This window comes from Exiguobacterium sp. s21, assembly GCF_018617975.1.
GTDB classification, from domain to species: domain Bacteria; phylum Bacillota; class Bacilli; order Exiguobacteriales; family Exiguobacteriaceae; genus Exiguobacterium; species Exiguobacterium mexicanum_A.
The window spans coordinates 224,874-272,453 of sequence record NZ_JACSLF010000003.1 but is presented as its reverse complement, the minus strand read 5'-3'; the positions used below and the strand labels follow the sequence as shown (position 1 = coordinate 272,453).

At 53.1% G+C, this 47,580-nt stretch carries 57 protein-coding genes, 8 tRNA genes, 2 rRNA genes, 1 pseudogene and 1 riboswitch (1 of these 69 cut by a window edge); of the genes and pseudogenes, 55 read left to right on the top strand and 13 right to left on the bottom strand.

Annotated features, from left to right (window positions below; genetic code table 11):
• From KNP06_RS06085 to KNP06_RS05940, 31 genes are all read left to right on the top strand, one after another.
• Positions 1 to 83 (top strand): 23S ribosomal RNA (locus KNP06_RS06085); the annotation flags it as partial.
• Positions 84 to 179: 96 nt separating this feature from the next.
• A 5S ribosomal RNA gene (rrf, locus tag KNP06_RS06080) occupies positions 180 to 295 on the top strand.
• A gap of 8 nt (positions 296 to 303) precedes the next feature.
• A tRNA-Asn gene (locus KNP06_RS06075) sits at positions 304 to 378 on the top strand.
• Positions 379 to 384: 6 nt separating this feature from the next.
• Positions 385 to 459: transfer RNA gene (locus tag KNP06_RS06070), tRNA-Glu, on the top strand.
• A 3-nt stretch (positions 460 to 462) separates the two neighbouring features.
• Positions 463 to 538 (top strand) — tRNA-Val (locus tag KNP06_RS06065).
• Positions 539 to 566: 28 nt separating this feature from the next.
• Positions 567 to 639: transfer RNA gene (locus KNP06_RS06060), tRNA-Thr, on the top strand.
• A gap of 6 nt (positions 640 to 645) precedes the next feature.
• Positions 646 to 729: transfer RNA gene (locus tag KNP06_RS06055), tRNA-Tyr, on the top strand.
• A gap of 5 nt (positions 730 to 734) precedes the next feature.
• Positions 735 to 810: transfer RNA gene (locus KNP06_RS06050), tRNA-Lys, on the top strand.
• A gap of 7 nt (positions 811 to 817) precedes the next feature.
• Positions 818 to 892: transfer RNA gene (locus KNP06_RS06045), tRNA-Gly, on the top strand.
• Positions 893 to 907: 15 nt separating this feature from the next.
• Positions 908 to 983, top strand: a tRNA-Ala gene (locus KNP06_RS06040).
• A 201-nt stretch (positions 984 to 1,184) separates the two neighbouring features.
• Positions 1,185 to 2,087 (top strand): arginase, encoded by a 903-nt coding sequence (rocF, locus tag KNP06_RS06035; protein WP_214709082.1) that lies wholly within the window; start codon positions 1,185 to 1,187, stop codon positions 2,085 to 2,087.
• A 140-nt stretch (positions 2,088 to 2,227) separates the two neighbouring features.
• Positions 2,228 to 2,803, top strand: a complete 576-nt coding sequence (sigW, locus tag KNP06_RS06030) for an RNA polymerase sigma factor SigW (RefSeq protein ID WP_214788207.1) — start codon at positions 2,228 to 2,230, stop codon at positions 2,801 to 2,803.
• Complete coding sequence (locus KNP06_RS06025) at positions 2,800 to 3,435, top strand: bactofilin family protein (RefSeq protein WP_034779766.1); 636 nt, start codon at positions 2,800 to 2,802, stop codon at positions 3,433 to 3,435. The genes sigW and KNP06_RS06025 overlap by 4 nt, the downstream gene beginning before the upstream one ends.
• 135 nt (positions 3,436 to 3,570) lie before the next feature.
• Positions 3,571 to 4,431, top strand: a complete 861-nt coding sequence (gene cdaA / locus KNP06_RS06020; RefSeq protein ID WP_138858570.1) for a diadenylate cyclase CdaA — start codon at positions 3,571 to 3,573, stop codon at positions 4,429 to 4,431.
• The gene (locus KNP06_RS06015) at positions 4,432 to 5,712 is read left to right on the top strand and encodes a CdaR family protein (protein ID WP_138858571.1); all 1,281 of its coding nucleotides are present in this window, start codon (positions 4,432 to 4,434) and stop codon (positions 5,710 to 5,712) included.
• A gap of 35 nt (positions 5,713 to 5,747) precedes the next feature.
• A complete protein-coding gene (gene glmM / locus KNP06_RS06010) occupies positions 5,748 to 7,106 on the top strand; it encodes a phosphoglucosamine mutase (RefSeq protein WP_214788204.1) in 1,359 nt (452 codons plus the stop codon).
• A gap of 358 nt (positions 7,107 to 7,464) precedes the next feature.
• Positions 7,465 to 9,261, top strand: a complete 1,797-nt coding sequence (gene glmS, locus KNP06_RS06005) for a glutamine--fructose-6-phosphate transaminase (isomerizing) (RefSeq protein ID WP_034779756.1) — start codon at positions 7,465 to 7,467, stop codon at positions 9,259 to 9,261.
• A gap of 217 nt (positions 9,262 to 9,478) precedes the next feature.
• Entirely contained in the window at positions 9,479 to 10,195 is a 717-nt protein-coding gene (locus KNP06_RS15305) for an MFS transporter (RefSeq protein ID WP_251131555.1), read from the top strand.
• Entirely contained in the window at positions 10,180 to 10,659 is a 480-nt protein-coding gene (locus KNP06_RS15300) for an MFS transporter (RefSeq protein WP_251126424.1), read from the top strand. The genes KNP06_RS15305 and KNP06_RS15300 overlap by 16 nt, the downstream gene beginning before the upstream one ends.
• 143 nt (positions 10,660 to 10,802) lie before the next feature.
• On the top strand, positions 10,803 to 11,363 hold the full coding sequence (locus KNP06_RS05995; RefSeq protein WP_034779749.1) for a YdhK family protein: 561 nt from the start codon (positions 10,803 to 10,805) through the stop codon (positions 11,361 to 11,363).
• A 113-nt stretch (positions 11,364 to 11,476) separates the two neighbouring features.
• The gene (locus KNP06_RS05990; protein ID WP_138858573.1) at positions 11,477 to 11,956 is read left to right on the top strand and encodes a DUF2975 domain-containing protein; all 480 of its coding nucleotides are present in this window, start codon (positions 11,477 to 11,479) and stop codon (positions 11,954 to 11,956) included.
• 10 nt (positions 11,957 to 11,966) lie between these two features.
• The gene (locus KNP06_RS05985) at positions 11,967 to 12,173 is read left to right on the top strand and encodes a helix-turn-helix domain-containing protein (RefSeq protein WP_021065857.1); all 207 of its coding nucleotides are present in this window, start codon (positions 11,967 to 11,969) and stop codon (positions 12,171 to 12,173) included.
• Between the two features lie 96 nt (positions 12,174 to 12,269).
• The gene (locus tag KNP06_RS05980; RefSeq protein ID WP_214711173.1) at positions 12,270 to 12,956 is read left to right on the top strand and encodes a DUF975 family protein; all 687 of its coding nucleotides are present in this window, start codon (positions 12,270 to 12,272) and stop codon (positions 12,954 to 12,956) included.
• A 68-nt stretch (positions 12,957 to 13,024) separates the two neighbouring features.
• The gene (locus KNP06_RS05975; RefSeq protein WP_251131554.1) at positions 13,025 to 13,957 is read left to right on the top strand and encodes an NAD(P)/FAD-dependent oxidoreductase; all 933 of its coding nucleotides are present in this window, start codon (positions 13,025 to 13,027) and stop codon (positions 13,955 to 13,957) included.
• Between the two features lie 72 nt (positions 13,958 to 14,029).
• The gene (locus KNP06_RS05970) at positions 14,030 to 14,503 is read left to right on the top strand and encodes a YfbM family protein (protein WP_214711175.1); all 474 of its coding nucleotides are present in this window, start codon (positions 14,030 to 14,032) and stop codon (positions 14,501 to 14,503) included.
• Entirely contained in the window at positions 14,491 to 14,994 is a 504-nt protein-coding gene (locus KNP06_RS05965; RefSeq protein ID WP_214788198.1) for a GNAT family N-acetyltransferase, read from the top strand. Before KNP06_RS05970 ends, KNP06_RS05965 begins: the two co-directional genes overlap by 13 nt.
• Positions 14,995 to 15,079: 85 nt before the next feature.
• On the top strand, positions 15,080 to 15,523 hold the full coding sequence (locus KNP06_RS05960) for a MarR family winged helix-turn-helix transcriptional regulator (protein ID WP_021065862.1): 444 nt from the start codon (positions 15,080 to 15,082) through the stop codon (positions 15,521 to 15,523).
• A 3-nt stretch (positions 15,524 to 15,526) separates the two neighbouring features.
• Positions 15,527 to 18,187: an MMPL family transporter gene (locus KNP06_RS05955; RefSeq protein WP_214788195.1), complete on the top strand. Its 2,661-nt coding sequence runs from the start codon at positions 15,527 to 15,529 to the stop codon at positions 18,185 to 18,187.
• Between the two features lie 147 nt (positions 18,188 to 18,334).
• Complete coding sequence (locus KNP06_RS05950) at positions 18,335 to 19,792, top strand: methyl-accepting chemotaxis protein (protein WP_034779733.1); 1,458 nt, start codon at positions 18,335 to 18,337, stop codon at positions 19,790 to 19,792.
• Between the two features lie 102 nt (positions 19,793 to 19,894).
• On the top strand, positions 19,895 to 20,179 hold the full coding sequence (locus KNP06_RS05945; protein WP_214788193.1) for a putative quinol monooxygenase: 285 nt from the start codon (positions 19,895 to 19,897) through the stop codon (positions 20,177 to 20,179).
• A gap of 14 nt (positions 20,180 to 20,193) precedes the next feature.
• A complete protein-coding gene (locus KNP06_RS05940; RefSeq protein WP_214788191.1) occupies positions 20,194 to 21,078 on the top strand; it encodes a VOC family protein in 885 nt (294 codons plus the stop codon).
• Between the two features lie 18 nt (positions 21,079 to 21,096).
• Here KNP06_RS05940 and KNP06_RS05935 read toward each other — a convergent pair whose 3' ends face one another.
• Both KNP06_RS05935 and KNP06_RS05930 read right to left on the bottom strand, forming a co-directional pair.
• Positions 21,097 to 22,926 carry an LTA synthase family protein gene (locus tag KNP06_RS05935; protein ID WP_214788189.1) on the bottom strand — a complete coding sequence of 610 codons (1,830 nt, stop codon included), beginning with the start codon at positions 22,924 to 22,926 and terminating at the stop codon, positions 21,097 to 21,099.
• A gap of 113 nt (positions 22,927 to 23,039) precedes the next feature.
• On the bottom strand, positions 23,040 to 23,438 hold the full coding sequence (locus KNP06_RS05930; RefSeq protein ID WP_214788187.1) for a VOC family protein: 399 nt from the start codon (positions 23,436 to 23,438) through the stop codon (positions 23,040 to 23,042).
• A 93-nt stretch (positions 23,439 to 23,531) separates the two neighbouring features.
• On the opposite strand from KNP06_RS05930, the gene KNP06_RS05925 reads away from it, so the two are divergent.
• The gene (locus KNP06_RS05925) at positions 23,532 to 24,032 is read left to right on the top strand and encodes a YcxB family protein (protein ID WP_214788185.1); all 501 of its coding nucleotides are present in this window, start codon (positions 23,532 to 23,534) and stop codon (positions 24,030 to 24,032) included.
• Positions 24,014 to 24,493, top strand: coding sequence for a GNAT family N-acetyltransferase (locus tag KNP06_RS05920; RefSeq protein WP_214788182.1), 480 nt, complete (start codon positions 24,014 to 24,016; stop codon positions 24,491 to 24,493). The genes KNP06_RS05925 and KNP06_RS05920 overlap by 19 nt, the downstream gene beginning before the upstream one ends.
• On the opposite strand, the gene KNP06_RS05915 is transcribed toward KNP06_RS05920, so the two are convergent.
• The 3 genes from KNP06_RS05915 to KNP06_RS05905 form a co-directional block, all read right to left on the bottom strand.
• A complete protein-coding gene (locus KNP06_RS05915; protein WP_214788180.1) occupies positions 24,488 to 24,754 on the bottom strand; it encodes a hypothetical protein in 267 nt (88 codons plus the stop codon). The genes KNP06_RS05920 and KNP06_RS05915 overlap by 6 nt on opposite strands.
• A 64-nt stretch (positions 24,755 to 24,818) precedes the next feature.
• Positions 24,819 to 25,307 (bottom strand): energy coupling factor transporter S component ThiW, encoded by a 489-nt coding sequence (gene thiW, locus KNP06_RS05910; protein ID WP_214711184.1) that lies wholly within the window; start codon positions 25,305 to 25,307, stop codon positions 24,819 to 24,821.
• 64 nt (positions 25,308 to 25,371) lie between these two features.
• Positions 25,372 to 25,470, bottom strand: a riboswitch (TPP riboswitch).
• Between the two features lie 24 nt (positions 25,471 to 25,494).
• The gene (locus KNP06_RS05905) at positions 25,495 to 25,815 is read right to left on the bottom strand and encodes a hypothetical protein (protein ID WP_214788177.1); all 321 of its coding nucleotides are present in this window, start codon (positions 25,813 to 25,815) and stop codon (positions 25,495 to 25,497) included.
• Positions 25,816 to 25,857: 42 nt separating this feature from the next.
• Between KNP06_RS05905 and KNP06_RS05900 the strand changes: the two genes are divergently transcribed.
• On the top strand, positions 25,858 to 26,826 hold the full coding sequence (locus KNP06_RS05900) for an aminoglycoside phosphotransferase family protein (RefSeq protein ID WP_214788174.1): 969 nt from the start codon (positions 25,858 to 25,860) through the stop codon (positions 26,824 to 26,826).
• Position 26,827: 1 nt separating this feature from the next.
• Here the strand turns inward: KNP06_RS05900 and KNP06_RS05895 are convergent, their stop codons facing one another.
• Together KNP06_RS05895 and KNP06_RS05890 are read right to left on the bottom strand one after the other, a co-directional pair.
• Positions 26,828 to 27,574, bottom strand: coding sequence for a hypothetical protein (locus KNP06_RS05895; protein WP_214788171.1), 747 nt, complete (start codon positions 27,572 to 27,574; stop codon positions 26,828 to 26,830).
• Between the two features lie 92 nt (positions 27,575 to 27,666).
• Entirely contained in the window at positions 27,667 to 28,359 is a 693-nt protein-coding gene (locus KNP06_RS05890) for a hypothetical protein (RefSeq protein ID WP_214788168.1), read from the bottom strand.
• Between the two features lie 98 nt (positions 28,360 to 28,457).
• Between KNP06_RS05890 and KNP06_RS05885 the strand changes: the two genes are divergently transcribed.
• The 10 genes from KNP06_RS05885 (at position 28,458) to KNP06_RS05840 (ending at position 37,002) form a co-directional block, all read left to right on the top strand.
• Entirely contained in the window at positions 28,458 to 29,378 is a 921-nt protein-coding gene (locus tag KNP06_RS05885) for an AAA family ATPase (RefSeq protein WP_214788165.1), read from the top strand.
• Between the two features lie 3 nt (positions 29,379 to 29,381).
• Positions 29,382 to 30,434: a DUF58 domain-containing protein gene (locus KNP06_RS05880; protein ID WP_214788162.1), complete on the top strand. Its 1,053-nt coding sequence runs from the start codon at positions 29,382 to 29,384 to the stop codon at positions 30,432 to 30,434.
• 64 nt (positions 30,435 to 30,498) lie between these two features.
• Complete coding sequence (locus KNP06_RS05875; protein ID WP_214711191.1) at positions 30,499 to 31,038, top strand: ribonuclease FAU-1 family protein; 540 nt, start codon at positions 30,499 to 30,501, stop codon at positions 31,036 to 31,038.
• A 49-nt stretch (positions 31,039 to 31,087) separates the two neighbouring features.
• Positions 31,088 to 32,215, top strand: a complete 1,128-nt coding sequence (locus KNP06_RS05870; RefSeq protein WP_214788159.1) for a tetratricopeptide repeat protein — start codon at positions 31,088 to 31,090, stop codon at positions 32,213 to 32,215.
• Positions 32,216 to 32,353: 138 nt separating this feature from the next.
• Positions 32,354 to 32,788: a MarR family winged helix-turn-helix transcriptional regulator gene (locus tag KNP06_RS05865; protein WP_251130185.1), complete on the top strand. Its 435-nt coding sequence runs from the start codon at positions 32,354 to 32,356 to the stop codon at positions 32,786 to 32,788.
• A gap of 35 nt (positions 32,789 to 32,823) precedes the next feature.
• Complete coding sequence (locus tag KNP06_RS05860; protein ID WP_214788153.1) at positions 32,824 to 33,816, top strand: ring-cleaving dioxygenase; 993 nt, start codon at positions 32,824 to 32,826, stop codon at positions 33,814 to 33,816.
• On the top strand, positions 33,813 to 34,442 hold the full coding sequence (locus tag KNP06_RS05855) for an NADPH-dependent FMN reductase (RefSeq protein ID WP_214709146.1): 630 nt from the start codon (positions 33,813 to 33,815) through the stop codon (positions 34,440 to 34,442). Before KNP06_RS05860 ends, KNP06_RS05855 begins: the two co-directional genes overlap by 4 nt.
• 90 nt (positions 34,443 to 34,532) lie before the next feature.
• Positions 34,533 to 35,009, top strand: coding sequence for a hypothetical protein (locus KNP06_RS05850; protein WP_214788150.1), 477 nt, complete (start codon positions 34,533 to 34,535; stop codon positions 35,007 to 35,009).
• Between the two features lie 60 nt (positions 35,010 to 35,069).
• Positions 35,070 to 36,137 carry a saccharopine dehydrogenase family protein gene (locus tag KNP06_RS05845; RefSeq protein ID WP_214753427.1) on the top strand — a complete coding sequence of 356 codons (1,068 nt, stop codon included), beginning with the start codon at positions 35,070 to 35,072 and terminating at the stop codon, positions 36,135 to 36,137.
• A gap of 67 nt (positions 36,138 to 36,204) precedes the next feature.
• Positions 36,205 to 37,002 carry a GNAT family N-acetyltransferase gene (locus tag KNP06_RS05840; RefSeq protein WP_138858599.1) on the top strand — a complete coding sequence of 266 codons (798 nt, stop codon included), beginning with the start codon at positions 36,205 to 36,207 and terminating at the stop codon, positions 37,000 to 37,002.
• 31 nt (positions 37,003 to 37,033) lie between these two features.
• On the opposite strand, the gene KNP06_RS05835 is transcribed toward KNP06_RS05840, so the two are convergent.
• Entirely contained in the window at positions 37,034 to 37,819 is a 786-nt protein-coding gene (locus KNP06_RS05835; RefSeq protein WP_214788147.1) for an SDR family oxidoreductase, read from the bottom strand.
• Positions 37,820 to 37,904: 85 nt separating this feature from the next.
• Positions 37,905 to 38,219 carry a hypothetical protein gene (locus tag KNP06_RS05830; protein WP_138858601.1) on the bottom strand — a complete coding sequence of 105 codons (315 nt, stop codon included), beginning with the start codon at positions 38,217 to 38,219 and terminating at the stop codon, positions 37,905 to 37,907.
• A 147-nt stretch (positions 38,220 to 38,366) separates the two neighbouring features.
• Between KNP06_RS05830 and KNP06_RS05825 the strand changes: the two genes are divergently transcribed.
• From KNP06_RS05825 to KNP06_RS05810, 4 genes are all read left to right on the top strand, one after another.
• Entirely contained in the window at positions 38,367 to 38,672 is a 306-nt protein-coding gene (locus tag KNP06_RS05825) for a hypothetical protein (protein WP_214711199.1), read from the top strand.
• A 66-nt stretch (positions 38,673 to 38,738) separates the two neighbouring features.
• Positions 38,739 to 39,752 (top strand): S66 family peptidase, encoded by a 1,014-nt coding sequence (locus tag KNP06_RS05820; RefSeq protein ID WP_251131553.1) that lies wholly within the window; start codon positions 38,739 to 38,741, stop codon positions 39,750 to 39,752.
• Entirely contained in the window at positions 39,752 to 40,354 is a 603-nt protein-coding gene (locus tag KNP06_RS05815; protein WP_214788142.1) for an NUDIX hydrolase, read from the top strand. Before KNP06_RS05820 ends, KNP06_RS05815 begins: the two co-directional genes overlap by 1 nt.
• A 94-nt stretch (positions 40,355 to 40,448) precedes the next feature.
• Positions 40,449 to 41,036 (top strand): GNAT family N-acetyltransferase, encoded by a 588-nt coding sequence (locus KNP06_RS05810; protein WP_214788139.1) that lies wholly within the window; start codon positions 40,449 to 40,451, stop codon positions 41,034 to 41,036.
• Here KNP06_RS05810 and KNP06_RS05805 read toward each other — a convergent pair.
• Positions 41,017 to 41,481 carry a GNAT family N-acetyltransferase gene (locus KNP06_RS05805; RefSeq protein WP_138858605.1) on the bottom strand — a complete coding sequence of 155 codons (465 nt, stop codon included), beginning with the start codon at positions 41,479 to 41,481 and terminating at the stop codon, positions 41,017 to 41,019. The genes KNP06_RS05810 and KNP06_RS05805 overlap by 20 nt on opposite strands.
• Before the next feature lie 70 nt (positions 41,482 to 41,551).
• On the opposite strand from KNP06_RS05805, the gene KNP06_RS05800 reads away from it, so the two are divergent.
• The 3 genes from KNP06_RS05800 (at position 41,552) to KNP06_RS05790 (ending at position 43,705) form a co-directional block, all read left to right on the top strand.
• Positions 41,552 to 42,352: a GNAT family N-acetyltransferase gene (locus KNP06_RS05800; protein WP_214788136.1), complete on the top strand. Its 801-nt coding sequence runs from the start codon at positions 41,552 to 41,554 to the stop codon at positions 42,350 to 42,352.
• Entirely contained in the window at positions 42,349 to 42,531 is a 183-nt protein-coding gene (locus tag KNP06_RS05795; RefSeq protein WP_214709166.1) for a hypothetical protein, read from the top strand. The genes KNP06_RS05800 and KNP06_RS05795 overlap by 4 nt, the downstream gene beginning before the upstream one ends.
• A gap of 181 nt (positions 42,532 to 42,712) precedes the next feature.
• Positions 42,713 to 43,705, top strand: a complete 993-nt coding sequence (locus KNP06_RS05790) for a M23 family metallopeptidase (RefSeq protein WP_214788133.1) — start codon at positions 42,713 to 42,715, stop codon at positions 43,703 to 43,705.
• 40 nt (positions 43,706 to 43,745) lie between these two features.
• Here the strand turns inward: KNP06_RS05790 and KNP06_RS05785 are convergent, their stop codons facing one another.
• Positions 43,746 to 44,213, bottom strand: coding sequence for a helix-turn-helix transcriptional regulator (locus KNP06_RS05785; RefSeq protein ID WP_214709170.1), 468 nt, complete (start codon positions 44,211 to 44,213; stop codon positions 43,746 to 43,748).
• A gap of 139 nt (positions 44,214 to 44,352) precedes the next feature.
• Entirely contained in the window at positions 44,353 to 44,895 is a 543-nt protein-coding gene (locus KNP06_RS05780; RefSeq protein WP_034779670.1) for a TraR/DksA C4-type zinc finger protein, read from the bottom strand.
• Between the two features lie 155 nt (positions 44,896 to 45,050).
• On the opposite strand from KNP06_RS05780, the pseudogene KNP06_RS05775 reads away from it, so the two are divergent.
• The 4 genes and pseudogenes from KNP06_RS05775 to KNP06_RS05760 all read left to right on the top strand — a co-directional run bounded on the left by KNP06_RS05775 (position 45,051) and on the right by KNP06_RS05760 (position 46,881).
• A pseudogene (locus tag KNP06_RS05775) lies at positions 45,051 to 45,575 on the top strand (GrpB family protein).
• Between the two features lie 56 nt (positions 45,576 to 45,631).
• Positions 45,632 to 45,949 (top strand): hypothetical protein, encoded by a 318-nt coding sequence (locus tag KNP06_RS05770; RefSeq protein ID WP_214709174.1) that lies wholly within the window; start codon positions 45,632 to 45,634, stop codon positions 45,947 to 45,949.
• Entirely contained in the window at positions 45,949 to 46,410 is a 462-nt protein-coding gene (locus KNP06_RS05765) for a GNAT family N-acetyltransferase (RefSeq protein WP_214788131.1), read from the top strand. The genes KNP06_RS05770 and KNP06_RS05765 overlap by 1 nt, the downstream gene beginning before the upstream one ends.
• A gap of 168 nt (positions 46,411 to 46,578) precedes the next feature.
• A complete protein-coding gene (locus KNP06_RS05760) occupies positions 46,579 to 46,881 on the top strand; it encodes a hypothetical protein (protein ID WP_034779662.1) in 303 nt (100 codons plus the stop codon).
• Positions 46,882 to 46,905: 24 nt separating this feature from the next.
• Here KNP06_RS05760 and KNP06_RS05755 read toward each other — a convergent pair whose 3' ends face one another.
• Positions 46,906 to 47,580 carry the 3' portion of a pirin family protein gene (locus tag KNP06_RS05755; protein ID WP_138858613.1) on the bottom strand. 183 nt of this gene lie beyond the right edge of the window, so 675 of the gene's 858 nt are visible here — the last part of the coding sequence; its start codon lies beyond the right edge, outside the window; its stop codon occupies positions 46,906 to 46,908.

The window sequence follows — 47,580 nt, the reverse complement described above, 5'->3', positions numbered from 1 at the left end:
AGACGATGAGGTAGATAGGTCATGGGTGGAAGCACGGCGACGTGTGGAGCTGAATGATACTAATCGGTCGAGGCTTTGATCTAGTCTAATGGTTTGTATGAATTGATGAGTCTTCAGTTTTCAGGGAACAACCCTGAAATGGATTGACACGCCCTCGAGGCGATGTTAATATTCTTTTGTCTGGTGGCGATAGCGAAGCGGCCACACCCGTTCCCATGCCGAACACGGAAGTTAAGCGCTTCAGCGCCGAAAGTAGTTGGGGGTCTCCCCCTGTGAGGATAGGACGTTGCCAGGCAAGATCGTTCCGCAATAGCTCAGTGGTAGAGCAACCGGCTGTTAACCGGTAGGTCGTAGGTTCAAATCCTACTTGCGGAGCCATATTAAGGCCCGTTGGTCAAGCGGTTAAGACACCGCCCTTTCACGGCGGTAACACGGGTTCGAATCCCGTACGGGTCACCATTTGGAGGATTAGCTCAGCTGGGAGAGCACCTGCCTTACAAGCAGGGGGTCGGCGGTTCGATCCCGTCATCCTCCACCATTTAATTTTAACCAATCAAACCATATATGCCGGTGTAGCTCAGTTGGTAGAGCATCTGACTTGTAATCAGAGGGTCGAGGGTTCGAATCCTTTCGCCGGCACTCCTTGGGGGGGTAGCGAAGTGGCTAAACGCGGCGGACTGTAAATCCGCTCCCTCGGGTTCGGCGGTTCGAATCCGCCCCCCCCCACCAGGTTTGAGCCATTAGCTCAGTTGGTAGAGCATCTGACTTTTAATCAGAGGGTCGCAGGTTCGAGCCCTGCATGGCTCACCATGTTTTTGCGGAAGTAGTTCAGTGGTAGAATACGACCTTGCCAAGGTCGGGGTCGCGGGTTCGAATCCCGTCTTCCGCTCCATATTTTTCCCTTTAAGGGGCCTTAGCTCAGCTGGGAGAGCGCCTGCCTTGCACGCAGGAGGTCAGCGGTTCGATCCCGCTAGGCTCCACCATTTGTTTTTTTCTTAAGTTACTTATGACTTAAGTTTTTTTTTGCCTAAATCCATGAACCATTCACTTGAGAGTACAGAGAAAGGCAGCCTGCCACCATTCAGGCTGCCTTTTTGTATGTTTATTCATCATGATGTGAAGTTGAACCACGACTTTGGTAGCGTTTACAATGAAGATATTAAACGTTCAAGGGGGAAATGGGGATGAATTGGTCATATATTGAAGTACCGCTTCGCTATGGACAGGGGAAACATGGCGTAGAGCAAGGTCCATCAAAGTTACGCACACTTGGATTGGAGACATTATTACCGGCCTCAACGAAGCGACAGACGATTCGGGTGTTACCTGAATCTGAAATGATCAACAGTGAAGAGCATTTGAAACGCGTAGACGGGGTGTTATACACGGTCCAAGAACTGGCAGAAGTCGTCGATATCGAGATACAGGCGAAACGATTCCCCTTGATCGTTGGGGGCGATCACAGCATGGCAATCGGAACGCTAGCGGGTCTTGCCAAAACAGGACCGTACGGCGTCATCTGGGTCGACGCACATGCTGATTTGAATACGGGAGAAACGTCTCCATCGGGCAATATTCATGGCATGCCGCTTGCTGCGGCGCTGGGAATGGGAGATATTCGCTTGACTGAAGTCGGCGGACGTGAACCCAAACTCGCGCCTGAGCACTTGGTCTATATGGCGCTTCGAGACATCGATGAAGGTGAGATTCGAGAAATCAATCGTCTTGGCATTAAAGTCATCACGGTCGAAGAAATTCGGACGCGGGGCGTCGACGTCATGATGGAAGAAGCACTCGCTTATTTGCGCGCACGTGTCGATCGCTTCTATCTCAGTTTCGACATGGACAGCTTGGACGCAAAACTTGTGCCAGGCACCGGGACGCCGGTCGATCAAGGTCTGACGGCCGCGGAAGGAAAAGCGATCTTGGCCGAAGCGATGAAGGCAGACGATCTGATTGCGATTGAGTTGGTTGAATTGAATCCGGCGCTTGACCATGAGGATACGACGGCCCAGTTGGCGTTTGAGTTGTGCGAGACGATTTTGAAATCCAAAGAAAACCTGTTATTGGAAGGTGAAACTGTCTGATGACCTTACGGTTTCCAAGTCCCTTTGCTACAATGGACTTGGGAACTTTTTTTGTTGTCACGATTTTTTTTGAAACCTACATAGAAAATGATTCGTATAGAAAGATGACCGCATAGGTTGCGGAGAGGGGAAGTGGATTGATGGAACGGCTGACCACCCGTTTAGTAGACGAATTGAGGTCGGGGAATCATGATTCGTTTGCTGAGCTGGTAGAACTGTACAAGAATGGTGTCTTTGCTGTCGCTTATAAGATATTATATGATCGTGGCGAAGCGGAAGACGCAGCCCAGGAGACGTTCATTCGGGCGTATACCCGGATTGATACGTACGATCCTCAGTACAAGTTCAAGACGTGGCTCTATCGCATTGCAACGAACGTCGCAATCGATCGTCTCAGAAAACGAAAGCCGGAGTATTCGATGGATGCCGAGATTGCGGGCACCGACGGCTTGACCTATCAGGACCATTTGGCTGATGAAGCACCCCAACCCGATGCCCAAGTCGTTCATCGCGAAATTCGAGGCGAGATGCATGACGCGATTAAGCAGTTGCCCGATAAGTATCGGATTCCGCTCCTGCTGAAGTACGTGGATGATTTATCGCTCAAAGAGATTAGCGTCATGATCGATATGCCGGTCGCTACGGTTAAAACAAGGATCTTCCGGGGAAGAGAAATGTTAAAGACAATCTTTCAAAACAGGGAGGGGTTCAATTGACTCCTGAAGAAAAAGTACAACAATATTTGGAAGATGGCATCCTGCCCGAAGAATCTGACGAACTACGTCACTTGTTGGAGGACGACGACTTATATGAAGCGTACCTTCAATACGAACGAATAGATGCCGAACTGAAGGCCTTACCACGGCCGAAACTATCCGATGATTTTACAGCCCGTGTGATGGCATCTCTACCGGACGCGAAAGCACGGGTAGAGGTCACACCGGTGACTCGATTTGAAGAAAAAGTCCAGACGAAACGCAAACCACCATCCAAATGGATGACGTGGTTCCGTAAGCATCCAGGACTGATGGCGGCCGCCTTATTCTTCAGTTTGATGTCGAGCGCGACGCTCGGCCTATGGAACGAATCGACAGAGACGATGACGTACACGAAAGTGCCGGGCATCGTTGTCACGTCAAACGAGGTCGTCATCCCGGAAGGCGTTACCGTCGAGCGGGATATCACGGTCCAAGGCGGGGACCTTCGAATTGAAGGGACCGTCAATGGGAACGCGACGGCTGTAAATGGTCGGGCTTATCTGGCTAGCGCTGGAGAAGTCACGGGAGAACTTGAGCAGATCGATCGGATGTTTGAGTGGATGTGGTATTCGTTCAAACAAATCTTCTAACGGAGACGCCGGAGACGGCGTCTTTTTGTGTTCGTTTCAATCTGGTTTCGTTTTATTGTCTAGCGATGCGCGGTTTCGGAAATGTGATATAATGTAATTTGCACGAATTGGCTAGGTAGTTGAGGAGGGGAGCATTTGCCGCTACTTGAACAAGTATCATTCTTATCATTTTTTAGTCTTTCAGAGAACGTACATTGGTACGATTATTTGAATGACGTTTTAGATATTGTCGTCGTCACGTATGTCATCTATAAGTTGATGATGATTGTACGTGGGACAAAAGCGGTCCAATTGATTAAAGGGATTTCCATCATCCTTGTCAGCTGGTTCCTCAGTGGGTTCTTTGGGTTGAAGACGTTACAGTTCTTATTGAATCAAATCATCACATATGGACTCCTTGGGATCATTATCATCTTCCAACCAGAACTCCGAAGAGGACTCGAGCATTTAGGACGAACAAGTAATTTGTTCGGCCGAACGAGCACGAGCGATGAGGATAAGCAACGTCAAATGATCGAAGCGATCGTCAGTTCGGCGCAATACATGTCAAAACGTCGCATCGGTGCATTGATTGCGATTGAACGCGATACGGGCTTGAATGAGTACGTCGAGACCGGGATTCGCATGGATTCGCACATCACATCACAACTGATCATCAACCTGTTCATTCCGAACACCCCGCTGCATGACGGGGCGATGATTATCCAGGACGGGAAAATTGCGGCCGCGGCTTGTTATTTGCCGTTGTCCGAGAGCCCGCACATCGATAAAGCGTTAGGGACACGACACCGGGCCGCCATCGGGGTCAGTGAAGTGACTGATAGCGTGACCCTCACCGTCTCTGAAGAAACAGGCGCCGTGTCACTCGCGATTGCCGGTCGTCTGTATCGAGAGTTGGATGAGGAGGCACTTCGCAATAAGTTGATCCAAGAACTCGTTATTGAAGAAAAAGAGACGACGCTCTCGTTCTTTAATAAAAAAGGGGGGGACAAGTAAGTGATTGATCAGTGGTTACAACATAAATGGTTTCTCCGCATCATCGCACTTGCTTTAGCCATCCTGCTTTATTTCATGGTCGCCGAAACGAGTTCGTCGACCAACTCCACGAATGCCCTCCCGATCGTCGGACAAAGTTCGATGACGCTCGACGTTCCCGTCGAAGTGTTCTTCGATGAGGTGCAGTACGTGGCATATAACGTTCCAGAAGAAATGAACGTTGAACTTCAAGGACCATCTAGCAGTTTAACGATGACGAAATTGGTGAAAGATTATCAAGTCTTCGTCGATTTAACGAATCTCGGGACCGGCTTCCACCGTGTTCCGGTTGAGGCACGCGGCTTTGGCGGAGACGTCAACGTCAAGCTCGAACGGGATACAGTAGAAATTTACATCGACCGTAAACAGACAATTGAAGTTCCCGTATCGGTCAACCTTTTGAACAAAGAGCAGTTGCCAGAAGGGAAAGTGGTCGGTGACGCCGATATTGAACCGGCAACGGTGAAAGTGTCGGGCGGTGCCAGTCGGATTCAAAACGTCAAAGAGATCACGTTGAACGTCGATGTCGCCAACCAAAGTCAAACGTTCACGCGAGAATTGACGCCGACGATTTTAGATGCGAACGGCAATCCGCTCAACGTGACTGTTGAACCGAACATCATCAGTGTGTCGGTCCCGGTCTACGAACAAAGTGCCGTCTTCCCGATCGAAGCAGTCACGACTGGTGAAGTGGCCGACGATTACAGACTGGTCGATACGTTGCTTGAAGAGACGGAAGTCCGTGTCTTTGCGCCACAAGACGTGCTCGATGCGATCGACACCGTGGAGACGGAGCCGATTGATTTAGACGGCATCGACAAGACCGGGAAAGTGACCGCCAATCTCGCTTTGCCAGAAGGCGCTTCATCCCTTGCGACAAAGCAAGTGGAAGTCCAATTGCTCGTCCGGGCTGCAGATGAGACGCGAGACGACACAGGCGAATTGACGGAACGGGTTCGCTTGACGGTCCCTGTGACCGTGCGGGGGTATGACCGGACCAACTTTACGCTCCAAGCTCCTGAAGTGATTGGAGTGACGTTGTCCGGGAAGCGATCCCTGTTGGAAAACATCACGTCGAACAGTGTGAGTGTGACCTTGGACTTGACAGGTCTCCCGAGCGGACTGCATGGGGTCGACGTCGATTATGAAGTACCAAAAGGTGTGACCGTCGTCTCACCGAAAACGATCGACATTGAGTTGACGAGTGTCGATGAACAAACCGAAACGTCCTCGATTCAATGAGGCGTTCAATCATACAAAAGTGAGGAATTGAATTCATGGGTAAATATTTTGGAACTGATGGAGTCCGCGGTGTCGCGAACTCAGAATTGACAGCAGAATTAGCATATCGTTTAGGTCGTGCGGGCGGCTACGTGTTATCGAAACACTTGCCAGCCGGCGAACAGCCAAAAGTTTTGATTGGCCGTGACACACGCATTTCAGGCCACATGCTTGAAGGTGCACTCATCGCGGGTCTCCTCTCAATCGGAGCCGAAGTGATGCGTCTCGGCGTCATCTCGACGCCAGGTGTCGCTTATTTGACGAAGTCGCTTGATGCAACAGCCGGTGTCATGATTTCGGCATCGCACAACCCGGTCGCGGATAACGGCATCAAGTTCTTTGGTAGCGACGGCTTTAAGCTCGATGACGCGACAGAAGCGGAAATCGAAGCGATTTTGGATGCGGCGGAAGACACGTTGCCACGCCCGGTCGGGAAAGACCTCGGCTTTGTCTCGGATTACTATGAAGGTGCACAGAAGTACCTTCAAATGTTGAAACAGACGGTCGAAGAAGATTTCGACGGTCTCCATATTGCCCTTGACTGCGCCCATGGTGCGACGAGCGGATTGGCAGCACGTCTGTTTGCTGACCTCGAGGCGAACGTCTCGACGATCGGAAACTCGCCGAACGGCTTGAACATCAACGAAGGTGTCGGCTCGACACACCCTGAGCACTTGGCACAGTTCGTTCGTGAAAAAGGAGCGGACATGGGTCTCGCCTTTGACGGCGACGGCGACCGCTTGATTGCGATCGATGAGAACGGTGATATCGTCGACGGCGATAAAATCATGTACATCTGCGGGAAGTACTTGAGCGAGAAAGGCCGTCTCAAAGACAACACGATTGTCGCGACGGTCATGAGTAACCTCGGCTTCCATAAAGCGGTTGAAGATGCTGGTATGACGGCGCTTCAGACGGCGGTCGGTGACCGTTATGTCGTCGAAGAGATGAAGAAACACAACTACACACTCGGTGGCGAGCAGTCGGGTCACCTTATCTTCCTCGACCACTCGACGACGGGAGACGGCATGCTCTCTGGCGTTCAACTCGCCCAAATCGTGAAGACGACAGGCCGCAAGCTGTCAGAACTCGCGGCTGAGATGCCGGTCTACCCACAAAAACTCGTCAACATCCGTGTCACGGACAAAAACGAGGCGATGAACGGCGACCGCGTGCTCGCGACGATTCAAGAAGCGGAAGCAGAAATGAACGGCAACGGCCGCATCCTCGTCCGCGCCTCTGGTACGGAGCCGCTCGTACGCGTCATGGCGGAAGCACCGACTTCGGAAGAATGTGACCGTTATGTCGAACGAATCGCACAAGTTGTCCGCGAAGATTACGGTGTAGAAGGATAATTCTGTCGAAATAGGGAATAAAACAAGGGAATCCGTCCTCGGGTTCCCTTTTTGTTTCCGTTTTGTCACTGTGAAATTATGTGATTTTCTTGACGAATGGAGGTGTGATTTGTACTATTAAGAGCGTGACCTTAGAAACGGAAGGACACCCAGTACGAAACAAGCGCCAGAACTCTTCGGAGTTGACGAGGTTGGAGGTTATCGAGTTTTCGGCGGATGCCTCCTAGTCGCCTGTCACGACTACAAGCAAACCCTCAAAACGCCCGGGCGACCGGACGGCCAAAGGGGAGCGCGTTGACAGCTCTTAGAAAAAGCCCGTTTCCTTTTTCGAGAAATCGAATATAGAGGAGATTTTTGTATGTGTGGAATTGTAGGAATGATTGGGAATACCGGAGCGAAGGAAATCCTTCTCAAAGGTCTTGAAAAACTCGAGTACCGCGGTTACGACTCGGCAGGTCTTGCTTTGATGCATGATAACGTGAACGTGCATAAAGAAGTCGGCCGGATTGCTGCGCTACGCGAAGTCGTCCCAGCAGAAGTAGATGGCACGATTGGAATCGGCCACACACGATGGGCAACACACGGGGTGCCGAGTGTGCCGAACGCCCACCCGCACCAGAGCACGACGGGCCGCTTCACGCTCGTCCACAACGGTGTCATCGAGAACGACGAACAGATCAAGGCGACACTCGACGTGCCGTTCCTCTCGGAGACGGACACGGAAGTCATCGTCCAGTTGATGGAGAAGAACTTCGTCGAACTCGGCGACGTCGAGGCGGCGTTCCGCAAGACGTTGTCTGAGCTCCACGGCTCGTACGCGATCGCGATGATCGACTCGGAAGATAAAGAGCGCCTCTATATCGGCAAGAACAAGTCACCGCTCCTCGTCGGACTCGGCGACGGCACGTTCAACGTCGTGGCGTCTGACGCGATGGCGATGCTCCAAGTGACGGACCAGTACCTCGAGCTCCACGACGGCGAGATTGTCATCTTGACGCGCGAATCGGCGACGATCAAGACACTCGACGGCGAAGTCCTCGAACGTGCCCCGTATACGGCCGAGATCGATGCGTCAGACATCGAGAAAGGCACGTACGCGCACTACATGTTGAAAGAGATGGACGAGCAACCAGCCGTCATCCGCAACATCATCCAGCACTACCAGAACGACGCCGGTGACATCGAGCTCACGGAAGGCGTGCGCTCGCTCGTCTCAGAAGCGGACCGCATCTATATCGTCGCCTGTGGTACGAGCTACCACGCTGGTCTCGTCGGCAAGCAATTGATCGAGCGCGTCGCAGGTGTGCCGACAGAAGTGCACGTCGCTTCAGAATTCGGTTACAACATGCCGCTCCTCACGGAGAAGCCGTTGTTCCTCTTCATCTCACAATCAGGTGAGACAGCGGACAGCCGGGCCGTCCTCGTCGAAGTGAAGAAGCGCGGCTACAAGGCGCTCACACTCACGAACGTTGCCGGTTCGACGCTCTCACGTGAAGCGAACGAAACGATGCTCCTCCACGCCGGCCCGGAGATCGCGGTCGCGTCGACGAAAGCATACACGGCCCAAATCGCCGTGCTCGCCATCCTCGCCTACGACATCGCTCGTGCGAACGGCAAGAAGCTTCCGTTTGACCTCATGACAGAGCTCGCGCGTGTCGCGACGATCATGGACTCGGTCATGGCTCAAAAAGAAATCTTTGAGCAATTGGCAGACAAGTTCTTGAAAGAGTCACGCAACGCGTTCTTCCTCGGTCGCGGCATGGACTCATACGTCGGTCTCGAAGGTGCCCTCAAGCTCAAAGAGATCTCGTATATCCAAGCAGAGGGCTACCCAGGTGGTGAGCTCAAGCACGGACCGATCGCCTTGATTGAAGATGGCACACCGGTCATCACGCTCGTCTCGCAACCGAACACGCACCTCAACATCCGTGGAAACATCAAGGAAGTTGTCGCCCGTGGCGCCGTTGCCTGCACGATCTCGATGGAAGGCATGGAACACGAGAGTGATTCATTCGTCTTGCCGCGTGTCGAGCCACTGCTCACGCCGCTCGTGACGGTATTACCGCTTCAACTCATCTCGTATTACGCGGCTCTTGCGCGTGATTGCGATGTCGACAAGCCACGTAACTTGGCGAAATCAGTCACAGTCGAATAAACGGTAGGCCAAGATCTTTCGGGATCTTGGCTTTTTTTGTTGTGATTTACGTCATGCGAACCGGCTTGTATACTGAAGGTATAACGACTAAGGAGAGAACGCCATGCGAATCCAACTAGTTAACACATTCATCCTGCCGGAGGACGTGCGTTCATAAGTTGGCCACCTCCTCCGATGATTCACTGTATTGGAACAAACTATCGAAGGAACCATACAATTGAAGATTCAACAGCTTTACTATGCGGTCACGAGTTCGCGCTCGCTCATCATACAGATGGTGTTCACGTTGAACGCCATCTATTATGTGACGACCGCCGAGTTGAATGCGTTACAACTCGTCTTGATCGGAACGATTTTAGAAGTATCAATTTTACTATTCGAGCTGCCCACCGGTCTCGTCGCCGATTTATATGGACGGAAGCAGTCGATGGTCATCGGCATCGGTTTGATTGGACTGGCTCATTTGCTAGAAGGGGGCATCCCTGAATTTTGGGCCATCGCGGTCGCGTCAGCGCTATGGGGTATCGGCTGGACGTTCATCAGCGGGGCCGAACAGGCATGGATTGCCGATGAGATGGGGAATGACGGGTTAGAACAAGTGTTTTTGCGAGGCGCTCAATATAGTTCGCTCGGCCGCTTCGTCGGAATTGGGCTTGCCGTGCTCCTCGCCGAAGTCACGTCCGTCCAAACGACAATCGTGCTCGCCGGTGGGATGTTGGTCATGCTCGCGATCATCGCATGGCGCGTCTTGCCAGTGACGCGGTTCGAACCGATCACGCGGGCCGATACGTCGAACCTCGCGCAAGCAAAACGGACGGTTCGGGACGGATACACCCATATCCGTGGCAATTCGATTCTCATCGGCTTGGCTGCCATCACGCTCGTCTGGGGTCTCGCTAGTGAAGGATTCGACCGGTTATGGGGGCGCATTTGATTGAGACGTTCCAGTTGTCGGAACAGGCGGCCGTGTATTGGTTCGGCTTGTTCTATGCCGTCGCGTTTCTATTCAACATGCTGGTGTTGAAAGATGTCGAGCTATACGTCAAAGGACGCTATGCGACGACCTTGTTTTGGTTCAACGTGTTGCTCATCGTTGCGATGCTTGCTTTCGCTTGGGTCGGACAGTTTTGGGTGGCCGTGTTGCTCTATTGGACGATTGCGGCACTGCGTAACGTGCACTACCCGCTCATGAGCGTCATGACGAACGAGCGGCTCCCGTCGAAAGGCCGGGCGACGATTTTGTCGATGTTCGGTCAGGTCGACGCGTTCGGTCAAATCGCCGGGGGACCGTTGATTGGACTGCTCGCCCTGTACACGTCGATTCAAGGAGGGCTCGGGGCAGCGGCGCTCTTGCTCCTCCCGATGTTGGTTTTCTTGAGAAAAATCAAGCACCATTGAGGCAAAGACCGTCCCGTGATTCGTTCGAGGGCGGTCTTTTTATGTGTCAAACTGCTAACAAATCATCGTATCGGTCTCAAAAACGTCTCATCACCTCGATAGCAGGGTAACGTATACACATAAAGACGTAAGGGAGAGATTCGATGAGACAGAAAAAATGGATGACGGGTTTGAGCGCGATGTTGCTCGCGACGACTTTGGCAGCTTGTGGGGATGCCGAGGAAGAACAGACGAGCGATTCGACAGAAGAACATTCGGACCATTCGATGATGGACCATTCGGGATCAGGAGAGGTGCCGAGCGGGTTAAGTGAAGCGACAGATCCGACGTTCCCGGTCGGGTCGACCGCGATGATGACGGCCGACCACATGCCGGGCATGGATGGCACCGAAGCGACAATCGTCGGTGCATATGACACGACCGTCTATTCGGTTTCTTATACCCCGACGGATGGAGGTGACCCGGTCGAAGATCACAAGTGGGTCATCCATGAAGAACTCGACAATCCAGGTGAGGCACCGTTAGAAGAAGGGACCGAAGCTACTCTGGCCACAGACCACATGGACGGGATGGACGGCGCCGAGGCGACGATTGATTCGGCCGAACAGACGACGGTGTATATGGTCGACTTCACCACAAACGACGGGGAAGACGTCACGAACCATAAATGGGTCACAGAGGATGAACTCGAAGCCATGAACTAAGGATGAACCTCAGAGAAATCTGAGGTTTTTATTTATTTACGATGATTATTTATTGATAAACGATAAAAGTGAGGTTATGATGAAGCTATCAAACGAAGTGAGGTGGCTTCATCATGAAACGAGAGACGGTTTTTTTACGGCTGGCCGTATTCGTTCTGGCTGTCCCGATTGTGGCGGCCTGCTTGTTTTTGCTTCCATACATTTGGCGCGAGGCGGTCGAGAGCGGGAGTTGGATTGAGGACTCAATTCGCCCGATTGTGATTGGCATGTACGTATCGGCCATCCCGTTCTTCATTGCGCTGTTCCAAGCGTTCATGTTGCTACGGTTGATTGACCGCGACGAAGGGTTCTCGTATCGGGCTGTCCAATCACTCCGCATGATCAAGTATTGTGCGTTGACGATCACGGCCGTTTATATCGGGACGCTCCCGTTCTTCTACTGGTTCGCCGAGCGAGATGATGCGCCTGGGTTCCTTCTCATCGGGCTTGTCTTTGTGTTTGCCGCGTTCGTCGTCGCCGTATTCGCGGAACTGTTACAGAAACTATTGAAGCGTGCCATCGACATGAAGCAAGAAAATGATTTGACGGTCTGAGGTGAGATAGATGGCGATTATCGTAAATCTTGACGTAATGTTGGCGAAACGAAAGATGAGTGTGACCGAGCTGTCTGAAAAAGTGGGCATCACAATGGCAAACTTGTCGATTTTAAAGACGGGCAAAGCGAAAGCAATTCGTTTCTCGACGCTCGAAGCAATCTGTCAGGCGCTCGACTGTCAGCCGGGCGACATTTTAGAATATCGGGAAGAGTGATGGACAAGGCGAGCGCCCTGTTTTTTTGTGGAGTTTGAAACATTTTCCATCACGTTGCGTATAAGACAGGAAAGAGGAACGAAAAGGGGAAACGAGATGATTCAGACATGGAATGAACGGGCGCACAAAGCGTTAAAAGGAAAGGCAGGGCTATTCCTCATCTGGTCGTTCGCCTGCTCTGTGATGTTAGAATTGGGGTTGATGGCAGACCCGACTTATTACGGTTTGACGGTGGAGTCACTGCCGCTGACCGTGCTCAGTTTAGGTGGCATCTTAGTTTATATCGCCCTTTATCCGGTTAACGTCGGATACAACTGGCTCATCTTAAAGACGGTACGAGATCAGCCGATTCGCTGGAGTGATGTGTTCGACCCGTTTCGTCACCGCTATGGAAAACATTTGCTCGCAACAATTCTCGTCATATTGTTCCAAGTACTATGGACATTGTTGCTAGTCGTACCAGGAATCATAAAGTATTTCTCGTATGCGTTCACATACTTCATCTTACGCGACGAACCAGAACTGTCTGCTACAGAGGTAATCACAAAATCGAGAACGATGATGCGCGGACGAAAGTGGGATGCGTTCAAACTCATTTTGCCATTCGTTCCGATGTATCTAGTCGGTTTGACTTTTTATATACAACTTGATTTGGTCATCCTCGGGTCATGGATTTTCCTCGTCGCACTAGCACTCATCCGCCCGTTCATCGTCAGCCGTTTCGCCGTCATGTATGAAGACGCGCGTATCGAGTATGACGAGCAGTGGAATCGCTCGGCGTGAAGCGCATCGGTTCCGGCGTATGAGTCCTCGGGCATGATACAATCTTCCTGACAGAAGGGGGAATGGACATGAACATCGGTATTATTGGTGCCGGACTGAGCGGGATTGTCGCAGCACGCGACCTCGCCCGTCACGGCCATACAGTTGAATTGATTGAGAAGAGTCGGAGCGTCGGGGGACGCTTGGCGACGAGGCGGATCGGAGACGGCAAAGCCGATCACGGAGCTGTCTATTTCACCGTACGAGGGGAAGAACTCAAACAAGATGTCGCCGACTGGCAGATGGAAGGGTGGGTGAACGTCTGGTACGCTGACCCGTATCCGCGCTACGTCGCCGTCGACGGGATGAACGCCTTGGCCAAACGGTTGGCTGACGGATTGACCGTCCATTTGAACGAACGGGCCGAGACGGTCACGACACGAGATGGTCAGGTCAGCGTCCAGACGGATGTGACGACGCGGCAGTATGACCGTCTCCTCATCACGTCGCCGCTCCCGCAGACGCTCGACTTGCTCGCAGATTTTCCGATCGATGCGGCGTTACGTGAATTGACGTACGCCCCGACGTTTGTCGGCTTGTTCGAATTGGCAAGCGATACTCGCATCGGTCCGGACGGGATTCTCGATACAGACTTGGTGCCGGGTATCTTGAAAGTCATCAACAACCGCCAAAAAGGCATCTCGGCGACCGAACTCGTCAGCGTCTATATGGACGAGTCGTGGAGCGAGGAGTGGTATGAACGAGCGGACGAAGACACGCTTCGTGAGATTGAGCGCCTGTTGCAAACGGTGACAGGGTCGGCGGTGATTCAATCGAGGCAGTTGAAACGGTGGCGCTATGCGCAGGCGACCGACGTCTGGAACGAGCCTTACCATCGATTGCGTGACGAGCCGATTTTCTTGGCCGGTGACGTCTTCCTCGAGCCGGATGACACTTCAGGCCGGACTCGGTTCGAGAGCGCGTACGTCTCAGGACTCAGTGTCGCGGAAGCGATGCGTTAAACCTTCTTCGGAAGGTTTTTTTCATGACCGTGCCGAATAGTCAGACATATGAATTGGAGAGGGGAATCAGACATGGGGATGGTTGGCGCATACATGCGGGTATCGGTCGAAGAGTTGACAGCACTGCTTCAAGAGCCGGAGCGTTTCGAGCGACTGTTAGAAGATAAGGAACGACAGACCGATATCGATAAGGCGTGGCACGGTCTTTACTTTTTATTGACCGGGGCGACCGATTTGAACGAGATCGACCGTCATTCGCTCGGGAAGGCAGTCTTCGGAGGGGATGTCATCGACGAAGAGACGGGCATCGCCTATTTGATGCCGGGAGAAGTCGAGGACTTGTCGACCCGACTTCAATACATCGAGCTGGAGGCGCTAGAAGCGCGCTACGACGTCGCGACGATGAATGAGCAGGAACTGTACCCATTTGAACGGGAGTGGGGACTCGAGGAAAAACAGTACTTATTGGACCAGTTCGATGAGTTGAAACGTGTCTTCGCCCAGGCGTCGAGACAGCGGGAGGCGCTCGTCACATGGATCGGGTAAGCGTAAAGGCGTTACGTCTTCAAGATGAGGCGTTGCTGTATGAGTTCGAGTGCGAGAATCGCACGTATTTCGAGCGTTCGGTTACGAGCCGAGGCGACACCTACTATGAGCCGGAATCATTCCATCAGGCGTTGCAGCAACTATTGAGCGAGCAGGCGGACGTGGACGGATGCTATTACTTGATGTGGTGCGACGATACAATCGTCGGGCGTCGGGACGTCCATCACACCGATGCCGACACTGGTGAGGGCGGTTACCGGGTCGGGGCGGAGCATGGGGGACGCGGGTATGCCACGGCGGCCCTGCGCCAATTGCTGACGTTCGAGTTGCCTGGATTCAAACGATTGAGAGCTGAGACGACAAGCGACAACGTGGCGTCCCAGCGCGTATTAGTGCGTGCCGGCTTTATCCGTGACGGCGAGGTACGACAGATAGAATGGGGAGGACGAACGCTGACGTTTAATACGTATGTATATCCACTCGACCGGTGAAGGAACGACTTCATCGGTCGTTTTAGTTGACGGTTGATAGTTTAGGACATAAACTATCTTTATCTAGTTTAGGGGGTAAACCAAAATGAAAGAATTGATGCGGGAAGCCGTCCAGTTGTTCGAAGAGGTCATGTTCCAAGGTGCGGAGCATGTCATCGAGGCGATGGACGGTGACGTCTGGCATGACTATTCGCGGGAACAACTGCAGCTACTCAAGCTGCTCGAACAGTTCGGTCCGATTCAAGCCGGCCAGTTGGCCCAAAAACAAGGAGTTCATAAGAGCGCCGTCTCCAACCGGTTAAAAAAGCTCGTCGACAAAGAGCTCGTCGTCAGTCGACGCGGGCATGACCAGCGCGAGCGGTTGATCGAGTTGACGGAAGCCGGACATCGCATCGTCGAAGAAGCGGATGCGGCCGTCTACCGTTACGTTGAATCGTTGCTCGACGGAAACATCGAAGAGACAGAAATCGAACAGTTCGTCCGGACGTTCCGGAAAATTAAACAGCTGCTTCGAATTGGGGAGGAATAACACGTGCATAAAATCATCCAATGGCGCTGGGGCATCTTAATCGGTCTCATCGTCTTGACGGCCGCCTTGTTTGTGGTGGCGCCGAACTTGACGAAGCAGGCCGAACAAGCCGGCAGCTTCCAATTATCCGAGGACATGGACTCGCAGCGGGCGCAGGACATCTTGAACGCCGCCGGAAAGAGCGATAAGACGATCTCGCTCGTCTATGAGTTCGAAACGCTCGGTGATGCCGAACGGGCCGATATTTCCCGGGTCATCGGCGAGATGAAACAAAACGACACGGTCGTCAAAGACGTACTCGACCCGTTTGAAAATGAAGAGACGGAAGCACAGCTCGTCTCGGAGGACGGCCGCATCGTGCTCGTCCCAATCACTGTCGAAGGATCGATGGAAGACATCAACGCCTTCGCGGACGACGTGCGGGCAAACATTCTCCCGGAAGACGAGACGGTCTACATCACAGGTGAAGAAATCATCAACAACGATGTGAACTTGAGTGCGCAGGAAGGCTTGAAGAAAACGGAAATCATCACGGTCGTCCTCATTTTCGGACTGCTCCTGCTCGTGTTCCGTTCAATCGTGACGCCGTTCATCCCGCTCATCGCGGTCGGATTCACGTATTTATTGAGCCAATCGTTCGTCGCATTCTTCGTCGATTGGTTTGGCTTCCCGGTCTCGAACTACACGCAGATTTTCCTCGTGGCCATCTTGTTCGGGATTGGAACCGACTATTGTATTTTGCTGCTCAGCCGGTATAAAGAAGAGCTCGGCGCGGGCCACGCGATTGAAGATGCCATCGTCAACACGTACAAGACAGCAGGGCGGACAGTCCTCATCAGCGGTCTTGCCGTGTTCGTCGGCTTTGCGGCCATCGGTTTCGCCGATTTTCCAATCTTCAAATCAGCCGTCGCCGTCGCGGTCGGGATTGCCGTGCTCTTGCTCATTCTCTTCACGGTCGTGCCGTTCTTTATGGCGACGCTCAAGCATCGTTTGTTCTGGCCATCGAAGAAGGCGGGCGAACATCACGACAGCCGTCTCTGGGAAGGATTCAGCCGTCTGTCGGTCAATCGACCGTTCGTTTCGATTCTCGTCGTCGCGTTGATCACGGTACCGGTGTTGTTCACGTATGACGATGCCCGGTCGTTCAATACGGTCGATGAGATCGGTGACGATTATGATTCCGTACGCGGCCTCAACTTGATTTCAGAAGGATTCGGACAAGGGGAGTCGCTCCCGGTCCAAGTCATTTTGAAACAAGATGGCACGCTGTCCGAAACGGACATCCCGTACATCGAGAAGTTCTCGAGTGAACTTGAAAACGTCGACGGGGTGAGCGGCGTCCGTTCCGTGACGCGTCCGGCCGGTGACGTCATCGATGACTTTTACGTTGACACCCAGCTCGAACAAGTGAGCGCAGGACTGACGGAAGCCGAGACTGGTCTCGGTGACGTCCAGGACGGACTCGCGCAAGTCGAATCTGGGCTTAACGCCGTCGTTGGCCAATTACCGGCCGGTTCAACGAATGCCGGCGCCCCGCTCGCGGAAGCGGCAGCGGGACTTGGTCAATTGAACGCTCAGCTCGGTCTGATTGGCCAAGGACTCACGGCGACGCAAAATATTCCGGCGACCGTAACGCAGCTCGGGCAAGTGTCAGCCGGTCTCGGTCAAATCGAGGCAGGCATTAACGAGGCAGCATCTACGTTGACGGCACAAGGCGCCCAAGCCGGAGAACTCGGAACGGGTCTCGGACAACTCGCTGCAGGTGTCGGTGAAGCGAACGCAGGGCTCGCTCAAATCGAGACCGGCATCAATGAAGCGGCAGCATTCTTATCAGACCTGAGTAGCTCGGACAGCCTGCGCGATACGGGCGTCTATCTACCGGAAGGGACGCTCACGTCAGAGGAGTTCGCCCCGGCGGTCGAGCGCTACGTGTTTGACGACGGGACGGCGACACAGCTCGAGGTCATCCTCGAGATGGACCCATATTCGCCGGAAGCGATTGACACGGTCGAGACCGTGAAAGCGACGATGGACCGGGTCGTCACCGATACGCCGTTCGAGGATGCGACAATCGGATATGCCGGTATCTCGAGCATTAACAGCGACTTGAATGAGACGTCGACGAACGACTTCAATCGGACGGTCGCCATCATGCTCGTTACGTTGTTCCTCGTCTTGACGGTGTTATTCCGTTCGATGGTCATGCCGCTCTATATGATCGGCTCGCTCTTACTGACGTATTACACGTCGGCGGCCATCACGGAGCTCATCTTCGTCGAAGGACTCGGTTATGACGGCATCAGTTGGGCTGTTCCGTTCTTCGGGTTCGTCATGTTGATCGCCCTCGGCATCGACTATTCGATTTTCCTGCTCGACCGGTTCCGCGAGGAGTCGATCAACGGGATGACGGTTCGCGATGCGCTCGTCCATTCGATGACGAAGATGGGGACGGTCATCATGACCGCGGCCGTCATCCTCGCTGGGACGTTCGGGGCGATGATCCCGTCTGGCGTGCTCAGTCTCGTCCAGATTGCGACGATCGTCATCACCGGGCTGTTGTTATACGGATTGATTGTGTTGCCACTGCTCATCCCAGCGATCACCGTATCGTTCGGGGACGGGGTATGGTGGCCATTTAAACAAAAAAGTAAAGATAGAGACTAAATTTTGCGATGGACAGCACAACAATTGTTGTGCTGTTTTTATTTGTTGAGTCAATGTCAGCGAAATGGAGAAAAACGGACTTGAGATTAATAAAAATACGCCGAAATATAATATAGATCTTTATTCTATTGAAAGTAGGCAACAATTATGGTGAATCATTTTGAAAAAATGAGTTCGTTGTTTGTATCGCGCATGGTGATTATTTTATTTTTCCTCTCTTATCCGATCATGGGTGTTTTGTATTGGATGGGGGAGCTCGCGGGGCAAGGCGCAGTTAATTTTATTCTGATAGGTGGTGTCATTCAAGCCGCATCATGGCTGGGCCATCGCTTCTATGTGGAACATACTTGGTTGAAGTATGGGCTCGTCACGTTGATGTACATTGCAGCTTCAGCAATTATCTTGACGCTGCCAGGTACTGCAATTCAAAATATCGTCTTTCTGTATATCGTATTGATGTTGATGTACTTGAATCGGCATCTTGTGCTGTACGGCAGCATTCTCGCGCTTATCGTATCGGTCGGAGCTGTATTGATTGGGCGCTTTTCATTTGAAACGCCGCTCGATCTCGTCATTTGGTTCACTGTGCTCACAATGGCTTTGTCTGGCGCATACTTTGTGTCATTCTTTGGTGCGAAGTTGTTACATGAGACGTTCACGCAACAAGAAAAGTCAGAACAACACGCTAGCGAAATCGAGCTAACGATGGCGAAGACGACAGCGAGTGCGACCACACTTCATGGGGCCGTCTTCACGATGAATGATTCAGTCGACTCTGTCACAAATGCTTCGGAGCAAGTGACAGAACAAATCGGTTTGATGACGAAACGGACGTCGGAACAAGCAGGTCTGATTCAAAACGTCGCTTCGCAAATTCGTTCAACTGTACAGGCGTTTGAGCGGATGCAACAACAGCTCCAGGAGACGACGTCTCAAGTGAGTGGGGTCTTGCAGGACGCTCATGTATCGCATGAAAATATGGACTCGACAGAACGGTCGCTCGCTGAACTGAACTTAAGTATCAGTGAAGTCAATCATGCGTTTAAAGGATTGGCGGAGCGTTTCCAAGAAGTGCGGACCATCACGGGTACGATCCAGCAGATTTCGTCTCAGACGAACCTGCTGTCGCTCAACGCTTCAATTGAAGCAGCGCGAGCGGGGGAACACGGAAAAGGATTTGCAGTCGTCGCGTCCGAAATTCGGAATCTATCGGCTCAAACGGCCCAAGCCTCATCTCAAATCAATGATATTATCCAACTCGTCATGCAGGAGGTGCAAGTGACGGAACGTGCAATCGATGGTAGTACAGAACGTTTATCGACGCAGGAAGAACAAGTACGTAAGAGCGGAACATCGATTCTCTCCATGATCCAAACGACAGGAACGGTCGCAAGCACCGTGGATGAGACGTCGACACAGCTCCAAGTCGTCGCATCAGAACTGAACAAAGTTCACCAAGTGACTTCCCAAATGTCGGCACTAATGACAGCGCTCGAAGTGAACAGTCAAGACGTTCATGTGCTGACGATGTCACAGCAAGAAGCGTTAGCTTCGTTGAAAGATCAAATTGAAGAACTGAACGAGATTGCGAACGAACTCGTCTAAACGATGGACACGCCTTTACAAATAGGCGTGTCCATTTGCGTATACATCTCTTCCAAAACGGGAACAGTTTTGCGTCAGTCCTAAAATGAGGAGGAATCGCATATGGCAATTACAATCACCGCTATCTTGAAGGCACATCCGGGGAAAGAGGACAAGTTACGGCAAGCGCTCGATGAGGTCATTCCTCCGTCGCGACAAGAGGAGGGGTGCCTGACGTATGTGCTCCATGAGTCAATCGACGCCCCGGGCACGTTCGTGTTCTATGAGAAGTATCGAGACGAGACGGAACTCAACGCGCACATCAACTCATCTCACTATCAGGCGTATCGGAAGGCGGCAGAGACGTTGCTCGCGGTTCGTGAGGTGTATCGTCTCCACGAAGTCTGAAAGGAGAAAAGACTATGATTACCCAACCGATTATCCCATGCATTTGGTTCGAAGGTGACGTCGAGGCGATTGCGGAATGGTACGTGTCGAGATTTCCTGATTCATTCGTCGACTATACGACGAAACTGAGCGATACGCCTTCGGGTGAGACGACGGTTGTGACCGTCTCGCTGGCGGGACAATTCTTTCAACTACTCGGGGCTGGTCCGCTGAAGGAGCGTAACCCGTCTATCTCGTACATGGTCACGTTCCCGACGTCGGAAGAAGTCGAGACGTTGTGGGGCAAACTTGTGGACGGGTCCGATGTACTCATGCCGCTCGACACGTATGATTTCAGCGAGCGCTACGGCTGGTTGAAAGACAAGCACGGTGTCTCGTGGCAAATCATGCATAGCGGCGGGATGGACATCCAGACCGTGACCCCGTGCTTCTTGTTCGTCGGAGACGTCTTCGGTCGGGCCGAGGCGGCGATGAACGACTGGATCTCCACCTTTCCGGATTCTTATGTGCTCGAAGACCATCTGATCCGTTACGAGGCGACAGACGGCCCAGAGTTGGAAGGAAAACTCAATTATGCCCGTTTCGTCTTGTCCGGACGCGAGTTCGTCACCATGGACAGCGCGGAAAATCATCAATTCGCCTTCAACGAGATGCAGTCGCTGATCGCGTTTTGTGAGACACAAGCCGAGATTGATGACTACTGGGGCAAACTGTCGGCCGTCTCGGAAGCGGAACAGTGCGGCTGGCTCCAAGACCGGTATGGCGTCTCCTGGCAAATCGTGCCGTGGGAGATGGAAGAGATGCTGACGACCGGAACAAAGGAACAATTGGCACGAGTGACCGAGGTGTTCTTGCCGATGAAGAAAATCGACGTCAAGGCGTTACGAAACGTCTACTAACAAAACAAGCCGTCCCGATTAGTTCGGGGCGGCTTGTTTGTCGTGTTGTGTGAAGTCGGACAGGGCGTCTTTCTCAATCATTGTATCGGATAAGCGAAGCTGTTCGGCGGCCTCGTCAATATACGGCTCACATGCTTGAAGCGGCAAGTCATCACCGGTCTCGACCGAATAACACATGCCGCTGCCAACCGGCTCCGTCAAATCCGGGACGAAATAGAGGTTGTCGTAGCGGAAGGAGCCATTCCGGAACACGGTCAAATTGGGCTCATCGTCGAGAAGCGAACTTCCAAGCATGTACGTCGGTGTCATGCCGAGCAAATCGAGGATGGTCGGGGCCAGGTCGACTTGCCCGCCGCTCGCCTGCACCGTCTGACCTCGTTTGAGCCCGGCCGGTTTGATGAATAACGGGACGGAGCGGTCAAGCTGGAACAACTCGACCGTGGAGTCGGCGTCTGCTTTTATAGCCATCTCGTCACCGGCAGCGGTCAATCCGCTGTCGTGGTCGCCATAAAAGACGACCAAGGCGTCGTCCCACGTTCCGTTGGCTTTCAGTCGTTCAATCATGAGACCGACGGCGGCATCGCTGTAGTGGACGGTATGATAATAGTCTTGGAGGAGCGGGTCCTCGTATTCCGATAGATCCAACCGTTTCTCCTCGTCCGGAATCTCATACGGCGTATGGCTCGTCAACGCGACCATGAAGGAATAGAACGGCTCTTCCAACGTGTCCAAGTGGTCGACCGATGTCGTCAGGAACTCCTTGTCGCCGACGGCCATACCGATGACCGGATTGGCCGGATAATCGTTTTGGTGGAAGAAGTGGTTGTAGCCAATTTGCTCATAGAAGTTGGCACGATTCCAAAACTCCTTGTCGAACGCATGCATCGCGGCCGTATCATAGCCGGCTCGTCGTAACTGCTCAGGCAAGGCGTCAAACGTGTTCGTCGCATACTGCGTATACACCGAACCTGATTTGACAGGATAGAGCGAGGCGTTGACGGTGAATTCCGCATCAGACGTCCGTCCCTCGTGAGTCTGATGATAGAAATTCGGGAAATACAGCATCTCATCACGAAGCGCATTCAGATTCGGTGTCAGTTCTTGACCGTTGACCGTCTGACCGATTACGGACGCTTGGAACGACTCGAGTTGGACGACGATGACGTTCGTATCGGCTGTGGTCTCAACTGGTTCGGTCGCTAACGCTTCGATTTGGTTGCGCTCCCGTTCTGTCAGGTCGTCACCGAGATGAAGGGCGTCCTGAAGGCCGCGGAATGCATCGAGGCCGTGATAGCCCCAAAAGCCGAGCTGATAATACTCGCGCATGTTCGAAATCGAGCTTTTCCGGTGATCTGTTTCGGCGTAATGAACGACGGTCGGGACGGTAAAGACGATGAAGCCGACAAGAAAACCGGCGACCGCCAAACGGCGACCGAGACGTTTCGGTTCCGTGATGGGGTGTCGCTTCATATAGAGGAGGACAGCCGCGTAGACGAGCAAATCTGTGAACAAGATGAAGTCAGGAGCTTGAATCAGTGTCAGAAAGCCGCCCCCGACGTCTCCCATCTGGCCGATGTCAGAGAGCAAGGCGGCCGACAGCAAGTTACCGAAATAGCGGTAGTACCAGACGTCCGAGATGAGTAGCGTGCTGTGCAGAAACAGCGACGCGAACAAAATCCAGCGACGTGTCTGCGATTTTACGAGTAGCGCCCAACTCGTCATCATCAAGATGGTCGCGAGGTTGATGAATAGAAAAGGTAGGTCGAACGCGCTCGCGGTCAACAGGCTGAAGAGGAACAGCTTGGCGAGGGAGAGCGATAAGTAACTCCAATAATCGAGATATTTCATGAAAGGCCTCCAAACGGTACGGACAAAGTGTGTTCTTTGTCTTGTACCTGTTCGAAGACGGCGAAAAACATGAGGGTGTGCGATTTTGGCAATAAAAAAAGCGAGGCAGCGCCTCACTTGATGACAAACGTGTCCCGGAGCTCGATAATCGTGCCTTCCGGAGCTTTTAATTTACTCAAATGACCGTCAACGACGAAGTAAATGTTCCCGCCGTGCTTTGGTAGGAACGTCACGCCAAGTGATTCTAGCCGTCTCACTTCCGCTTCGAGGTCATCGACATAAAGCGCGAAGTGGACCGGGCCGGCCACGTGCTTCGAATAAGGCGACAACGTCTCGTCGACTTTTGCCGTTTGAAGCTCGATATAAAAGTCACCGAGTTTGAGCCAGCTGTTGTACGCGCGCGTATGAAAGTCGGGCGACTCTTGAACGAGCTCGAAGCCGAGCGCCTCATAAAATTGTTTGGACGCCTCATAGTCGGGTGTTTGAATACAGATGTGATGGATTTGTTTCATGATGTCACTCCTTTGTTTTAGTGTATCGAATCAACGTTCTGAACGGAACTTTTCTTCACGTGAGACGTATAGGACACCGAGGAGGGAATGATGATGAAAATCCAATACGAATTGACAGAAGACGACTATATCCGGTTCAACTTGAGCCATATTAAACGTTCGAAGACCGGAAAGCGAATGATTCTCCTGCAGCGAATCATCGGACCACTTATCTTTTTAGGCGCTGCTTTCGTGCTGGCGACGTGGCTCCAAGAGACGGACTGGTGGCTGTACGGGATATACGGAATCGCGAGCGTTCTGTGGTTCCTATATTATCCGAAATACTTTGAACGGCACGTCCGGAAGCAGACGCGGCGTCTCATCGACGAACGCAGCAACGAAGGTATGATTGGTCCCCACACGATGGATTTGGAGGAGACTGGTCTGCGCGATTTAAATGAGTTCGGCGAGACGCGTGTGTCATGGGCAGGAATCAAGGAAGTCGTCGAGGAGGACGATTATGTGTATCTATACAACTCCTCGGTCAGCGCCTATATCTTGCCGAAGCGCGGACTGGACATGGAAGAGGTGCGCCGATGGCTGCCGATACGCTGACGATTCAACTTGTCGATGACACGAACCGGGAGGCTGTTGTCGCCTTGACCGTCGCTTCTGACCAAGCTCGCTTTATCGAAACAAACGCCGAATCGCTCCGCGAGATGGAAACCGATGTCAAATATGCGTGGCAGTGCTATGCACTTTGTCGCGATGATCATCCCGTCGGCTTCATGATGATTGGGGCAGAGAACAAGGTGGAGCGTTACATCTGGCTCGATCGATTTATGATCGATGTGACAGAGCAAGGGAAAGGTATCGGTTCAACATGTTTACAACTTGCGATTCAGTGGATGCAAGAACGCTTCGATGTCGATGACCTCATCCTCAGTTTGCATCCGATGAACGAACCGGCAAAACGGTTCTATGCGAAGGGGGGATTTGTCGACAGTGGCCTGATTGATGAGGCAAACGGGGAAGAGATTTGGGTGTATCACGTTAAGCAGGGACAGCCGTCATGAGTCGGCTGTCCCTGCTTTTGTGGACGTTGTATTTTGGACAGCACTGCCCGCTTTGAAAAAGAGAACGATCGCGGCCACTCCGAAAATCGAGATGAACACGTTTTGGAGCAGCACATCGACGAACATCGGCTCGCTGGAAAACGTGCCTGTCGCAATCTGAGCATTCCAGCGGGTGAACGTGGCGATGCGTTCGAGCGTGTACAAGAGACCGGACATGAACAGGCAAGCGGTGGCCGCCAATAATAGCGTCAATCGATTCAAGAAATGACCTCCCAGTATGTGTTATCCTGATTTTACCATTTTTTTCAGCGGGGGGAACTCCTATTTATCGTTTCACCGTGAGCGGTCGTAATTGCTTGACCCGAGCCAAGACGATCCAGCCGAGCACGGCCCCAGTCACACTCGAGGCAAGGAAGGCTGGGAAGAAGAACAGCGCCCCGAACTCGGTCCCCATCAACACCTTGGCGTACGGGACGGCGACGAGCGAAGCGATGAGGCCGGTCCCGATGACTTCACCAAATGCGGCGAAGGCGACGCGGTTCGTCTTCATATAGAAGACCCCGGCCAAAAGCGCCCCAATCATACCTCCGGGAAAGGCCAAGAGCGACCCGGTACCGGTCATGACACGGACGATTCCGGTCACGAACGCAACGAGAACGGCCCCGATCGGCCCGACGGTGACGGCGGCGATGACGTTCACCATATGTTGAATCGGATAGGCACGGGCGACACCGGTCGGAATCGAGATGAACAGGGAACCGATGACGGCGATGGCGATGAGCATCGCCATCCAAGTGAGTTGTTGAATACGCATAGATAGTCTCCTTTCAAAATGAAAACGCCACTTCTCCAAGTGGAAAAGTGGCGTGGAAAGACAGACGAATCCCACACCACTTCCCTACGCTGGTATGAGCCAGATCAGGTTCGAAGGGTCCGGCGCATGCCGTCTCAGCCCGAAGGCTCCCCTAGTGGTCGTTTATTAACATGAGTATAGCATACCGTCATTGGACGCGGTCGAGCTTTCGTGGTCGGAACGTGACATAGATGATGCCGACGAACAGACCGTACAACAAAAGGGAGAAGACGAGATTGATCAACCACGGGAGTGTCCCCATGAACACGGCGACGGACGCCTGTTGAAACCAAACGAGCGAGAGCGAGACCCCGATGAAGCTGAGCACGAGCGTGGTCCAAAAGGCGACATCCCGTCGCTTGAACAGACGCCAGACGAGCAGACCAATGAGAAGACTGACAACGGCCGTCGCCCCTAAATACATATACAAGATGGCATCGACCGGGTATGAGTAATATACAACGTCCATATCGTTTCCTCCTAGGAGATGATGAAAGAAAGGGTGAACAGGATGAGACAGGCAATCCCATGGCGTGACCGATCGTTTCGTGAACGGTTCGAACGATGGATTGAGGCAAACGTGCCGAATGCGAGGTGGCACGTGATCAAAGATACCGATTTGACGTACTTGCTTGTTGGCGCGCTCGATGAGGAACGTTACTATGCCAAAGCGGTGACCGACATCAGCCGTGGCGAGGCCGGACTGACGGCGCTTCTAGCCGAGCGGCATCCGGGTCTCATCCCTGACGTCATCGCCATCGAGTTCGCTCAGCATTGGTTACTCATGCGAGACATCGGCGGTGAGGCGTTACGTGAACGACCTAACGTGAGTCGATACGAAGCGGCGTTGCGTCAATACGCACAGCTGCAGCGACAGGAGATCGACCAGATCGAGACCTGCTTGTCTTACGGCATCCCGGACCGCCGACCGGACAAGTTGAAGGACGAAATCCGTGCGTATTTACCTGAGCTCTGCGCCGGGCTCGAGCAATACAAAGCCGAGGCCATGCTCGCGCTTCAAGATGAATTGATCGCGATGTGCGATGAGCTGGCGATTGGGATGCCGATGAGTCTCGAGCACGGTGATTTGCACGGCGGCAACATCTTCTGGCGGGAACGGACGAATGATTTGTGTATCCTCGACTGGGGCGACGCGACCGTCACGCATCCGTTTTTCAGCGTGCGCGTGTTTTGGAACGCGCTGTACGACTTATTGCCGGAAGAAGACGAGGTCGCCTGGTATGAACAGATTCAAACGATGCGTACGGTTTACTTGGAAGCGTGGAGCGGCGTCGCACCCAAGGACGTACTTTGGCGTCATCTATTGATCGCCGAAGAGCTCGGTTGCGTCTATCGTGCCTTGTCGTGGCATGTATATGTGACGAAGTACCGGTACGATGTAGCTGAGTCGAGCGATAAGCCGGCGCAATGGCTCAATTTGCTACTCGAGTACCGGGACTTGAAACGACGCTTCCCATAAGTCATTCATGTTTCTCGAGTAGGTTTTCATAATCCGTCTCGCTCCAAAACAGCGGAGCAATCGACTCCGGTCCTTTGAAGATCTCACCGTCTCGGTCATAGACGATGGCGTAGCCACCCTCGACTTCAAAGACGATCAAATCGGCCTTCACTTCCTTGACCCCGTTCCCAGCGATGATGACGTTCTCGAGCGGGTCACGCGTGACTTGGACGCCCCATTCATCGAGCTCGACGATGAGCGCGGATGTGTAGGCGTGGCGGTTATAGAGCGCCTGAAACTCGCCTTCGGTCAGGACGACGTCCGTCGGTGGGGCACTCGCCCCATATTTTCGCTTCTCGATCTCTTCGACGAATTGGAGGAACGACGCCTCTTGCCAAAACAGTGGCGCGACCGACTCGGGACCGTTGGCGATGTCTCCATTTTCACTCTCATAGATGGTGGCATAAGTGCCGTCGTCGAGTTTGAACGGATGGATATCGGCGTATGTATGATGGATGCCGTCGCCGGCGATGACGACGTGCTCGAACGTCTCGCGGAACGGGGTGAGTCCATCGTTCTCGAGTGCCGTCAAGAGCGGCGCTACTTTTTCGTATTGGTCGAAGACGTCCTTAAAATCTTCTCGCGTCCAAGCGGTGATGTCTTCGGACGACGGCTCATTTGTATCGGTTGGGACGATGGGTTGCTCAACGGAATCGGTGCACCCGGTCAATAAAAACACACTGAATCCGAGTAGGCCTAGGCGTTTCATCAATCAAACCTCCTAAGAAAGTTACATTTTTTTCCTGTTATCAATGAGCGTAGCATGTTTGCCAGTCATTGAGAACCCGGGTACTTTCTCGCTCAGGGTTGCCGCTTCAAGTAACGGTCGAGTGCCTCGTGAAATCGTTGTTGTTGATCGAACGGGATGTCATGATCGGATGCGGGACCATAGCGAATCAGATGATAGAGCGAGGCGTCGATATCTGTCAGCTCGATGCGCTCGAACCAGTCGACGACCGTCTCATTCTTCCGAAGTTTTAACTCAGGGGCGAGCGACGCGTTGAACGTGATCAGCCAATCCCTCAGTTCGATACTCGTGAGCATCGGGAACGTCCGTGCCTCAATCGATGTGTCCGCGTTGAGAGACAGTGGCGCCAAGGCATTCTGTCTACTAGAAAACGTGAATCCTTTCCCCCGTCGACGACGCAGCCATCTACGCACGCCATAGACGGTCAACCCGATGGCAGCAAGGAAGGCGAACAATGTGCCGAGTCCGCCTGGGGCATCACCATCCCCGCTACCAAATTTGAATTTGAGCATGTCTTCCTTCACTTGCCGTTCTCCCCCGTTTCCCTTCTCATCGGTAGAACCCAAATCAATACCACCTTTTGGCGGTGGTGCCTCTTCTGGCTTGCCCATTTCGATCACACTACTTGGAGCAGGTGTATTGATCGTTTGAAGCCAACTGAACGTCTCCTTGCTAATGAAGACGAATGTCACAACGAGACAAGCTGTCATAACAAGGAACCCTATAAATCGAGACGACCACTTCATCTTTTCCCTCCTTATCGGAATGTTCAGACTATTTATTGTCTATATTACCATAAACAGGTAAACTTCGAATGAGACATCTACCAACGGAGGGGAACGAAATGGGAATCGAAGCGTTCATCAAACAGTTGAATGAAGTGTATTTAGGGAAAGAAGAGGTCGTTCGTCTCTGCTGCACGGCACTTCTCGCCGAAGGACATATCTTGCTCGAGGACGTACCTGGAACTGGGAAGACGTTGCTCGCCAAAGCGATTGCCGGCAGTTTGGACGGGTCATTCTCGCGCATCCAATTTACGGCCGATTTGCTCCCGTCCGACGTCATCGGGACCGACTACTTCAATATGCAGACGCAAGGATTTGACCATCGGCAAGGTCCGATTTTTGCGAACATCGTCTTGATTGATGAAATCAACCGGGCCGTCCCGCGCACCCAGTCGGCGCTGTTAGAAGCGATGGAGGAACGACAAGTGTCAATCGGCGGGAAGACGTATCCGATGCCGAAGCCGTTTTTCGTCATCGCGACGCAAAACCCGATTGAATCGGCTGGGACGTTCCCTCTTCCGGACGCGCAACTCGACCGGTTCCTCATCTCGATTCCGGTCGGCTATCCGGAAGCCGCCGAAGAGCGAGAATTGTTGTTGCAAGTGTTGACCGAGACCCGCAAACAAGTCGAGGCCGTGACGTCACTCGCCTCGCTGCAAGAAGCGCAGGCCGAGACGAGACAAGTCGCGATTCAAGACGATGTCCTCGACTATATGCTCGGTCTCGTCCATGCGACCCGGGCGCACGCGTCCGTCGAGGTCGGGGTCAGCCCGCGCGGCGCGATCGCGCTGCTCCGCGCGTGTCAAAGTTATGCCTATTTGGCCGGCCGACTGTACGTCATCCCAGAAGACGTCAAAGCCGTGGCGCCGTACGTGCTCGCCCATCGGATCAGCTTGACGCTTGAAGGCGGCATTAAGTCGACCAAAGCGAACGTCATTGCACACATTTTAGACACCGTGCCCGTGCCGGTCGAGGGCTGACGCATGATCCTGTCCACGCACGCTTGGTTGCAGCGAAGGCTCCTCCCTATATATATCGTGAGCGGAGCCATGCTCGTGTTCTTCCCATACGTATACGGATTGGGTTACATATGCTTCATTGTAGCGAGTGCGATTTGGATGCTCGAGCGGACGCGGCAACAACTCGAGCGGCACATCGATCTCCAGTTCACGCAATACGAAGAACTGCTGTTTGTCGGGGACGAGAGTCGGCTCGTATTAGTGGTCGATGGGGTGGGCGAGTTGGACCGGCTCGGCCTGCCACTTCGCATTCGTTTGAAGTCGAGCTCGGGAATAAGCTTTCCGGCGCATGAGCGCCTTCCGAACGTGCTCGACTATAAGGTCGATGTCGGTCGCACCCGCCACGAATTGGTCGTGCGCGCCGAGTATCGAGGTCCAGCCACGTTCGAGGAATGCGTCATCGCCGTCACGCTTCCGTTCCGTCTCGGGACGTATTTATATGAACGACCGGTCGATATAGAGTGGACCGTCCTTCCATCGCTCCTGTTGCATCCACCGGTCGGGACGAAACGGTTAGCGCTCGGGGACCGGCCGCTCTTGGCGTCACCGCTTCGAAATCCGTTGCAACTAATCGGGTCGAAACCGTATGAAGGGGAACCGGTGAAGGAGATCGATTGGTACGCGACCGCCAAACTCGGACGACTGCAGTCAAAAGTATTTCAACAGACGACGCTCGATACGTTCACGTTTGCCTTGGATTTGAATGGTCCGTCCGGTTATACGCTCCATCACGACTTCGAATCGCTCATCAGCCAAACCGCCTTCGTCACATCGCGCCTGTTAAAAGAGGACTGCAAAATCGAGTTGTTCATAAATCGATTCAATGAGGATGGGACGATGCTCCATGTCCCGCTTCAGGAAGGTGAGCGCGGCATACGATTCATCTTGCTGCAGTTGGCGACGATCCACCCAGGCAACCGGTTCATCTCGACCGATGCTTTTACGCGGATGGTCGAGCGAAAACGATTGAAGCAAAGCCACCTCGTCTCGTTCAATCAACACAATCTGTACGATTGAACAGGGAAATGTCGGATTTTGGCGAACTCTTTACGTATGAATTGGGTCAAAAGGAGAGAGACATATGCCAAAACGAAAATTTGCCAATCGCCGGGACTGGGAACGCATCTTACAACATCGCTACGCGCAGATGGAAATCCATGATGACCGTTTCTCCGGGACCGTCGCCTTGTTTCAAATCGATGCGGTCCGCGCACCTCAATATAAAATGCACAAGGGAGAAGAGTTCATCGTCGCCGATGCCGGATACGCCTGGCTCCAATACTTCCCGGACGACGAGCCGTTCGGTGTGACCGTCATGTTTAATGAGGAAGGGCAAATCGTCCAATGGTACATCGATATCGTCGAAGCAATCGGATATGAGGATGGAATCCCGTATATGGACGACTTGTTGCTCGACATCCTCATCTTCCCGAACGGGGACGTCGTCCGCAAAGACGAGGACGAGTTCGAGGAAGCGACGGAGGCCGGAGAACTGACGCCGGAGCTCGTCGAACAGGGCTGGCGCGACTTCCATGCGACGCTCGACCGGATTGAACGTCGGGACTTCGTCTATTTCGACTTGGCGAACGAGCATTACACCGAATTGAAGCAAAAACTTTGAACGGCCTGTTCCCTTTGGTACAGTGAAAGAAAAAACAAGGGGACGAATCATGAAAATCATCAATATCGAGACGTGGTCGCGCAAGAAGCACTACGAATTCTTCAAGGCGTTCGACGCTCCGCATTTCAACGTGACGGCGAGCGTTGATGTGACGAAGTTACATGCGCACGCCAAACGGACCGGCCAGTCGTTCTTTAAACTGTTCTTGTACGGTGCTGTCAAGACGGCGAACGCCATCCCGGAGCTTCGCTACCGCATTCGCGGCGACGAGGTCATCGAGCACGACGTCGTACATCCATCGTTCACCGTCATGATGGACGATGACGTCTTCAACTTTTGCACGGCGACCTATAAAGACACGTTCCCGGACTTCATGGAAGAAGTGACGGCCCGGATGAGCGGGGCGAAACGGGAAGTCGTCGTCGGCGACGATGAGCCGGACAGTCTGCTTTACATCACGAGCGTGCCCTGGGTCACGTTCACGAGCATCAGCCACCCGACACACGATCAACAGCATGATACGGTGCCGCGCATCGCTTGGGGCAAATTCACGGAGACCGGTGACCGGATGACGATGCCGCTCTCGGTCCAAGCCCACCATGCCCTCGTCGATGGCGTCCATGTCGGTCGCTATTACGAATTGTTGCAAGCGTGGCTTGATGACTTGAGTGACTTGGAAGTTCAAACCTCAGAAGAGAAGGGGCTCGACGAAGCGATTCGTCTCCGCGAGAACGGAGAGCTCGAACGGGCAAAGCAGTTGCTACTCATGTTGCTCCGACAAGACGAGAAGAACCCACGCCTGCATGCCCATTGCGCCTGGTGTTATGACTCGCTCGGGGAAGAGCGTCAAGCCGTCCCGCATTATGAACGGGCAATCCGGCTCGGCCTCGCCGGCGAAGAGCTTCGGGAGACGTATATCGGACTCGGCAGCACGTATCGGGCGCTCGGCCGCTATGAGGACGCTGAGGCGTTGTTTGCCAAGGCGATTGAGCAGTTCCCAGACATCGGGGCGCTCAAAGTGTTCCAGGCGATGACCCGCTATAACCTCGGTCGCCATAAGGAAGCGACCGGTACGTTGCTCGAACTGCTCGCAAGCCCGGAGCCGGATGACAGCATCAAACGGTATCGTCGCGCCATCGCGTTTTATGCGCGTAACTTGGATGAGACGTATGACTGAAACGACAAGACGAGGCAACTCGTCTTTTTTTTTTGAGACAAATTGATTGACCCATCAAATTTAGCGTGTTATATTTATCTCGAATTAAAGATAATGAAATTTAAAGTATTGTTTTCTCTCAGCAGAGGAGGGGAACACATGGAAGAACGACAAACGTTAAAAGCGATCACGGTGTTGCTTCGGGCCTCGCAATCGATTCAAGACGTGGTCAAGCATGAAGTCGCCGAGTACGGGCTGAATCCGACCGAGTTCTCGGTCCTGGAATTGCTGTACCATAAAGGCGACCAACCGATTCAAATGATCGGCAAAAAAGTATTATTGACGAGCGGGAGCATGACATACATCGTCGACCGGCTCGAAGCGAAAGGCTATTTGATCCGCAAAGCGTGTCCTAGCGACCGTCGCGTCACGTATGCGGCACTGACAGAGGAAGGACAGACACTTATGTCATGCATCTTTCCAGCCCATGAACGACGAATGGACGAGCTCTTCGACGGTCTCGATTTAGCAAATACAATTACTCAATTGAAGACGGTCGGCAAACGCGCCGAAGTGTCAAAAAATTTTAACTGATTATCTCGAAATCAAGATTTTAAGGAGCGATTCGAATGAACCATGTAAAAGGAATTCACCACGTGACGGCGATTACGAGCAGCGCCGAGAAGAACTATGACTTCTTCACGAACGTCCTTGGGATGCGTCTCGTCAAAAAGACGGTCAACCAAGACGACATTCAGACGTACCACTTATTTTTCGCCGATGACAAAGGCAGCGCTGGAACAGATATGACGTTCTTCGATTTCCCTGGCATCCCAAAAGGCGTGCATGGGACGAATGAAATCGCCAAGACGTCGTTCCGCGTCCCGACCGACGAGGCACTCACATATTGGGAACGTCGATTCGACCGCCTCGGAGTGAAGCATGAAGGCATCGCCGAGCAGTTCGGCAAGAAGACGCTTTCGTTCGTCGATTTCGACGAGCAGGCGTACCAGCTCATCTCAGATGAGTTCAACGTTGGCGTCGCGTCAGGCGAACCGTGGCAAAACGGCCCGGTCCCGCTCGAGTACGCCATCACGGGCCTCGGTCCAATCTTCATCCGCATCGCGGACTTTATGTATTTCAAACAAGTGATGGAGCAAGTCATGTTGTTCGAAGAGATCGGACAAGAAGGCGACGCGCATCTCTTTGAAGGAGGTGAGGGTGGAAACGGAGCGCAAGTCGTCGTCATTCATGACGAGACGTCACCAGTCGCGCGCCAAGGGTTCGGAACTGTGCATCACGTCGCTTTCCGTGTCGATGACCGCAGTGTCCTCGATGAATGGACGGCACGATTGCAACAGTTCGGGTTACCGACATCAGGCTATGTCGACCGCTTCTTCTTTGAATCGTCTTACGCACGCGTCGCGCCGCAAATCCTGTTCGAATGGGCAACGGACGGACCAGGGTTCATGGGCGATGAGCCGTATGAGACGGTCGGTGAGAAATTGTCACTCCCGCCGTTCTTAGAGCCGAAGCGGGAACAGATTGAAGCGATGGTTCGACCGATTGATACGGTCAGAAGTACAAAAACGTTTGAGAAAGAATATGAGGGAATGAAATGAGCTTTTTAAATCGTTTGTTCGGTAAACAAGAAGAACCAACCAACTCACAAGGAGGAACTAACATGTTGAAAATTGGAATCGTACTCGGATCTACTCGTGAAGGACGCGTCAGCCCACAAGTCGGAGAATGGGTGAAAGAACTCGCGGACAAACGCGGTGACGCTAACTATGAAATCATCGATATCGCAGACTACAGCCTTCCGCTTCTCGGCGAACCAGGCGGCGACGCATCAGGTGCGGCGGCATGGTCTGAGAAAATCGCAGAGATGGACGGCTTCGTCTTCATCGTCCAAGAATACAACCACTCAATCACAGGCGCGCTCAAAAATGCTCTCGACTACTTACGTAACGAATGGCATAACAAAGCAGCCGGCATCGTCTCATACGGTTCGGTCGGCGGTGCGCGTGCGACAGAACACTTACGCGGCGTGTTGAGCGAGCTCTTGATCGCCCACGTCCGTGTCCACCCAGCCCTCTCGCTCTTCACGGACTTCGAGAACGGGACACATTTCGCACCGAAAGACGTTCAAGTCCAATCGGTCAACGACATGCTCGACCAGCTCGTCCCATGGACAGAAGCGATGCAGACGGTCCGCACGAAAGCGGCAGAAGCTGCGAACAACTAAGTATTTGGCCAGCCTTTAAACAGGCTGGTTTTTTTGTGCGCTTTTTTTACGGGTCATGTAAAGTTGGAGTAGAAGAAGGGGGGAATGAGCATGTGGGCTCGGAAAATTGTCGCGGCGTCGCTCACGGCCCCGATTTATGCACTCTTGTTGGCGTGTTGGGTCGTCATCCCGCAATATCCGGACAGCGGTGGGGTGAGCGATACGGTGAATGAGCTATTGATGTTGACGGCAACTTATTTAGCAGTTAGTTTCCCGGTCATCGTCACGTACGGCGTGTTGACGTCGGTGTTCAGCGATTGGGTGACACGCCGGATGTCGAAGCGGTTCGGGCCGCTCGTCTCGTTTGGGTTACATATCGGGTTCGGGCTCGTCTTGCTCTGGCTCAGTTTAGGGGCGGCGCTATTATATTGGGCGATTGATCGCTACTTGACATATAAGGGCTGTCGGTTCGCAACAAGGCAGGTGTGGTCGAGTCTCGTCATCCCCGTCGGTGTCATAGTGACGGCTGTTGGCATCGTTTATTTGATTGGTGTGATGCAAGAAGTGATGCATCGGTTACACGGGTGAAAGTTGGCAGGATAGGGAACAAAGAAAAGACATGTTTGTAGAGTTGAAGGAGGAATCGTGATGAAATGGATGATTTATGGGGCGAACGGCTATACAGGCGAACTGATTGCCCGGCAAGCAGTAAAAGAAGGGATGACACCGGTGCTCGCGGGTCGGCGTGCGGACGCAATCGCAAAGCTCGGGGAAGAGCTCGCGTGTGAGACGCGCGTTTTTAACTTGTCGTTCGATAAGGCGACGCGCCAATTGGAAGACATCGACCTCGTGTTACACTGTGCCGGACCGTTCGCCGATACGAGTCGGCCGATGGTCGAGGCGTGCCTCGCCACGAAGACGCATTACTTGGATATTACCGGGGAAATCGAAGTGTTCGAATACATCCACTCGAAGAAACGGGCCAAGCTCGCACAAGAGGCCGGCGTGTTGCTTTGTTCGGGTGTCGGCTTTGACGTCATCCCGACCGACTGTGTGGCCCGCAAGTTGAAAGAGCTGATGCCGGATGCGACGAATCTAGCACTCGGCTTCTCGGCGGCCGCCGGTATCTCACGCGGGACGCTGAAAACAGCCATCCGCGGACTCGGGTCGAGCAGTGCCGAACGGAAAGATGGCGAACTGACACCATTCCCGCTCGGGGCGAAACGCCGTCACATCGATTTCGGACGCGGCAAGAAAACGGCACTTGCGATTCCATGGGGGGATGTCTCGACCGCCTATTATACGACGGGTATCCCGAACATCACGACGTGGGTCCCGGTCCCGACGGCTTACGCTTACGGGGCGCGTCTCTTATCTTGGTTCGGCCCGATTCTTGGCAGCGACGCGGTGCAAGGAAAGCTGCTCCGTTACGTTGATGAGCACGTGAGCGGACCGGATGAGTCGGAGCGGGAGCAATCATCGACGTATGTCTGGGGCGAGGCGACGGACGCCTCAGGACGCAAAGTGATCGTTCGCATTAAGACGGCGAGCACGTATGCCTTCACCGTGTACGGCGCACTTGAGGTCGTGAAGCGTCTTGTCGGATCGGGCCGTGTCATCCCAGGTAGCTTTACACCGGCGATGCTGTTCGGGTCGCACTTCATCGAAGAAATCGAAGGATCATCGTCATTTGTCGTCGATGAGGTCCGGCTGTAACGGAATCACAATCTGTTCGCAATCGAAGTGTGGTAAACTCAGGGGAGATTAGTAGGGAGGGAATGAGATGAGACGCTTAGAACTAGCCAGGCGGATCGAACGCATCAAAGCGGAAGGGACGTCTGCCTATATTCGGCATCGTAAACAGACCCCTCCCTATGAAGGTTCGGAATTGATTGTTGAAAACAAGGGCCACGTCTTCCGGATGGGCAATACGAGTTTCGCGGTCGGCTTCGGGTTGAATCGACCGACCAGTTTTTACGATTTGCACCAGATGGAGAAGTGGGTGCGCGGGAAGAACGTGTCCCGCCTACATATCGAAGTCTGTCCACTCGCGGACATGTCGCTCCTTCGGTTGCTGCAAGAACGAAACTATACGCTCGACCACTTCCTCGACGTCTGGTTGCTCGACGTGAATGCGTTCGTGTTCCCATCAGATGAACCGGACGCGGTCGAACGGGTGAACGCCGATAACGTAAACGAATGGGCCCGGGCCATCGCGGCTGGCTTTGCCGAGACGGGAACGATTTTACAAGAGACGATTGATACAGCGAAAGGTTTCTACGCGCTCCCCGAAAACCAAGCATTTCTCGTCCGCGAAGGTGAGACGGCTGTCGCCGGTGGTATTCTTGCCATCCAGGATGGGATGGGCGAACTGTTTTTGACAAGCACAATCCCAGCTTACCGAAACAAAGGTTACCAGACACAGCTCATCTTGGAGCGGATTGCCGCCGCGAAAGCAGCGGGTTGTCAGTACGTGACCGTCACAACGAAAGTCGATACGGCCTCGGGCCGCAACATGGAGCGTTTAGGTTTTATCCCGTTCTATCAGAAAGCGGTCATGAAAAGCCCGATCCTCAAATAAACAGGTCGCCCTGCGGGGCGACCTGTTGTCGTTAAAGCAAAGATTCGGCGCCGTCGACGTACACCTCGGAACCGGTGACGTGGCTCGACATGTTGCTCGCGAAGAACAACACGACGTCCGCGACTTGTTTGGCCGTGCCTGACTTGCCGGCGAGCGGCTGATTCCCTTCCGGGTACTCAATCGGGATGACGACTTCCTCAAGCAAGGCGTCGTCTCGGTTCGTCGAGTCATCGATGTTCGTATCGATGGCGCCGGGACAAATCGAGTTGACGCGAATGCCGAACTGGGCGAGCTCGGCTGCAGCCATTTTGGCGAATCCGGTCTGTCCGGCTTTTGTCGTCGCATAGCCGCTGAACCCGAAGTTTTTGAAATAACGGTTCCCGTTGATGGATGACGTGATGATGATGCTGCCGCCTCGTTCCTTTAAGTACGGGATGGCATGTTTCACCGTCAAGAACGTGCCCGTTAAGTTCGTCTCGACGACACCGTTCCAATCCTCGAGCGACAAATGCTCGATTGGCGTGATCGTCCCGTTACGACCCGCGTTCGCGAAGACGATATCGACGTGACCGAAACGTTCGACGGTCTGTTCATACGCTCGTTTCATCTCGTCTTCCTTCCCGACGTCGGCACTGATGCCGATGGCTCGTTCTTCTCCGATCAGGCTCGCGAGTTGCTGGGCATCCTCCAATTTTAAGTCGACGATGGCGACTTTTGCCCCCGCTTGGACGAACCGGATGACGGCGGCGCGCCCGATTCCGGATGCCGCGCCTGTGATGAATGCGACTTTCCCCGACAACAATGTATTTGAAATCATTCAATTCGCTCCTTTCAGCTTCCTGTTCTCATATTCCACCGTTCCCTAAAAACTATGCTCGTTTTCTGAAAAAAAGCCGTGTCGCTTAATCCGGCGTTACATGGATTGACACGGCAATTTTGAGTTTGGCGTCACGGTCGAGCTCCACCGTGACGACTTGACCGACCCGAAGTTCTTGCACGTCGTTCGCACCCCCGGTCACTTCGGTCTGATCATTGATTAAAATCGTATACAACTTGACTTCATTGCCCGAGACGTCACTTGGACCAATCATCATTTGGGGGATATCGATTTGCTCAATCCGTCCTTCGATTTGATGGTCGTCCCACGTACTAATCCAATACACCGCCACTAAACAAAGACCGATAAACGCGAGGGCAAAGATGAGTCGTGTCCTCATGACGTTCCTCCTCTGCGGTATTCCGGTACGATGGTTTCTATTAGTTATTTACCCGTATTACAGGAATTGTACAGGATTCTTTTGACAGGAATTTGAATCAATGTTGCGGAATATAACAAGACAATTTGATGAGTGGAGGTGCTGACGATGGTGCTAGTCGGGCTGGTCGGTTTAATCATTTTAGAATTGGTGGCGTTCGGATGGTGGACAATCGGGTTCCCACGGCGACGCATATGGGGCGGACTGATCATGTTAGGTGTCGCGTTCACCTGCTTCCCTTTCCTTCTTGTCTTGAGCGGGGAACGCTTTGGGTTCCATGGCATCATCGCGGGATTGGTCGGATTATTTTGTATTGTTGCGGGCGGATTCTTCTTTCTTGTGCTCGGTTGGATGGGCCGTCCGCAGAAAATTCGAAAGGTACGGACACTCTCGGAAGACCCTGATTTGTTTTAGGATAGGTTGTCAGCCGACTCTTGGAACCCGTACAGTGAATGAAACAAACATGAGGGAGCGATGAGGTTGGGGACAAGTAAACAACCGCCGACGTTACGGGCGGGGGACACGATTGGAATCATCACGCCGTCGTTTCCGGCACCGGTCCGGTTTCCGGAACGGTATGCGCGAGGAATTGAACAGCTCAAGCGGATGGGTTTTCTCGTTCGAGAGGGACGGTGCACGCACCGTTCAGAAGGATACCGTTCGGCCTCGATCCGCGAACGAGCCGAGGAGTTCAATGAGTTGCTGCGCGACCGCGACGTGAAAGCAATCATTAGCACCATCGGGGGGACGAACTCGAACTCGCTCTTACCGTATATCGATTACGAGGCGTTGCGACACCATCCGAAAATCATCATGGGGTATAGCGATGTCACAGCACTCCTCCTCGCCTGCTATACAAAGACAGGTGTGACGACGTTCTATGGTCCAACCATCGTCCCGTCGTTCGGGGAATACGAGACGATGTTTGCGGACGGGGAGCGCTACGTGCGAGAGGTACTCTGTTTGGAGCGGACGGCGCCTTACTCACTCGACGTTCCCGGAGAGTGGACCGAGGAGATGATCGATTGGTCGACGCAGGACCGGGAGAAAAATTTCCGGCCGAATGATGGCTGGCTCACTCTCCGAGAAGGTCAGGCTCGTGGCAAGTTGATTGGTGGGAACATGAACACGATGACCGGCTTCTTGAAGTCGGACTATTTCCCAGACATGGACGGGTCCATCCTGTTTTTAGAAGACTCGTTCAAGACGATGGCAGACGAGGAACGTTCCCTCAGTATGCTCAAACTGGCCGGAGTGTTCAATCAAATCAATGGACTCATCATCGGGAAACATGAACATTTCGATGCGGCCGGCGCACCGTTCACGTTTGAGGAGCTGTTGCTCGAAGTGCTCGGAGACGTCGACTTCCCGATTTTGACGAACGTTGATATCGGGCATACGTTTCCGTCACACGTGTTCCCCATCGGCATCGATGTCGAACTCGATGCGACGTCAGGGACAATCACATTTTTAGAGGATGGAGTGACGCGATAATGGAATTCATCACGGTCGTAGACCACCGGCGGAAGAAAGTCGGGTTGAAGTCACGCGCCGATGTGCACAGGGACGGGGACTGGCATGAGACGTTCCATTGTTGGATGACAGCCCACGACCGTCTCTTCCTGCAACTTCGAAGCGAACGGAAGACAGATTTTCCCGGATTGTTCGATATCACGGCAGCCGGGCATTTGGCGGCCGGAGAGACCGTTCGGGACGGGGTGCGGGAGATTCATGAAGAGCTCGGGCTCGACCTGACGTTCGATCAACTGACTCCGCTCGGCGTCTTCGAAGACGTGATCGAGACAGGGACATTTTTGGATCGAGAGTTCTCCCATACATATGTCTACGCGTACGCGGGAGAACCGTTTACATTAGATGAGATGGAAGTGGGCGATGTCGTCACGGTCGATTTTGCGGCGTTCCGGTCGCTCTTGGCCGGCAAGCATGCGGAGGTTGAGTCGATCTCGGCAATCTCAGGGGAGACACGGACCGTGACGAAGCAAGATCTCGTGCCCCATCCGACAAGCTACTGGGAGCAAGTTTTGACAGGCCTTGAAGAGTTGACTTCAAGCAATCGAGGCGGGTCTCATGATTGATTTTATTTGGCAACTGCTGAACGTATTGCTCGTGCTCGGTTTAGGTAGTCTTTTGGTTTGGTGTTTTCGCAAGTGAAGAGGGGGGAATGACGAGATGAACGTTGAACGTACAGATACACCGCTCCAGATTGAGACCGGACGGTTATACTTGCGGGCACCTCGCGCCGCAGAAGATGCCCGTATCGTCAACGAGGCGATTCGGGAGTCGCATGATGAACTGAAGCGCTGGCTTCCGTTCGCGCAAGAAGTGCCGACGTTATCCGAGACGGAAGAAAACTTGAAGCGGGCACAGGAACTCTATGTAACAGGTGAGAGTTTTCGGTATCTCATCTTTTTACGGGAGACGGGGCCGTTCGTCGGGACGGTCAGCCTGTTTGGGATTGACTGGGACGTACGGAAGGCTGCAGTCGGCTATTGGCTTCACACGGAACACACCGGCCACGGTTATATGAGCGAGGCGGTCGAGGCGATCGTCCGTTTCGGATTCGCCCACTTCAGCTTCCAGCGGATTGAAATCCAATGCGAGTCGACCAATGAAGGAAGTCGAATGATTCCGGAACGGCTCGGCTTTCAGTTGGAAGGCACGCTCCGAAACGAGGACTTGTCCGCTGACGGAAAACGCTTGACGGACACAGCCGTCTACAGCATCTTACCCGGCGAACTTATACCTGCAGCGACATGATGCGTTGGGGTCCGACCGGTCCGTCGATCAAGCGGCCGGTGTCGACAAAGCCGACAGTTTGATAGAGCGAGAAGGCCGGCTCATTTTTGAGATTGACTGACAGGACGACCTCGTGTTTATCGGTGAAGTGCTCCCGGACATAACTCGGCAAGAGACGGAGCGCCGCTTTGGCGTGGCCGTTTCCTTGAGCCGGATGATTGATGGAAAACATCGAGAGCAATAACGCATCTCGCACCTCCGTGTAAGAGGCGACCCGTTCCGTGTCGTGGAGCAGAAAGAAGCCAACGGGCTCATCGGTCGTGATGACGACAGGGTACACCCCGTCTGGCAACTGCGAATCGAGATCTGTTGGGAGCGTCGTATATTTCTCTTGGTCGAGCGGTAGGGAAAATGTCTCCAAGACAGGCCAATGGGCGTCACGGAGTGGTTCGAGTTTGATTGACATCCGGATTCCTCCTCGGTGTAAGTTGACTCTTCTAGTATACTGAACTCTAACTCGAAAGGAACTGAGCACGATGGCGAGACCAATCATTTCTTATGTCCAAAATCCACCGTTCGCGGATTTATACCATGCCTTCATGGACGGTTTTTCTGATTATATGATTCACTTTGACATGGATGAGGCTCGATTTGAGGCGGTGTTTCTCGTCCGCGATCAAAACCAGCCATCCCGTTCCGTCGTCGCCTATGCGGACGATCGTCCTGTTGCCGTCATATTGAGCGGCGTGGCGCACCTGGATTCGGAGTGGGTCACTCGTTGCGGTGGTTTGGCGGTCGCCCCTGGCTATCGACACCTCGGCATCGCGAACGAGTTGATGCGCCGCTTCGATGAACAAGCGATGGGCACACGCCTGCTTGAAGTCATCCAAGGGAACGAACCAGCACTCACGCTTTATGAACGGCTCGGCTATGAAACAGTTCGAGAAATTATGTACTTCCAATCTGTACCGACCGAGACGGAGGCGTCGCTCGAACCGGAACCGATCACCGAGCTATTCGAGACGTATTATCCGTCTGCAATCCACCGACCGATTTGGCAAGTCGACGTTCGTACGACCCAACAACAGGCTGAGCTTGTGCGAGTCCGTGAGGGCGAGACGACAGGAGCCCTCCTTTTTCGAGGCGATTTGCTCCTTGATGTGTTTGGTCGGGATGAAGATGCGGAATGGTTGTTGCGAGCGGCAGCAGCGGCCGGTCCGATTAAACTGACGCTCACTTCGGATCGTCCGGCCTTGATCGAGGCAACCCGCCGACTCGGATTCATGCAGGATGAAATCGCTCAATTCGAGATGGTCAAACCGGGAGGTATCGTGTGATGCATCGTTTCTTGCCCGTCCTGATGGTGCTGCTGATTGTCGGGAATTTGTTCACAATCCTCGGACTGACGACGAACTTGTCGTCAGCCAGCACCCGGTTCTTTTTAATCGGTGGCCCGGCCTTGACCGTCTGCGCCGCCCTCGGTATTGTCATAATCGTATTGAAACGAAAGCGATGACCGCGATAGGACGTATGAAGTTTGAGTGAAGTTTGTGGAGGGTCGACTCATCGTTTTGACATGTTCGACATATAAATGAAATGCTTCATATATTGAACTTTTCAAACATGGATGCTATATTCGCACTTGTAGCTTTTTATATAGCTAGCGAATCATCCTATTTGGAGGTTTTTATCAATATATGTGGAAACAACTACTCGTAACCGTCGGTACAGGCGTCCTGATTTTTTCAGGGACTTCAGCCGTATCGGCGGATCAACTTACCCCGCAAGACCTCGTCAAGGCGACGAAATCGCTTCAACAGACCGAACAGCGGCTTCATACCTCGAAACAATCGGTCGCGAAAGCCAAACGCCGCGCTGAAGCGGTTGAAGCAAAAAAGAACGCGATTCAAAAGAAGATTGATCGTGCCAACGCGCAACTCGCGTCATACGAGACGGCGCTGAATCCCGAGACGGATGATCCATCCCTGTTCAAACAAGTGCTATCGACTGTTCTTCCGAGCGCGAAAGCGGAAGCGGCGGCATCTGAAAAGACCGAGGCTGACTTGAAAGAGAAACAAGCGGCGACGACTCAGTCGTTAGAAAAATTAGAGAACGAACAAGCCAAAGTGGGCGCAGAGCACAAGAAGGCCCGCTCGACCCATTCAGCCGCCTACAAGCAATTGAAACATCGGGCCGCCGAGTTGAAAGATTTGAAACGACAAATGGCAGCGTTGGCGCCTGAGAAGTTCATGATGCCGGCGACCGGTCGTCTGTCACAAGGCTATGGCGCTGCGAGCGGACAGTTCGGGTACACGTTCCATAACGGACTCGATATCGCCGCGAACGTCGGCACACCGATTTACGCGGCCGCGGCCGGAACGGTCACCGACGTCAAGTCAGGTGGTCCTTACGGCAAGCACGTCTTCATCGAGCACGAAATCGATGGTCAGAAATGGACCACGGTCTACGCGCACATGCATAAAATCGAAGTGAAAAAAGGACAGGCGTTGCTTCAAGGCGAAGCCATCGGCCAAATCGGCAACACCGGCAACTCGTCAGGTCCTCACCTCCATTTCGAAGTGCATAAAGGCGAATATGCCTATTCATCCAGTTCGGCCGGAAACACGGTCAACCCGATGGACGTCGCCGAAGTACTCGGTGGCGCGACGCCCATTAAAGCTACTTATTGACGCAACGAAATTTCGTTGCGTCATTTTTTGTGTCATTTCTTCAAGCCTGCTCATCATGTGTCGTTCGCAGTTCGAACAGCTTTTGAAACGCCTCGTCGCGGTCGAACGTGCTGAACCAGCGGAAGTCGTCGTGGTCGAGAATCCGGTAATGTTGACTGACCATATTCTGTTGAATTCGATATTTCCCTTGGTGCTCGATCGTCGTCCACCAGACGTGTCCGCCCAACGTCTTCGTCGCCAACGTTGGATCGGTATGCGCGACGAGGCGAATGAACTCGATCGGTTGATCCCCAATCAACGAATGGAGATAAGAGCTTTGATTGAACAAGGCGCAGATGGCGACGGTCGTCGTCCAGTTCGCGTTCAGGCGTCGCTTCTCGATTTGAATCAATGTCTTTTTTGAGATACCGACGAGCGTACAGAGTTCTTCTTGGGATAATCCTTGTTCCGTCCGAATCAGTTTGAGTTTGCTGGAAATCAGCTCAGAAAACGTTTCTTTTGTATGCATAAATTCTCCTAAGATGTATTTTTACACATCGTATCATGTGGCTTGAAAACAGGGAAGATATAGGATGGGGAAAACAGCTGTTTATGGTCATGAAAAAGCGGAAGGAGATGGACTCCTTCCGCTCACGCAATGGCCTACGTTATTCTCGTGTCGGGTCGTGATTGCCTTCGCTATCAGCAATCGTATCCGAACTCCCGAAATCCTCGACTTGGCTGAACGCGTCGGTGCTTTGGCCAGGCTCGTCCGTCCCATCGAGCTGTTTGCGGGCGGCTGTCTCGGACGGGTTGAGCACGTCTTCTTCGACCGGGCGTTCACGGTCGGTCTGATGCTCGTCTTCTTCTTGTTCACGCGCATGCTTGATGCAGAGTGTCGCTTCCGGGATTACCTCTAGGCGGTCCAACTCGATGTCTTCCCCGCACACCTCACACTTTCCATACGTGCCTTTCTCGATGGCGAGCAGTGCCTTGTCCACATCGCTCAAAAAATCTTCATCGAGTTCCGTGAGCGCTTGGTCACGTTCACGCAAAAAGAGCTCTTCCCCGGAATCGGCCGGGTGATTATCATAGTGCGACAGTTCCCCTTCGTCATATACCTCTTCCCGATTTTCCATATATCCTTCGGTCTTCGCTTTTTCTTTTAATAGACGCTCCTTGAACGTATCGATCTGCTTCTGTGTCAACATACGGTTCACTCTCCAGTTCTGTTTTCATTAGTATTAGCATTTCCCATTTTGAGTCGTGACAAACCTTCCCGTCGGCGGGGTCCGTTTCTAAACGATTCGGAAAACGGGTATGATGACAGAGAAGGAACGAATTAGCCGAAGGAGGAATTAGGACGATGAGAAAAGTAGAAGTCATCCCATATGACCCGATATGGGCGACGAAATTCGAAGAAGAGGCGGCCAAGCTCCAGCGATTGTTCGAAGACGAACTCGTCGCGATTCATCACATTGGTAGTACGTCGGTCCCCGGGCTCGACGCGAAGCCGATTATCGATATCATGCCGGTCGTTCGGTAAATCGAGCGAATCGACGACTGGGTCGGTCATATGGAAGCGCTCGGTTATCGGAGTTTTGGTGAACACGGCATCCCGAGACGCCGTTTCTTTGCGAAAGGCGAGGAGGTTCGGACTTTCCACGTCCACATGTTCGAGGACGGGGATGACGGCGTCATCCGGCATCTCGCCTTTCGTGACTACTTGGTCACATTCCCGGACGTGCGGGACGAGTACGCGTCGCTCAAGCAGCAGTTGGCGAGCCAACATCCGGACGATATCGAAAGTTACATCCAAGGGAAACAAGACTGGGTATCGGCGACGGAGCGGGCGGCTACAATATGGTATGGATCCAGAAAACAAATTTGAAACCTTTTTCCATTTCCCCTCGTAAAGAATGGTAATTATTTTAAGGGGGGAACGGAATGAAACAATTTCTTGGCAAGTGTATCGAGTACGCGTTCGTCGCCGTCGTGTTCGTTGGTTTGTTTTTCGGACTGCGTTACGGAGTCAGTCACTTCGTCTTAACAGCCGAGGAGTCTTATTTCTATGTCTTTCTCGGCACCGCGTTTATCCTCTTTCCGGCCTCGCTATTCGTAGGTTATTGGCTGGCCCGTCCCATTCAGCGCCGTTTGAGCGGAAGAGAGACGGTCAGTTCGAACCACACGTTGCGCGGCTATGAAAAACCGCACGGGGTCACTGAGACACGAGATTATGGGAACGAGGGATCGGGGCCGTTATGATGCAGTTGAGACGAACCGACGATGCGAGCTTGATTGCGACGTTGAATCGTCCCATCCATGAACATCATCTTCAGTTGGCGCCGTCCTTCTTTGCATCTTACGATCACGCGGCGATGGAAGCGGCGTTTTCGGAGATGATGGCGCGAAACGATTATCATTTCTTCACGGCAGAGGTCGACGGGGACACAGTTGGCTACGTCTGTTTTCAAGAGCGGGTAAGTGAGGCGAACGCATTTCGGCAAGCAGTGCGCACGCTGTACGTGCATCAAATCAGTATTAACCCGGAAGCGAAGCGAAAAGGGTATGGACGTTTGGTTATGGAAGAAGTGGAACGCTATGCCATCGCGCACGGAGTTCCCTCAATCGAACTGGATTATTGGTCGTTGAACGAAGCGGCTGCGGCTTTTTATGAACAGGTCGGATTCCGACCGAAACGTCAAGTCGTCGTAAAGCAGCTGTAGAACGGAGAGACCGGCCATGGCCCGGCGGATCACCTTGTTCATCGTGTTGACGTTTAGTCTGTCATGGTCGTGTTGGGTGTGAACATCTGGCTTGTCCGCACGACGGGCATCTCGTCTTGGCGCGCCGCTATGATGCGCAATTTTTGAAAGTGGAATGAGGAGGATTTGATGGAGACAGTCATTTTAGTCATCGGTGTCATCGGGACGATTTCGCTCATGTTATTCATGTCGAACCAATGGTTGGGTTATGGCAAAGGCAACATCGTCATGACGCTAGACGAGCATTATACGAATTTGAATGAGTATGTGCCGGCAATCCTGACGAAACTGTATGAGGACGGGAAGTCGGCCCATTATCTCGGCGACCGGAAGTTTGAAGTGGACGGGAAACGCTACGTCCTCGTCGAGCGGACCGTCCCGATTGGTCGGGTTCCGACACAACAGACGGTGCTCATGCCGGACAAACAATAAGCCGCGCCTCAGGCGCGGCTTATTTTATTTGACGGCCGGGGGACCGAACACACCGGCGTGATAGTCGCGGAACGCTTGGCGAATCTCATCCTCGGTGTTCATGACGAACGGGCCGTGAGCGATATAGTCTTCTCGAATCGGTTTGCCTGAATAGACAAGCAGTTTCGTGCGTGACGTTGCTTTTATGCGGAGTCCGCTCTCACCCTCGGCCGTCTCGTCGAACGTGAGCGTCGCTACGTGCGTCTTCTCGAGCGGTGTCGCGGACGTCCCGAGTTCGACCGAACCGGCGAGCATATAGACGAAGGCGTTATGATTCACGGGGATGACGTGCTCATAGACTTCACCTTCCTTTAAGCTGACTTCACTCATTGTGATCGGGACAAGGCTGTCCATCGGGCCTGTCGCACCGCCGACCTCACCCGAATAGACACGGACTTGTCCACCGTCGATTGGCACGACCGGGGCGTCTTCGACGTACACGTTTTGATAAGACGTCGTCGTCGTTTTGAGCGCTTTCGGTAAATTGAGCCACAGTTGCAGCGTATGAATCAAGTCGTCGTCGACGGCCTCCTCGGCGTGTCGGGCCGCCCAGCCCGCGTTCATGTACTGGACGTCTCCGGCATCTAAAATCGAATGGCCGCCATGGTTGTCGATATGTTCGAGTCGCCCGTCAATGACGTAGGTGATCGTTTGGAAACC

Bases quoted from the DNA above. Each gene is read 5' to 3' on its own strand.
- rocF (WP_214709082.1), top strand. From the start codon at position 1,185: ATGAATTGGTCATATATTGAAGTACCGCTTCGCTATGGACAGGGGAAA.
- sigW (WP_214788207.1), top strand. From the start codon at position 2,228: ATGGAACGGCTGACCACCCGTTTAGTAGACGAATTGAGGTCGGGGAAT.
- glmM (WP_214788204.1), top strand. From the start codon at position 5,748: ATGGGTAAATATTTTGGAACTGATGGAGTCCGCGGTGTCGCGAACTCA.
- glmS (WP_034779756.1), top strand. From the start codon at position 7,465: ATGTGTGGAATTGTAGGAATGATTGGGAATACCGGAGCGAAGGAAATC.
- KNP06_RS15300 (WP_251126424.1), top strand. From the start codon at position 10,180: ATGGGGGCGCATTTGATTGAGACGTTCCAGTTGTCGGAACAGGCGGCC.
- KNP06_RS05995 (WP_034779749.1), top strand. From the start codon at position 10,803: ATGAGACAGAAAAAATGGATGACGGGTTTGAGCGCGATGTTGCTCGCG.
- KNP06_RS05990 (WP_138858573.1), top strand. From the start codon at position 11,477: ATGAAACGAGAGACGGTTTTTTTACGGCTGGCCGTATTCGTTCTGGCT.
- KNP06_RS05985 (WP_021065857.1), top strand. From the start codon at position 11,967: ATGGCGATTATCGTAAATCTTGACGTAATGTTGGCGAAACGAAAGATG.
- KNP06_RS05980 (WP_214711173.1), top strand. From the start codon at position 12,270: ATGATTCAGACATGGAATGAACGGGCGCACAAAGCGTTAAAAGGAAAG.
- KNP06_RS05975 (WP_251131554.1), top strand. From the start codon at position 13,025: ATGAACATCGGTATTATTGGTGCCGGACTGAGCGGGATTGTCGCAGCA.
- KNP06_RS05970 (WP_214711175.1), top strand. From the start codon at position 14,030: ATGGGGATGGTTGGCGCATACATGCGGGTATCGGTCGAAGAGTTGACA.
- KNP06_RS05965 (WP_214788198.1), top strand. From the start codon at position 14,491: ATGGATCGGGTAAGCGTAAAGGCGTTACGTCTTCAAGATGAGGCGTTG.
- KNP06_RS05960 (WP_021065862.1), top strand. From the start codon at position 15,080: ATGAAAGAATTGATGCGGGAAGCCGTCCAGTTGTTCGAAGAGGTCATG.
- KNP06_RS05950 (WP_034779733.1), top strand. From the start codon at position 18,335: ATGGTGAATCATTTTGAAAAAATGAGTTCGTTGTTTGTATCGCGCATG.
- KNP06_RS05945 (WP_214788193.1), top strand. From the start codon at position 19,895: ATGGCAATTACAATCACCGCTATCTTGAAGGCACATCCGGGGAAAGAG.
- KNP06_RS05940 (WP_214788191.1), top strand. From the start codon at position 20,194: ATGATTACCCAACCGATTATCCCATGCATTTGGTTCGAAGGTGACGTC.
- KNP06_RS05935 (WP_214788189.1), bottom strand. From the start codon at position 22,926: ATGAAATATCTCGATTATTGGAGTTACTTATCGCTCTCCCTCGCCAAG.
- KNP06_RS05930 (WP_214788187.1), bottom strand. From the start codon at position 23,438: ATGAAACAAATCCATCACATCTGTATTCAAACACCCGACTATGAGGCG.
- KNP06_RS05925 (WP_214788185.1), top strand. From the start codon at position 23,532: ATGAAAATCCAATACGAATTGACAGAAGACGACTATATCCGGTTCAAC.
- KNP06_RS05920 (WP_214788182.1), top strand. From the start codon at position 24,014: ATGGCTGCCGATACGCTGACGATTCAACTTGTCGATGACACGAACCGG.
- thiW (WP_214711184.1), bottom strand. From the start codon at position 25,307: ATGCGTATTCAACAACTCACTTGGATGGCGATGCTCATCGCCATCGCC.
- KNP06_RS05905 (WP_214788177.1), bottom strand. From the start codon at position 25,815: ATGGACGTTGTATATTACTCATACCCGGTCGATGCCATCTTGTATATG.
- KNP06_RS05900 (WP_214788174.1), top strand. From the start codon at position 25,858: ATGAGACAGGCAATCCCATGGCGTGACCGATCGTTTCGTGAACGGTTC.
- KNP06_RS05895 (WP_214788171.1), bottom strand. From the start codon at position 27,574: ATGAAACGCCTAGGCCTACTCGGATTCAGTGTGTTTTTATTGACCGGG.
- KNP06_RS05890 (WP_214788168.1), bottom strand. From the start codon at position 28,359: ATGAAGTGGTCGTCTCGATTTATAGGGTTCCTTGTTATGACAGCTTGT.
- KNP06_RS05885 (WP_214788165.1), top strand. From the start codon at position 28,458: ATGGGAATCGAAGCGTTCATCAAACAGTTGAATGAAGTGTATTTAGGG.
- KNP06_RS05880 (WP_214788162.1), top strand. From the start codon at position 29,382: ATGATCCTGTCCACGCACGCTTGGTTGCAGCGAAGGCTCCTCCCTATA.
- KNP06_RS05875 (WP_214711191.1), top strand. From the start codon at position 30,499: ATGCCAAAACGAAAATTTGCCAATCGCCGGGACTGGGAACGCATCTTA.
- KNP06_RS05870 (WP_214788159.1), top strand. From the start codon at position 31,088: ATGAAAATCATCAATATCGAGACGTGGTCGCGCAAGAAGCACTACGAA.
- KNP06_RS05865 (WP_251130185.1), top strand. From the start codon at position 32,354: ATGGAAGAACGACAAACGTTAAAAGCGATCACGGTGTTGCTTCGGGCC.
- KNP06_RS05860 (WP_214788153.1), top strand. From the start codon at position 32,824: ATGAACCATGTAAAAGGAATTCACCACGTGACGGCGATTACGAGCAGC.
- KNP06_RS05855 (WP_214709146.1), top strand. From the start codon at position 33,813: ATGAGCTTTTTAAATCGTTTGTTCGGTAAACAAGAAGAACCAACCAAC.
- KNP06_RS05850 (WP_214788150.1), top strand. From the start codon at position 34,533: ATGTGGGCTCGGAAAATTGTCGCGGCGTCGCTCACGGCCCCGATTTAT.
- KNP06_RS05845 (WP_214753427.1), top strand. From the start codon at position 35,070: ATGAAATGGATGATTTATGGGGCGAACGGCTATACAGGCGAACTGATT.
- KNP06_RS05840 (WP_138858599.1), top strand. From the start codon at position 36,205: ATGAGACGCTTAGAACTAGCCAGGCGGATCGAACGCATCAAAGCGGAA.
- KNP06_RS05835 (WP_214788147.1), bottom strand. From the start codon at position 37,819: ATGATTTCAAATACATTGTTGTCGGGGAAAGTCGCATTCATCACAGGC.
- KNP06_RS05830 (WP_138858601.1), bottom strand. From the start codon at position 38,219: ATGAGGACACGACTCATCTTTGCCCTCGCGTTTATCGGTCTTTGTTTA.
- KNP06_RS05825 (WP_214711199.1), top strand. From the start codon at position 38,367: ATGGTGCTAGTCGGGCTGGTCGGTTTAATCATTTTAGAATTGGTGGCG.
- KNP06_RS05815 (WP_214788142.1), top strand. From the start codon at position 39,752: ATGGAATTCATCACGGTCGTAGACCACCGGCGGAAGAAAGTCGGGTTG.
- KNP06_RS05810 (WP_214788139.1), top strand. From the start codon at position 40,449: ATGAACGTTGAACGTACAGATACACCGCTCCAGATTGAGACCGGACGG.
- KNP06_RS05805 (WP_138858605.1), bottom strand. From the start codon at position 41,481: ATGTCAATCAAACTCGAACCACTCCGTGACGCCCATTGGCCTGTCTTG.
- KNP06_RS05800 (WP_214788136.1), top strand. From the start codon at position 41,552: ATGGCGAGACCAATCATTTCTTATGTCCAAAATCCACCGTTCGCGGAT.
- KNP06_RS05790 (WP_214788133.1), top strand. From the start codon at position 42,713: ATGTGGAAACAACTACTCGTAACCGTCGGTACAGGCGTCCTGATTTTT.
- KNP06_RS05785 (WP_214709170.1), bottom strand. From the start codon at position 44,213: ATGCATACAAAAGAAACGTTTTCTGAGCTGATTTCCAGCAAACTCAAA.
- KNP06_RS05780 (WP_034779670.1), bottom strand. From the start codon at position 44,895: ATGTTGACACAGAAGCAGATCGATACGTTCAAGGAGCGTCTATTAAAA.
- KNP06_RS05770 (WP_214709174.1), top strand. From the start codon at position 45,632: ATGAAACAATTTCTTGGCAAGTGTATCGAGTACGCGTTCGTCGCCGTC.
- KNP06_RS05765 (WP_214788131.1), top strand. From the start codon at position 45,949: ATGCAGTTGAGACGAACCGACGATGCGAGCTTGATTGCGACGTTGAAT.
- KNP06_RS05760 (WP_034779662.1), top strand. From the start codon at position 46,579: ATGGAGACAGTCATTTTAGTCATCGGTGTCATCGGGACGATTTCGCTC.